Below are 50995 nucleotides of genomic sequence, written 5' to 3' on the forward strand. Positions count from 1 at the left end.
TTCAGTCGACCGGTACTAATAGGCCGAGGGCTTAACTACACCAAACTTGATGTTCGAACCGCGTCCACTGTGTGATTCACAGCAAACAACCACCCGAAGGCTTTTTTGTGGGTGTGGTTGTGTCGCTGATAGCTGTTTCGGTGGTTATAGCGGAGGGGAAACGCCCGGTCTCATTCCGAACCCGGAAGCTAAGCCCTCCAGCGCCGATGGTACTGCACTCGGGAGGGTGTGGGAGAGTAGGACGCCGCCGGACTTAACGTGATAGGAAAGGCCCACCCCGTAAGGGGTGGGCCTTTTCTGCGTTGTATTCAGCAAAGCCCACCCTGCCGGGGTGGGCTTTGCTGTATTTGCATTTGAGTTAGTTCACCTGCCGGCTCAGTTGCGCTTCTGGGACGCGGAACGGATGTCCTCGAACAGGGCCGCGGCGTCGGCCTCCGTTCGGCCGGGGAACATCGCGAGCGCGAGGCTGCCGTGATCTGCCCAGCCGCACACCGGCATATCCGCGCCGTCGGACTTGGTCGTTCCGCACTTCATCGTTCCGCCGAGCGGGCCGGCCGGAACATCGTGGAGCCCCGTCACCGCGCCCTGCTCGTCCGAGATGAGGCCGAACGCGGTCTTCAGGTCGCTCTCCGGCATCCAGATCAGCGTGGTGCCGCCGAAGAACAGCACATCCTTGCCGGATCCATCCGTCAGCACGGCACCGACCGCCTCGTCGAGTGCGACCTCGGCCGACAGCGCCGTCTGCAGATAGTCGCCCGTCGACCGGCCGTCCTCGCTGCTGTCGACTCTCAACCCGGCGACCTCCGCCGGGACTTTGAGAGTGGCGTCCTTCTGCGACGCGATGCGCCAGGCGGCCAGCCCGACGACCGATGCGCCCGCCAGGCCGACCGCGAGCAGTGAGCTCAGCACGATCGTCCTGGTCCGCGACCGGGGTGCGGGCCCGGGCGTCTGCTCCTCGGCCGGCTCGGTCAGGGCGAACGGCTCGGGGGTGATCTCTACCGGGTCCGCCTCGGTGTGCGGCGGATGGCCAGGGCGCTCGGACATCGTGCGAGCGTAACAACCGGTTGTCCACAGGCAGGGCGGTGCGATAGCAACCCACCCGAGCGGGCTCCGTAGACTTGTCGGGTGACCGAAGCGACCGACACCCGTACCCCCGACAGCCGGCCCACCGGTGGCCTCTCCGCCCAGTACCAGCCGGGCGAGGTAGAGCAGCGGCGGTACGAGAACTGGGTATCGGCGGGCTACTTCACGGCGGACCCGGCAAGCGACAAGCCGCCCTTCTCGATCGTCATCCCGCCGCCGAACGTGACCGGCTCCATGCACGTCGGCCACGCCCTCGAGCACACGATCATGGATACCCTCAGCCGCCTCAAGCGGATGCAGGGCTTCGAGGTGCTGTGGCTGCCCGGCATGGACCACGCCGGCATCGCCACGCAGAACGTCGTCGAGCGCCAGCTCGCCGCGCAGCAGCTCTCCCGGCACGACCTGGGCCGCGAGGCCTTCGTCGAGAAGGTCTGGGAGTGGAAGGCCGAGTCCGGGGGCGCGATCACCGGGCAGATGCGCCGGCTGGGCGACTCCGTCGACTGGACCCGCGAGCGCTTCACCATGGACGAGGGCCTGTCGCAGGCCGTGCAGACCATCTTCAAGCGGCTGTACGACGACGGTCTCATCTACCGGGCCGAGCGCATCATCAACTGGTGTCCGCGCTGCCTGACCGCGCTCAGCGACATCGAGGTGGAGCACTCCGACGACGACGGCGAGCTGGTCTCCATCCGCTACGGCGACGGTGACAACTCGATCGTGGTCGCCACCACCCGGGCCGAGACCATGCTCGGCGACACCGCCGTTGCCGTGCACCCCGACGACGAGCGCTACAAGCACCTGATCGGCACCGAGGTGGAGCTGCCGCTCACCGGGCGGCGCATTCCGATCGTGGCCGATGAGCACGTCGACCCCAGCTTCGGTACGGGCGCGGTCAAGGTGACGCCGGCGCACGATCCGAACGACTTCGAGATCGGGCGGCGGCACAACCTGCCGAGCATGACGATCATGGATGAGCGCGCCGTGGTCACCGTGCCGGGGCCGTTCGAGGGCCTCGACCGTTACGAGGCCCGGCCCGCCGTCGTGGCGGCGCTGCGCGAGGACGGGCGGATCGTCGCCGAGAAGCGGCCCTACCAGCACTCGGTCGGCCACTGCTCGCGGTGCAAGACGACGGTTGAGCCGCGGCTGTCGCTGCAGTGGTTCGTCAACACCGGGCCGCTCGCCAAGGCCGCCGGCGACGCCGTGCGGGACGGCCGGGTCGCGATCGAGCCGCCGGAGCTGGCCAAGCGCTACTTCGCGTGGGTCGACAACATGCACGACTGGTGCATCTCGCGCCAGCTGTGGTGGGGCCACCGCATCCCGGTCTGGTACGGACCGGCCGGCGAGGTGGTCTGCGTCGGACCCGACGAGGAGCCGCCGTCGGGCGAGGGCTGGAAGCAGGACGAGGATGTGCTCGACACCTGGTTCTCGTCCGGGCTGTGGCCGTTCTCCACGATGGGCTGGCCCGAGCAGACCGAGACCCTGGCCAAGTTCTACCCGACCAGCGTCCTGGTCACCGGCTACGACATCCTCTTCTTCTGGGTCGCCCGGATGATGATGTTCGGCCTGTACGCGATGGACGGCGTGCAGCCGTTCGACGTCGTCGCGCTGCACGGCCTGGTCCGCGACGCGCACGGCAAGAAGATGTCGAAGTCGTTCGGCAACGCGGTCGACCCGCTGGACTGGATCGACCGGTACGGCGCCGACGCCACCCGCTTCACCCTGGCCCGCGGCGCGAACCCCGGTTCGGACGTGCCGATCAGCGAGGAGTGGTGCCAGGGCTCCCGCAACTTCTGCAACAAGCTGTGGAACGCGACCCGCTTCGCGCTGATGAACGGCGCGACGGTCGAGGGCGACGTGCCGGACACCGCCGAGCTGTCGGCCGTCGACAAGTGGATCCTGTCCCGGCTGCAGCACGTCATCGCCGAGGTCGACGAGCAGTTCGCCACGTACGAGTTCGCGAAGGCGTGCGACACGCTTTACCACTTCGCGTGGGACGACGTCTGCGACTGGTACGTCGAGCTCAGCAAGCCGGTGCTGGCCACCGACGGTCCCGAGGCCGCGCGGTCGCGCCGGGTGCTCGGGCACGTCCTCGACCAGCTGCTGCGCCTGCTGCACCCGGTGATCCCGTTCGTCACCGAGGAGCTGTGGACGGTGCTGACCGGCGCCGACACGCTGGTCACCTCCGCCTGGCCGGTCTCCGAGCAGGCCCGGGTCGACGACGTGGCCGAGGAGGAGCTGGCCGCCCTGCAGAAGGTCGTCACCGAGGTGCGGCGCTTCCGCTCGGACCAGGGCCTGCGCCCCGGCCAGCGGGTCAGCGCGGCCCTGACCGGCCTCGGCAACGTCGGCATCGACGTGCACGAGCCGCTGATCCGCTCGCTGGCCCGGCTCGACGCGCCCGCCGCCGACTTCGCCGCCACGGCGACGCTCGCGGTCACCGGCGGCATCACCGTCGACCTCGACACCCGCGGCACGATCGACGTCGCGGCCGAGCGGGCCCGCCTGGAGAAGGACCGCGCCGTCGCCGAGAAGGAGGCGGCGCAGTGCCGCGCCAAGCTCGACAACGACGCGTTCATCGGCAAGGCGCCGGAGCAGGTGGTCGCGAAGATCAAGGATCGGCTGGCGACGGCCGAGGCCGACCTGGCGCGGATCGCGGCGGCCCTGAAGGCGTTGCCGGCGGCATGAGCAGCTACGAAGAGGTGATCGCCGCGCTCGACGGGCGCGGCTTCACCCGCATGGCATTCGACCTGCAGAAGATCCGGGACCTGATGGACGTGCTCGGCTCTCCGCAGCGGGCGTATCCGTCGATCCATCTCACCGGGACCAACGGCAAGACCTCGACCGCCCGGATGATCGACAGCCTGCTGCGCGCGCACGGCCTGCACACCGGGCGCTACACCAGCCCGCACCTGGAGACCGTCCGGGAGCGGATCAGCCTGGACGGGGAGCCGGTGACCGAGGAGCGGCTCGCCCGGGTCTACGACGAGATCGCGCCGCTCGCCGACCTCGTCGACAAGCAGGCCGCCGAGCCGCTCACCTACTTCGACATGACCACGGCGATGGCGTACGCGGCGTTCGCCGACGCGCCCGTCGACATCGCGGTGGTCGAGGTCGGTCTCGGCGGCGAGGAGGACGCGACGAACGTCCTCGAGGCCGGCGTCTGCGTCATCACCCCGATCGGGCTGGACCACACCGAGTGGCTCGGCGACACGATCGAGGACATCGCCTGGGCCAAGGCCGGCATCATCCACCCGGGCGCGACCGTGATCACCGCGGTCCAGACGGAAGAGGCCATGCGGCCGCTGCTGGAGCGCTCCTCCCAGGTGGGCGCGACCGTGGCCCGCGAGGGCAGCGAGTTCGGCGTCATCCGGCGTGACCAGGCGGTCGGCGGGCAGGTGCTCACCCTGCAGGGCCTCGGCGGCGTGTACGAGGAGGTGTTCCTGCCCCTCTTCGGCGCGCACCAGGCGCAGAACGCGGCACTGGCGCTCGCCGCAGTCGAGGCGTTCCTCGGCGCCGGGCCCGACAAGCAGCTCGACCCGGACCTGGTCCGCGAGGGCCTCGGCGGCGTCGACGCGCCGGGGCGGCTCGAGCGGGTCCGCAGCGCTCCGACGATCCTGCTCGACAGCGCGCACAACCCGCACGGGATGGCGGCCACCGTGCAGGCGCTCGAGGAGGAGTTCGCGTTCCGCCACCTGGTCGCCGTCGTCGCGGTGCTCGGCGACAAGGACGTGACCGGCCTGCTCGAGCTGCTCGAGCCGGTCGCGGCCCGGCTCGTGGTGACGCAGAACAGCTCACCGCGCTCGCTGCCGGTCGAAGAGCTGGCCCAGCTGGCGATGGACGTCTTCGGCGAGGACCGGGTGACCGTCACACAGACGATGCCGGACGCGATCGAGGAAGCGGTCGTCCTGGCCGAGGAGGACACGGACGGCGAGCACAGCGGCGTTGCCGTGCTGATCACCGGCTCGGTCGTGACCGTCGCCGACGCCAGGAAGCTGCTGAAGAAGTGAAAACGCCGCCACCCGAGCCGGTCTCCCCGGCCCCGGTCGCCGGGGATTCGGTGAACGGCGCCCCGCTTGACGGCGCCCCGATAGCCGGGGACTCGGTCAACGGTGCCCCGCTTGACGGGGACTCGGTCAACGGTGCCCCGCTTGACGGGGACTCGGTCAACGGTGCCCCGCTTGACGGGGACTCGGTCAACGGCGCCCCGCTTGACGGGGACTCGGTCGGCGGTGCTCCGGTCGACGGGGGTCCGTCGCGCCGGTCCGGGCTGCGCAATCCTGAGGCGGCGGTGCGGGGTCTGGGCGCGGGCACGCTCGCCCTCGAAGCGATCGTGCTACTGCTGGCGATCCAGCCGATTCGCGTCTCCGGCGGCGAGCTCAGCGGCTGGGGCGTCGGCGTGGTGGTGGCACTGGCGGTCATGGCGGCGGTGTTGGCCGGCAGCATGCGCCGGCCGTGGGCCTGGCACGCGGGATCGGCGCTGCAGGTCCTGCTGCTGGCGGCGGGCCTGCTGCACTGGTCGCTCGCGGCGCTGGGCCTGATCTTCGGCGCGGCCTGGCTCTACGCGACCTCGGTCCGCCGGAGGATCCTGGGCTGACCGCCCACCCCGCGAGGGCCGGGCGGCAGTCGGCTGCGCCGCGGAGCCGGAGTGACGGTTTCGCCGCGAGCCCTGAACTCGCTGGGGGTGTGGCGCGCCCCGCTTGGGGCGGGGCGCGCTGTCGGCGTCAGCGGATGGCTCGCCATTGGGTGATGGCGATGTTGTGGTCGTCGGGGTCGTGGAACGAGGCCGCCCAGAGTTCCAGCTTGCCGCCGCGGTTTACCGGGCGTGGGCCGTGTACGAAGGTCACGCCCTTGCGCATCAGTTCCTCGTATACCGCCTCGACGTCGCCTACCTCGAGGTTCAGGTAGATCAGGCGGCCGGCTACCGAGGACAGGTCGTGCACCTTGCGCAGGACCAGGCGGGTGTCGCCCGAGGCGAGCACCGCGCTGCTCGAGCCGGAGTCGATCTCGTAGAAGCCGAGCATTTCGCGGTAGAACGTCACCGAGCGTTCGAGGTTGGTGACCAGGACCGTGATGCCTACGCCGTGGATCGCGCCGGCTGGGCCAGGGCGGGCGCTCGGGTAGGCGGTGATCAGGTCGTCGGCGCGTTCGTCCGGTTCGAAGCCGCCCTCGAGGTCTGACCAGGGGCCGTTGGCGCGCCTTGTTCCGGACGCGGGTCTGGCGGCCGCCGCACCCGTGGCCGCCGCACCCGTGGCCGTCGCCGCGCCCTGAGCGGGGCGGTAGATGGGGCCGGGGGCGGAATCCGTTGCGGACGGCGGGGCCTGCCCGAAGGGGGGCGTCGGGGTCGGGGCGGAGACAGGGCCGGAGGCGGGCCTCGGGACCCAGGCCGTGGAGGACGACGGGCCCGGCCTTGGCAGCGGTGCCGTGGCGCGGGCGGTCGTAGTCCTGGGAGCGGGGGCCGGCGTCGCGGCTCGGGCGCCGGAAGACGCCGGGCCTGGAGGCGGCGCGGTGGCCCGCGCGGTGGAAGACGTCGGGCCTGGCGGCGGTGCCGTGGCCCGCGCGCTGGAAGACCTCGGGCTGGGAGCCGGAGCCGACGCCGTGGCCCGGGTGGACGGTGCCGGGTCCGGGGGTGGTGCCTCGGCTCGGGCGGTGGCCGGCGCCGGGCCTGGGGGCGGTGCCTCAGCCCGAGGGCCGGACGGCGTCGGGCCTGGGAGCGGTGCCTCAGCCCGGGCGCCGGCCAGCGTCGGGCCTGGGAGCGGTGCCTCAGCTCGGGCGCCGGCCAGCGTCGGGCCAGGGGGCGGTGCGTCGGGCCGGGTGGTGGGCGTCGGGGCTGGGGGCGGTGCCTCGGCTCGGGCACGGGACGGCGTCGGGCCAGAAGGCGGTGCGTCGGGGTCCTCGTGCTTCCTGCCTCGCAGGGCATTGCCGAAAGCCGCTATTCCGGCGGCGACGACCGCGGCCGCTGCCGCCGGCAGTCCGGTTGTGCCACCGGGCGTGGGGTTCGGGCGTTCGCTGTGGTGTGCCTCCTCCGACGCGGACGCGCCGGTGGCTGAGGCAGAGGCTTCGGTCGGCGGCGGATCCGCTGCGGGGGCGGCGGACGGTGCTGCGGCTGCGGCTGTAGGCGCGGCTGCGGCTGCGGCGGCGGTGTGGGCGATCTGGTCGTCGCCGGTGCTGTGGCGGGGCCGCGGGCGTGGTCTGGTCTCGGTCGCCGGGTCCTGCTCGGCGCCGGATGGTGACCGGTCGGGCCCGGCCTCGGTGTCGATCGCGGATCCCGGGCCGCCGGCAGCGGCAGAATCTTCGCCAGCGGCGTCAGAGCCTCCGCCGGTCTCGGCGGCAGGAGCTCTACTCGTGGCGGGTGCTGGTTCGGCCTCGGCGTCTGGGGCGGCGGTGGCCGTGGGGCCTTGGTGTTCGCGGACCTGCCATGGGGGTGGTTCGAGGTCGCCGAGCAGGTCGTCCTCGGCGGATCTTGTTGTGCCGGCGGGCGGTGCCTCGGTGTCGAGGATGCGGGCGGCGCGCTCGCCTGTGGGTGAGTCGTCCTGGTCCGGCTCGGGGCGGTCGTCGTCGGCGGAGCGGTGGGCGCCGGCCGGGGGTGCGATCAGGCCGCTCGCCATCGCCGCGCGGGACTCCGGCTGGGTCTCGGGAGCCGGTTCCGGGTCGCCGCTGAGGGCGAGGTCGATCTCGGGATCGCGGGCGGCGGTCTGCGGGCTCTCGTCGAGCGGGAGGTCGATGTCCGGCTCCGGTTCCGGCTCTGCGTCGGCGGGGCTGGAGGCGGGGCTGGAGGCGGCTGCCGCTGAGGGCTCCGGGTCCGGGGGCGGCGGCGAGGGCTGGGCGGTGCGCTGGGTCGGCGCGGGGGGTGGTGCCTGCTCTGCCTCTCGGGGGTGGGGCGCCTGGGGGGAACCGGTAGCCGCTTGCGGGGTGGTGGTCGCTGCTTCTGTCGACTCGGTGTGCGTATCCGGATCGAGGGTTGTCGTTGATTGTGGTTTCGGGCGCGGCGGCGCGGCCGTCGCGGTTCGGGCACGCTGGGGCAGGGGCTGGTGGTAGTCGTAGTCCGGCTCGACCAGCTGGCCCTCGACGATCGGGCCGCCGGGTGCGTCGCGGACGATCACGTGGGACGGGGACTCGTCCGGTTCCGCGGTGCGGGGCGGTGGCGGCGGGGGCGCGTCGTCCAGGTCCGGTGAGCGCTGGGCCGGCGGCGGTGGCGGCGGGGGCTCGTCGGGGCCGCGGCCCCACTGGCGGTCGCGGGTCGCCCAGGGCGGCGGCGCCGGCTCGCCGCCCAGCAGGTCGTCGTCGGGGAGGTCCTCCTCGTAGTACAGGGGAGGGGCGTTGAGGGTCGCCTCGTGGGATTCCGCCTCGTCCCAGTTGATGCGGACCCGGCGCATGTCGTCGACGTCGACCGTCACCGGCAGGGTGTCGCCGACGTGCGGCCACTTCGTGACCGGCACCCGGGGGTCGCGGACCGTCACCTCGGAGGTGGGCAGGCCGGGGGCCACGATGACGATCTGGAGTTCGGCGCGGCCGTAGATCGACGTGGCCGGCGGGTCCGAGACCGCCTTGACCTGCGCGGTGCCGGCCACCCAGGCGCGCGCGCCGCGGCGCACGACGTTGACCATGCCGACGCTGATCGCCAGGGCCAGCATCGCCACGCCCAGCGCGACGATCGCCCAGCTCGACATGCCGAGGCCGAACAGCATCACGAAGACCGCGATGGTGCCGACGACCGCGGCCACGAGTTTGCGCGCGGGCGCGATCGGACGGCCGTTCTGGTTTGCCACTGTGGACCTCCCGGGTTACCAGTCAGGTTACGTAGCGGTGCCCGCCCGTGAAAGGGCGGTTGCCGCTCGCCCCTCGGGCGGTACCGATAGGCTGACGTCCCGGTGTGACAACACCGGCGCGCCGCCATGACCAGGAGGATCTTCCGTTGTCCACCGCTACTTCCGCCGAGCGCACGCTCGTGCTCGTCAAGCCCGATGCGCTGCGCCGCGGCCTCCTCGGTGAGATCATCGGCCGGTTCGAGCGCAAGGGCCTCACGATCGATGCGCTGGTCGTGCGCACCATGGACGCGGAGCTCGCCGACCGGCACTACGCCGAGCACGTGGACAAGGCGTTCTACCCGCCGCTCAAGGAGTTCATGACCAACGGGCCGCTCGCCGCCCTGGTCCTCTCCGGCGACGAGGTCATCGCCGTCGTGCGCGCCCTGGTCGGCGCCACCGACGGGCGCAAGGCCGCCGCGGGGACGATCCGCGGCGACCTCTCGCTGTCGAACCGGGAGAACCTGGTGCACGCCTCCGATTCACCCGACAGTGCGAAGCGTGAGCTGGCCCTCTGGTTCCCGGAGCTCTAGTCGGTCGGCGGCTGGGTGCGGGTGGCGATCGAGAGACGGTTCCAGACGTTGATCGTGGCGATCGCCACCAGCAGGTTGCCCAGCTCCTCCTCGGTGAACTCCTTGGCCGCCGGCTCCCAGACCTCGTCCGGCACGCCGTGCTCGCCGAGGCGGGTCACCGAGTCGGTCAGGGCCAGGGCCGCCCGTTCCCGCTCGGTGAAGAACGGCGCGTCGTGCCAGGCCGCCACCGCGAAGAGCCGGCGGCTCGACTCGCCCTGCTCGAGCGCCTCGCGGCTGTGCATGTCGGTGCAGAACGAGCAGCCGTTCACGATCGAGGCGCGCAGCTTGATCAGCTTGTACAGGGTCGGGTCGACGTTGTCCTTGCAGTACTTCTCCATGCCGTACACCGCGCGGTACGCGCCGGGTGCCACGTTGCCGATCGCCAAGCGGGGCATTTCTCCTCCTAGTAGGTAGTTACCCCCTCAGGACGCTATAGCGCTCGAGAATGTGACAGGGGCTTCACGGCGCGGGCGGATTCGGGCCGGACGCGCTCGATGCGACGTTCGTCCCGAGTGTCGCGTTCGTGCATGGGCCGCCGCCGGTCGACGGCTACGCCTTGCGGGTGGATCCGCGCGACCGGGACGGCGTCTCGCTGTGGCACACGACCCTGCCCGCACCGAGGCGCTGACGGGCAGCCGGTATCGTTGGGTGCTCAGGCACTGATCCGGCCATCACCGGGGAGTCTCCGGAAGAACGGGCGTTCGCCTCAGTAGAACCGGACGGTCGCGGTCCGTCACAGCCGCCGAACGAGCGGGCGCCGCGAAGGCGGCGCCAAGCGAGGTGGTACCGCGGGCTCCGGCTCGTCCTCGCAGACCACGACACGTGAGCTGCGCGAGGAGAAGCGACCACCGATGGCCTACCCCAAGCACACAGACGCTGCGGGCGTGCCCGCGAGCCCCGACCTGCCCGCCGTCGAGCGCGCCGTGCTCGACCACTGGGCCGCCGACAAGACGTTCGAGGCCAGTGTCGAGGCGCGGCCCGCCGGGCACAACGGCGGCAACGAGTACGTCTTCTACGACGGCCCGCCGTTCGCCAACGGCCTGCCGCACTACGGCCACCTCTTCACCGGCTACGTCAAGGACCTGGTGCCGCGCTACCAGACGATGCGCGGAAAGCGCGTCGAGCGGCGGTTCGGCTGGGACACCCACGGGCTGCCCGCCGAGGTCGAGGCCGAGAAGCAGCTGGGCATCACCACCAAGGCGCAGATCCTCGAGCTGGGCGTCGACAAGTTCAACGAGGCCTGCCGCACCTCGGTGCTGACCTACACCAAGGACTGGGAGCGCTACGTCACGCGCCAGGCCCGCTGGGTCGACTTCGACAACGACTACAAGACCCTCGACAACGACTACATGGAGTCGGTGCTGTGGGCCTTCAAGACCCTGCACGACAAGGGCCTGGTCTACGAGGGCTTCCGGGTGCTCGCGTACTGCTTCCGGTGTGAGACGCCGCTGTCCAACACCGAGACCCGGATGGACGACGTCTACCGGGACCGGACCGACCCGGCGCTGACCGTGACTTTCCAGCTGGAGACCGGCGAGAAGATCGCGGTGTGGACGACCACGCCGTGGACGCTGCCGTCGAATCTCGCGCTCGCGGTCGGCCCGGACATCGAGTACGCGGTCCTGGAGAAGGACGGCGAGAAGCTGATCGTCGGGGCGGGGCGCGTCCCGGCGTACGCGAAGGAGCTCGAGGGTTTCGAGCAGGTCGGCACCGTGCTCGGCCGGGAGCTGGCCGGGCGCCGTTACACGCCGCTGTTCGACTTCCTGGTCGAGCAGGCCGGCCCGAACGCCTTCCAGGTGCTCGCCGCCGACTACGTGACCACCGAGGACGGCACCGGGGTCGTGCACCAGGCGCCCGCGTTCGGCGAGGACGACCAGACCGTCTGCAACGCGGCCGGCATCCCGACGATCGTGACCGTCGACGAGCACACCCGGTTCACCGCGCTGGTGCCCGACTACCAGGGTGTTCAGGTCTTCGACGCCAACAAGCCGATCATCGCGGAGCTCAAGGGCCGCGGCGTCGTGCTGCGCCACGACGGCTACGCCCACTCGTACCCGCACTGCTGGCGCTGTGACACGCCGCTGGTCTACAAGGCCGTCAGCTCCTGGTTCGTCGCGGTCACCAAGTTCCGGGACCGGATGGTCGAGCTCAACCAGGAGATCACCTGGACGCCGGCGCACATCAAGGACGGCTCGTTCGGCAAGTGGCTGGCCAACGCCCGGGACTGGTCGATCAGCCGTAACCGGTTCTGGGGCTCGCCGATCCCGGTGTGGAAGTCCGACGACCCGAACTACCCGCGGGTCGACGTGTACGGGTCCCTTGCCGACCTGGAGCGCGACTTCGGCGTCGCCGTGACCGACCTGCACCGGCCGTACGTGGACGAGCTGACCCGCCCCAACCCGGACGACCCGACCGGGAAGTCGACGATGCGCCGGGTGCCGGAGGTGCTCGACTGCTGGTTCGAGTCCGGCTCGATGCCGTTCGCGCAGGTGCACTACCCGTTCGAGAACAAGGACTGGTTCGAGCACCACTACCCGGGCGACTTCATCGTCGAGTACATCGGGCAGACCCGCGGCTGGTTCTACACCATGCACGTGCTGGCCACGGCGCTGTTCGACCGGCCGGCGTTCCGCAACTGCCTCAGCCACGGCATCCTGCAGGGCGCCGACGGGCGCAAGATGTCCAAGAGCCTGCGCAACTACCCCGACGTGTACGAGGTCTTCGACTCGTACGGCTCGGACGCCATGCGCTGGATGCTGATGTCGTCGCCGGTGCTGCGCGGCGGGGACATGCCGGTGACCGAGACGGCGATCCGCGACTCGGTGCGCCAGGTGCTGCTGCCGCTCTGGAACGTCTGGTACTTCTTCAGCCTGTACGCCAACGCCGCCGGGCACGAGGCGACGCTGCGCACCGACTCGGCGCACCTGCTCGACCGGTACATCCTGGCCAAGACCGACGAGCTCGTCGCGGACGCCACCCGGCAGCTCGACGAGTACGACATCTCGGGTGCGGCCGCGTCGGTGCGCTCGTACCTGGACGCGCTGACCAACTGGTATGTGCGCCGCTCCCGGGACCGCTTCTGGGCCGGCGACGCCGACGCGTTCGACACCCTGGCCACCGTGCTGGAGACCCTCTGCCGGGTGGTGGCGCCGCTCGCGCCGCTGACCGCGGAGGAGATCTGGCGCGGCCTGACGGGCGCTCGCTCGGTGCACCTGACCGACTGGCCCGCGGCCGGCGCGTTCCCCGCCGACCACGACCTGGTCGCGTCCATGGACGCGATCCGCGAGGTGGCCTCGGCGGCGCTCTCGCTGCGCAAGGCCAAGGCCCTTCGGGTACGGCTGCCGCTGGCGAAACTGACCGTGGCCAGCACCGCCGCGGATGCCCTGCGCCCGTTCGCCGATCTGCTGGCCGACGAGGTCAACGTGAAGGCCGTCGAGCTCAGTGCCGATCTCGCCGCGTACTCGCAGCAGGTGTTGACCGTGGTGCCGCGTGCACTCGGCCCGCGCCTGGGCAAGCAGGTCCAGGTGGTCATCAAGGCCGTCAAGGCCGGCGACTGGGAGCTGGTCGACGGCGCGCCGGTCGTCGCCGGCGTCGCCCTGCAGGAGGGCGAGTACGAGCTCAAGCTCGTCGCGGCCGACGCGGAGAACTCGGCGCCGTTGCCGGCCGGCCGCGGCGTGGTCGTGCTCGACACCGAGGTCACGCCCGAGCTGGCCGCCGAGGGCCTGGCCCGCGACGTGATCCGGGTCGTGCAGCAGGCCCGGCGCGACGCCGGGCTGGACGTGTCGGACCGCATCTCGCTGCTCGTCGCCGCCACGCCGGCGGTCTCGGCCGCGGTCGAGGCGCACCGCGACTTCGTCGCGGCGGAGACGCTGGCGACCTCGCTGGCGCTCGACCCGGGCGCGACCGGATTCAGCGGCGAGGCCGGTGACGGCGAGGCCGTCACGGTGTCGGTCACCCGGGCGGTGTGAATTCCGCCGCCGGTCGGCTCGGCTTTCGCCTGCTTCGGCGGTAAATGCCCAGCCGACCGGCGGTCGCCCCGACAGGGGTTTTCCGGTTGGTTTCCGATAACCTCGAACTGCCCCCTCATTAACTTGGAAGTCCCGCCGGAGGAACACGTTGCCGCTGCTCTACTCGATCGGCAAGATCACTGTCGGTAAAGCGATGACACTCGGCTGGCGGCCGCACGTCGAAGGTCTCGAGAACATCCCCGCGTCCGGCGGCGCCATCTTCGCCGGAAACCACCTGTCCGTCGCCGACGAGCTGTTCCTCGGCGCGGTCGTGCCCCGGCACATCGCGTTCTGGGCCAAGGCCGAGTACTTCCGCGGCGGCGGCGTCGGCGGCAACGTCACCAAGTTCGTGCTGGAGGGCCTCGGCGCGATCAAGGTCGAGCGTGGCGGCGGTCGCGCCGCGCTGGCGGCGTTCGACGGCGCGATCCCGGTGCTCAAGGCCGGCGACATGGTCGCCGTCTACCCCGAGGGCACCCGCTCACCGGACGGCCGGCTGTACCGCGGGCGCACGGGCGTCGCGCGGCTCGCCGTCGCGGCCGGCGTGCCGATCATCCCGGTCGGCATGATCGGTACGGAGAAGGTGCAGCCGATCGGCCAGCGCATCCCCCGGCCGGTCAAGGGCAAGGTCACGATCAAGTTCGGCGCGCCGATCCCGACGGTCGGCCTCAGCGACGACCGCACCGCGCTGCGCACGCTGACCGACGAGGTCATGGCCGAGATCCAGAAGCTCACCGGCCAGGAGTACGTGCCCCGCTACGCGCCGCCGCGCGGCACCACGCCGGAGGCGCCGGAGAAGCCGGAGGCGTAGCCTCCGGCGGGTCACCCCTATCGGCGGACGAGCACCGAGCTGCGCACCAGGCCGGTGAGCTCGGCGCTCTCCGCCAGGGAACGCCGGGTGAAGAGCACGGTGCCGAGGCTGCCGTGGTCGGCCCAGGCGCAGACGACGACCGCGCTGCCGCCCTTGCGCCCGACGCCGCAGCGCTCGTGCAGGCCGGTCTCGCCCAGGTCGAACGACTCGATGCTCTTGATGCGGTACCCCTCGGTCAGGTGCGCGATCTCGGCCTCGACGTCCTCCTGCGGGGTGAGTCGCAGCCCCGTCGTGCCGAAGACGGTCACCTTCTTGCCCCGGCCGTCGGCGTAGATGCCGGCGAAGACGTCGCCCTGCACCAGGCTGGTGCCGCGCAGCTCCTCGGTGAGCCGTTCGACGGCCCGCTTGCTCGCGCCGTCGTCGCGCAGGTCCAGGTCGGCTATCGACGCCGGCAGGTCCGCCGTGACCGGGTACTGGGACGCCGCCGGCCAGGCTAGGTAGCCGGGCACGCCGCAGCAGCAGACCAGGCTGACCAGGGTGAACAGGAACAGCCGGCGCGGCCACCGGCGCTTGCGGCGCGCGGGTGGCGGTGGCCGCCGGCCCGGCGGAGCCGCCGGCGGGCGGGCCTGCGCGGGGCGCTGCCACGGCGGCGGCGCCGAAGGCGGGGCCGGGCGGGAGTACGGCGGCGGCGCAGGCGGGCGGGGCTGAACCGGGAGGCGGTTGACCGGGGCGGCCGGCGCCTTCTTGGCGCGGTTGCGGCCCCAGCGGCGCTTGGCGGGCGCGGCCGGCGCGATCGCCGGTGCCATCCCTCCGGCCGCCGGCGCGATCGCCGGTGGCTGTCCCGTGGCCGGCGCGCTCGCCGGCGGCGTCGGGGGACCGGCGGGTGCGGGCGGGACCGGCGGGTCGGTGCGGGTCGGCGGCAGGGGCGGCCCGACGCGGGTGGGCGGCATCGCGCCCTCGATCCGGGTGGGCGGCATGGCCTCCGGGAACGGCAGCTCGGCCTGCCAGGGCGTGTCCTGGTCGGCCCACGGATCCACCGCGGGCGTCGTCGAGGGGTCGTCGCGGCCGGCCCAGGGGTCCGCCGCCGGCGGCGGCGGTCGCTCCTGTTCGCGGCGGCGCGACCACCAGGGCCGCCGGGGCACGTGCGGCGGCACGGCCGCGGAGCCGCTCCACCGGGCCGCGGTGATGCCCTCGGCCGGTGTCGGGTCGTCCGGGGCGTCCGCCACGCGGGTCGGCTCGGGCGCCGGGGACGGGGCGGCGGGGCTCTCGTCCGGCTGCTGGTCGGCCATCCGTCGATCTCCTCCCACCGCTCGTATCCCGGGCCGTCGCATCGGTCGCCGTCCGGGCGCCTTCCGCCAGGTTAGAGCCGCGCCGCCACCTCGCCGATGTTGATCGAATCACCCGATCGACGGGCGTGACGTCGCCGCCCGTACCGGAATCGATGAAGATCCTTCGCGAACGACGGACATGGGGGGCGATGTGGGGGACCGCCCGGAGTCGTATGGTGACCCGGTGGTGAGCTTAAGGTGAATACGACTCAGCGAAACGCGGTGACGATCACCGGCCGAGCGGGCGGGCAGCCGATGGTGTTCGCGCACGGCTACGGGTGCGACCAGAACATGTGGCGCTACGTCACGCCGGCGTTCCAGGACACCCACCGCATCGTGCTCTTCGACCATGTCGGCGCGGGCCGCTCCGACCTGACGGCCTACGACGACCAGCGTTATTCCACTCTCGACGGGTACGCGAGCGACGTCCTGCAGATCCTGCGCGAACACGACCTGCGCGAGGTCGTCTTCGTCGGCCACTCGGTCAGCGCGATGATCGGCGTGCTCGCGGCGATCCGCGAGCCGGAGCGCTTCGCCAAGCTGGTCCTCGTCGGGCCGTCGCCGTGCTACATCGACGACGGCGACTACGTCGGCGGGTTCGGCAAGAGCGACATCGAGGAGATGCTCGAGTCGCTCGACAGCAACTACCTCGGTTGGTCGAGCGCGATCGCGCCGGTCATCATGGGCAACGCCGACCGGCCCGAGCTCGGCGCCGAGCTGACCAACAGCTTCTGCGCCACCGACCCGGAGATCGCCAAGAAGTTCGCGCACGTGACGTTCATGTCGGACAACCGGGCGGACCTCGCCGGCCTGCGTACCCCGGCGCTGATCCTGCAGTGCACCGACGACGTCATCGCGCCGGGTGTCGTGGGTGCCTATGTTCACGAGCACCTCGCGGGGAGCACACTGGTGGTCATGAATGCGACCGGCCACTGCCCGAATCTCAGCGCTCCCGCCGAGACGGTCGCCGCCATCAGGGCCTACCTGTAACGCGATGACGGACAGTGGTGACGGCGGGCCGGACGTGACGCAGGACGTGGAGGTGCCCTGGGAGGAAGACCCGGGGGACCTGTACGACCACGCGCCGTGCGGCTACCTGACTAGCCTGCCCGACGGCACGATCGTCAAGGTCAACGAGACGTTCCTGGCCTGGACCGGCTACAACCGCCACGCGCTGATCGGCCGGCGCCGGTTCCGCGACCTGCTCAGCGCCGGCGACAAGATCTATTACGAGACCCACTACGCGCCGCTGCTGAGCATGCAGAACGACGTGCACGAGGTGGCCTTCGACCTGATCTGCGCCGATGGCCGCCGGCTGCCCATCCTGGCCAACTCCATCCTGGGCCGGGACCCGGCCGGCCTGCCGCGGGTGATCAAGACCACCATCCTCAACGCCACCGAGCGCCGCGGGTACGAGAAGGAGCTGCTCGCCGCGCGGCGCGCCGCCGAGGCCTCCGAGCGGCGGGTCCGGGTGCTGCAGGAGATCGTGGCCGACCTGGCGGCGGCGCCGACCGAGTCCGATGTCGCCGACACCGTCGTGCGGGTGCCGGTGCCGGCCTTCGGCGCGGGCACGGCGACGGTCTGGCTGTGTGACCGCGACCGGGACCAGCTGACCGCGATCGCCTGCACCGACCCCGCGGGCCTGGCCCACGACGACATCCCGCGCGGTTCGTCCCGGGCCGTCGCCGAGGTGGCCCGGCGCGGCGACCTGCACGTGATCGGCTCCGTCGAGGAGGCCGAGGAGCACTTCCCCGACCTGGCGACCGCGATGCTGCGGGACCGGCGCGGCACCGTGGTGCTGCTGCCGCTGACCGCCGCCTCCGCCGACGATCCGGCCGGCGTCGAGGTGCTCGGCGTGCTCAGCTTCGACTTCGCCGAGCAGCGCGAGCTCTCCGACAGCGAGCTGCGGGTGGTCCGGCTGCTCGGACACCAGGCCGGGCAGGCGCTCGACCGGGCCCGGCTCTACGACGACCTGCGCCGGCGCGAGATCCGGTCCACATTCCTGGCGGAGACGACCCGGGCGCTGGAGGAGGCGCCCCGGCTCATGCCCCGGGCCCGCCGGCTGATCGAGCGCATGGTGCCGGAGATGGCCGAGTGGGCGTCGGTGCGGCTGCAGGTCGGCCCCGCCGGGATGGTGGTCGACGCCGGCCGGCCCGAGCCCGACCCGGAGCGGCTGGCCGAGCGGATCACCGAGGTGCTCGCGAGCGGGCAGGCCCAGCTGAGTGACGAGAAGGGCCCGGACCCCGGCTGCGCCGTGCTGCCGCTGGTGGCGAACGGCAAGGTGTTCGGCACCCTCGCGCTGCGGATGGCGCCGGGCCGGCGCACGGCCGTCGCCGAGGCGGTCTTCCTGGCCGGGCTGGCCGACCGGGCCGGGCTGGCGCTGGAGAACTCCCGCCTCTACGAGCAGGAGCGGGCCATCGCCCGGACCCTGCAGCGCAGCCTGCTCGCCAACGACCTGCCCTCGGATCCCCGGTTCGCGATCGAGTCCCACTACCAGGCCGCCGCGCACGACCTCGAGGTCGGCGGCGACTGGTTCGACGCCTTCCAGATCACCTCGGACAAGCTGGCCGTGGTGGTCGGCGACGTGGTCGGGCGGGGCATCGACGCGGCGACCACCATGGGCCAGCTGCGCAGCGCCATCCGGGCACTCGCCTCCGCCAAGGCCGGGCCGGCGCGGCTGCTCGAGCGGCTGGACCGGTTCGTCGAGCGGGTCGAGTCCGCCCGGATGGCGACGGTGGCCTACGCGGAGGTCGACCTGTCGACCAACGAGATGACCTACGCCTGCGCGGGCCACATGCCGCCGCTGCTGGCCGAGCCCGGCTCCGCGCCGCGCTACCTGCTCGACGGCCGGTCCGGCGCGCTGGGATCGCGCGCCGGGCGCGGCGCCCGGGTGGAGCACCGGGTCCGTCTCGCCGCCGGCAGCCGGCTGCTGCTCTACACCGACGGCCTCATCGAGCGCCGCAACCGGGGCATCGACGCCGGCTTCGAGGTGCTCGCCCGGGCGTACGCGGGCCGCCGCGGCTCGCCGCTGCCCGGGCTGGCCGCGGGCCTGGCGGACTTCCTCGTCGGCCGGGAGCACTCCGACGACGTCTGCCTGCTCTGCCTCTCGATCGGCGTCGAGGAGCGGCTGGAACGCTCGATCGGCGCGGACCCGCTGCAGATCGCGCTGCTGCGCAAGGACCTGCGCGGCTGGCTGGTCGCGAACGGCGTCGACGACGAGAGCACCCAGGCGGTGCTGCTGGCCTGCTCGGAGGCGGTGGCCAACGCGATCGAGCACGGCTACCGCGACGACCCGTTCGGCGTGGTCGAGGTGGTCGCCGCGGTGTCGCCCGACGCCGTCGAGGTGCGCATCCGCGACCAGGGCCAGTGGCAGGAGACCAACGAGGACGGCGCCCGCGGCCGGGGGTTGCAGCTCATTCGCCAGGTGATGGATCATGCGTCGTTCGATCACGACGAGGGCACCACGGTGACGATGCGGCGTGCCCGCCTGGAGGCGCGATGACCACCGAACGGTGGGTGACCTTCGCCAAGCTGGGCGCGGTCGACCTGGTCCGGCTGGCCGGCGAGATCGATCTGGCCAACGCGCCGGAGATCGGCCGCGAGATCGTCCGGCAGACCGGCCACGCGGGCGCGGTGCTGATCGATCTGACCGCGGTATCGTTCCTGGACAGCGCGGGTGTGCGGCTGCTGGACGCGCTCGTCGGCGACCTGGACGACCAGGGCACCCCGATCCGGTTCGTGGTGGGTGCGAGCGGCCCGGCGCGGATGACGCTGCAACTGTGCGCGTTCCGGGAGGACCTCCTGGCCACCGACCTGGATCGGGCCGCGAACGAGTTGGCACCCTGAGCCGCGTACCCTGGGGCCCAATCAACTCGGCGCGCGACGAATGTCATCGCCGGAGCGTCAGCGGAGGCGATGGCATGAGCGTGAACTCGGTTTTTCCCCAGTTGGAGCAGCTGCTGCCCCGGGTGAGCAAGCCCATCCAGTACGTGGGCGGTGAGCTCGGCGTCGTCGTCAAGGACTGGGACGCCTGCACCGTGCGGTGGGCGCTGATGTATCCCGACGCCTACGAGGTCGGCCTGCCCAACCAGGGCGTACAGATCCTCTACGAGGTGCTCAACGAGCAGAGCGACGTGCTCGCCGAGCGCACCTACGCGGTCTGGCCGGACCTCGAGGCGCTGATGAAGGAGAACGGCGTACCGCAGTTCACGGTCGACGCGCACCGGCCGGTCGCTGCCTTCGACGTGCTGGGGCTCTCGTTCGCCACCGAGCTCGGCTACACGAACATGCTGTCGGCCCTCGACCTCGCGCGGATCCCGCTGATGAGCGCGGACCGCGACGAGAGTCACCCGATCGTGCTCGCCGGCGGCCACGCCAGCTTCAACCCGGAGCCGATCGCCGACTTCATCGACGCCGCCGTGCTCGGCGACGGCGAGGAGGCGGTCCTCGAGATCACCGGCATCATCCGGGAGTGGAAGGCCGAGGGCCGCCCCGGCGGCCGCGACGAGCTGCTCCTGCGGCTGGCGCGCACGGAGAGCATCTACGTTCCCCGCTTCTACGACGTCGACTACCTGCCCGACGGGCGCATCCAGCGGGTCGTGCCGAACCGCCCGGACGTGCCTTTCCGGGTGCACAAGCGCACGACGATGGACCTCGACGCCTGGCCGTACCCGAAGAAGCCGCTGGTGCCGCTCGCCGAGACGGTGCACGAGCGGTACGCCGTCGAGATCTTCCGGGGCTGCACCCGGGGCTGCCGGTTCTGCCAGGCCGGCATGATCACCCGCCCGGTCCGGGAGCGGTCGATCACCACCGTGGGGCAGATGGTCAAGGAGGGGCTGGAGTTCTCCGGCTTCTCCGAGGTCGGCCTGCTCTCGCTGTCCAGCGCGGACCACTCCGAGATCGGCGACATGTGCTCCGGCCTCGCCGAGCAGTACGCCGACACCAACGTCTCGCTGTCGCTGCCGTCGACCCGGGTGGACGCCTTCAACATCGACCTGGCGCAGGAGCTGTCCCGCAACGGGCGGCGTACCGGCCTGACGTTCGCGCCCGAGGGCGGCTCCGAGCGGATCCGCAAGGTCATCAACAAGATGGTGACCGAGGAGGACCTGATCCGGACGGTCGTCACGGCGTACTCGAACGGCTGGCGCAGCGTGAAGCTCTACTTCATGTGCGGCCTGCCCACCGAGACCGACGACGACGTGCTGCAGATCGGCCGGATGGCGCACGAGGTGATCAAGGCCGGCCGGATCGCCGCCGGCACCAAGGACGTCAAGTGCACGGTCTCCATCGGCGCTTTCGTGCCCAAGCCGCACACCCCGTTCCAGTGGGCGGCGATGGAGCGGCCCGAGGTGATCGACAACCGGCTGCGGATGCTCAAGCAGGAGATCAACAGCGACCGGTCGCTGGGCCGGGCGATCGGCTACCGCTACCACGACGGCGAGCCGTCGCTGATCGAGGGCCTGCTCTCGCGCGGTGACCGCCGGGTCGGCGCGGTGATCCGGCGCGCCTGGGACAAGGGCCAGCGCTTCGACGGCTGGAGCGAGCACTTCTCGTACGCCCGCTGGGTCGAGGCCGCGGCCGAGACGCTGCCCGACTTCGGCGTCGACCTGGACTGGTTCACCACCCGCGAGCGCGAGCAGCTCGAGGTGCTGCCCTGGGACCACCTGGACTCCGGCCTGGACAAGGACTGGCTCTGGCAGGACTGGCAGGACTCCAAGAGCGAGTACGAGCAGGACGACTGCCGCTGGACCCCGTGCTTCGACTGCGGCGTCTGCCCGTCGATGGACACCGAGATCCAGATCGGCCCCACCGGCAGGAAGCTGCTGCCGCTCACCCCGACGAACGGGCTGCGCTCCCCGGCGCACACGCACTGACCAGGAGAAACGTCATCGCCAAGAACCAGCCGGTCGGCGGCCAGGCCCCGGTCGTGCAGCGGATCCGCCTTCGCTACGCCAAGCGTGGGCCGCTGCGCTTCACCTCGCACCGGGACTTCGCCCGGGCGTTCGAGCGCGCGCTGCGCCGCGCCGCCGTGCCGATCGCCTACTCGCAGGGCTTCACCCCGCACCCCAAGATCTCGTACGCGAGCGCGGCCCCGACCGGCGTCGGCAGCGAGGCGGAGTACCTGGAGATCGGGCTGCAGGCCGAGGTCGACCCGGCGGAGCTGCGGGTCGCGCTGGACGCCGCGCTCTCGCCCGGGCTGGACATCATCGACGCCGTCCGGGCGACCGAGGGCAGCCTCGCCGACCGGATCAACGCCTCCCGTTGGCTGATCGAGCTGCCCGAGATCGAGCCGGCGGTCGCCGCCAACGCCGTCGAGGCCTTCCTGGCGGCGCAGGAGGTGCAGGTCGAGCGCATGACCAAGCAGGGGCGGCGGTCGTTCGACGCGCGGTCCGCGGTGACCGTCTTCGCGGTGAGCAAGCAGTCTGACGCACCTTCCGAGGGCGCGGCGGCACCGTGTGCGATAATCGACCTTGTCGTGCGGCAGGTAACTCCCGCCGTCCGACCCGATGACGTCCTTTCCGGCCTGCGCGTGGTGGCTGGCCTGGAGCCGCCGGTCCCCCCACGGGTGACTCGGCTGGCGCAGGGCACTCTCACGCCGCAGGGGGAGATCGTCGATCCGTTGGAAGCGGATCGCGAGGGCGCCACCATCGGAGGGCGCTGACCGCTTCGGTCTGCGTCCGCGTTGGCAGACTTCGGCAGCCCGTCCGACTCGGTCGGGGCCGAAAAACTTGCGGCGACCCTGCGTGGCAGCGCTCACCCGCGCCCGGGGCCGCCAGAACTGGAGAGCGCCCCATGCTCGATAACGAGCCACAGGGCGGTGAACGGGACGGAGCCACAACTCCTTCCGTCGATGCCGCCGAGAGCACGACTCCCGCGCGCCGGACCCGAGCGCCGCGGCGCAAGGCGACCCCGGTCGCCGAGACGTCTGACGCATCCGGCGCGGAGCCGGGCGCGTCCGCCGAGCCGGGCGCGTCTGCCGAGTCGGCGGACGCCGTCGACGCCGCGCCGCCGCCGGCCCGCAGCCGCCGCAAGAAGGCCGCGGCGCCTGCCGCACCTGCCGCACCCGAGCAGGACCCCGCCGAGGGTGTTGAGGCTGCTGAAGGCGAGCCTGTCGCGCCGGTGAAGAAGGCCACCCGCAGCCGCCGCAAGAAGGTCGAGGTGCCCGAGCCGGTCGCCGAGGACGAGCCCGCCGTCGAGGACGAGCCGGTGGTCGAGGCTCCGGCCGAGACGCAGACGCCGGCCGCCCCGCTGATCGGCGTGCTGCCGCTGGACGGCGAGTTCGTCGAGGAGACGCCGGCGCCGCGCACGCGGAGCCGCCGCGCCGCGGCCCTGCCCCCGGCGGTGCTGTTCATGCCGCCCGAGCCCGAGACCGCGCCCGCACCGGTGCGCCGCACCCGCCGCGGTGCCACGGCGGCCCCGGTCGCCGCGGAGCCGGCGGTCGACGAGTCCGCCGTCGCCGAGCCCGTCGCCGAGCCGGTCGCCGACCAGGACTCCGAGCCCGCCGAGGGCGTCCGCCGCGTCACCCGGGGCCGGCGCCGCCGCGGCGCGGCCGCCGAGGAGCCGGCGGAGGCCGCCGAACTCCTCGAGCAGGCGGTGCTCGAGGAGGCCGAGGAGGCCGCCGACGAGACCGACGAAGGCGCCGAGGACGAGCTGGACGAGGACGGCAACAGCCGCCGCCGGCGCCGCCGCGGGCGCCGCGGCCGGGGCCGCGGCAAGGGCCCGTCCGACGAGGGCTACGACGCCGACGCCGAGGCCTCGACGGAGGAGTCCGCGGAGGCCGAAGGCGAGGACGAGGAGGACGCCGAGGACGGCGACGGGGTCACCCGCCGGCGGCGTCGCCGGCGCCGCAAGGGCTCCGGGGACACCGAGACCGGTGGCGTCGAGGACGGCGTGCACACCGTCGTCCGGGTCCGCGAGCCGCGCACCCGCGAGCGCTCCGACGAGGTGCAGGGCGTCTCCGGCTCGACCCGGCTCGAGGCCAAGCGGCAGCGCCGGCGCGACGGCCGTGAGCAGCGCCGTACCCGGCCGCCGATCCTGAGCGAGTCCGAGTTCCTGGCCCGCCGCGAGGCGGTGGACCGGGTGATGGTGGTCCGGCAGAAGCCCGACCGCACCCAGATCGCGGTGCTCGAGGACGGCGTCCTCGTGGAGCACTACGTGTCGCGGGCCACGTCCGGCACCATGGTCGGCAACGTCTACCTCGGCAAGGTGCAGAACGTGCTGCCCAGCATGGAGGCGGCGTTCGTCGACGTCGGCCGGGGCCGCAACGCGGTCCTGTACGCCGGCGAGGTCAACTGGGACGCCACCGGGCTGGAGGGCCGGGCCCGCTCGATCGAGCAGGCGCTGCGCTCCGGCGACTCGGTGCTGGTGCAGGTCACCAAGGACCCGATCGGGCACAAGGGCGCCCGGCTGAGCAGCCACATCGCGCTCTCCGGCCGGCACCTGGTCTACGTGCCGAACGGCAACGCCTCCGGCATCAGCCGCAAGCTGCCCGACAACGAGCGCAAGCGGCTGCGTGACGTGCTGAAGAAGCTGGTGCCGGACGGCGCCGGCGTCATCGTGCGGACCGCCGCCGAGGGCGCCAGCGAGGAGGAGCTGGCCCGCGACGTCAAGCGGCTGCAGGCGCAGTGGGACGACATCCAGGCCCGGGCGGCCGAGGGGCACGCTCCGGCGGCGCTCTCCGAGGAGCCCGACCTGGTCATCCGCGTGGTCCGGGACCTGTTCAACGAGGACTTCCGCGAGGTGGTCATCCAGGGCGAGCAGGCGTACGGCGAGGTGGAGAGCTACCTCGACTCGGTCTCGCCCGAGCTGCTCGACCGGCTGCACCGGCACACCGGCGCCGGGGACATCTTCGCCGAGAAGCGCATCGACGAGCAGATCCTCAAGGCGCTGGACCGCAAGGTGTTCCTGCCCTCGGGCGGTCACCTGGTCCTCGACCGCACCGAGGCGATGACGGTGATCGACGTCAACACCGGTAAGTACACCGGCGCGGGCGGCAACCTGGAGGAGACGGTCACCCGCAACAACCTCGAGGCGGCCGAAGAGACCGTCCGGCAGCTGCGGCTGCGCGACATCGGCGGCATCGTGGTGATCGACTTCATCGACATGGTGCTGGAGAGCAACCGCGAGCTGGTGCTGCGCCGGCTGACCGAGTGCCTGGGCCGGGACCGGACCAAGCACCAGGTCACCGAGATCACCTCGCTCGGCCTGGTGCAGATGACCCGCAAGCGGATCGGCGCCGGCCTGATCGAGGCGTTCACCGAGACCTGCGACCACTGCAAGGGCCGCGGCCTGATCATCCACACCGAGCCGGTGCCGGAGAAGCGGACCGGCGGCGCCGGCACCCAGGTGAAGGCGGTCGCCGCGGCGGCCCGCACCGAGGCGCCCGCGCAGCAGCCGAGCACCAAGTCGCGGCGGCGCCGCGGCGGCGGTGGCGGCGAGGCGCCCGCCGAGCCCGAGGTCGTCGCGACGCCGGTCGAGGCGTCGGCGCCGGTCGAGGCGCCGCCGTACGTCGAGGCGGCGGCCGAGGAGGTCGTGGAGCCCGTGCACGCGCTGCCGGCGGAGGACCCGGTGGCCGAGACGGCCGGCCTGCCGCCGCGCAGCTCGGGCGTCATCGCGACGGCCGGGTCGGGGATCGTGGCGCGCAGCGCGCCGGTGGTCAGCGCCGGTTCCGACGATGACGACTACGACATCAGCGGCTACGACCTCTCCCGTTACGAGACCGGCGACACCAACGGGGCGAACGGCGCGGACCACCCGGCCGAGCCGCTGCGGCTGACCGGCTCGGACGACCCGGACGCGGCCGAGGACGACGAGGACGGCGAAGACGGCGAGGACGGCGACGACGAGCCCGTCGGCGCGGGAGCGGGCGGCCGGCGTCGTTCGCGGCGCGGCGGCACGCGGCGGCGTACCCGCCCCTGACGGCACTTACCGGGCGGCTCCGGCGGGGTAATCCCTGCTGGGGCCGCCCGGTCCATGTCCGCCGGTCTATGTCGGCTACCCTCGTGATCCCCCCGAGTCATATCCCCGAGGAGTACCGAACCCCATGCGACGCCTGCTGTCCGCGACCGCCGCGAGCGGCGCCCTTCTCCTGCTCGGCGCCGGCTGCTCGAGCGGCAAGGTGGCGGAGAACACCACCGCGGCACCCGTACCCGCGATCCCCGCGCCCGGTGCGTCCACGCCCGCCTCCGGCGCGTCGGCCGGTGCCGCCCTGCCGGGCGAGGCGGACGCGGCGCTGTCCGGCAACTCCGAGGCGATCTGCCAGCAGGCGGCCAAGACCGGCGGCGACGCCGCCAAGAACTTCGCACAGGACCTGAAGCTGCTGATCGACGCCGAAACGTCGCAGGACAAGGACTCGGTGGTCAAGGCCAAGCAGAAGACGGCCCGTGACGTGGAGAACTACTCGTTCGCGCTCAAGGACATGTCGAAGCTGGCCGCCGACCCGAAGCTGAAGGCGGCCCTGGCCGACATGGGCTCGCAGGTCACGGCCCTGAAGGGCGACGTGCGTAAGATCGACTCGGAGCGGCTCGACAAGCTGCAGAAGACCCTCGACAAGGCCTGCGGCAACGGCTGAGCGCTCCCCGGTTTGGGTACGGGCCCGCTCATGAAGTAGTCTTTCTGACGGCGCATTTTCGTGCGCCTGTTCCGTGCGCGCCCTGGGATTCACCTTCGGGTGCCCGCCGGATCCAGTTACATCCGCCAGCAGCTCTTTCGCTGCGTAAGTCTCAGGGAGTCCGCGTCGATGTACGCGATCGTCAAGACCGGCGGCAAGCAGTACAAGGTTGCCGAGGGCGACGTGATCGAGGTCGAGAAGCTCGCGGGTGTGCCCGGCGACGCCCTGACGCTCGCCGCGGTGCTCCTCGTCGACGGTGACAACCTGGTGACCGATGCGGCCAAGCTTGCCAGCGTGACGGTGTCCGGCGAGATCGCCGAGCACACCAAGGGTCCGAAGATCCGGATCCACAAGTTCAAGAACAAGACCGGCTACCACAAGCGCCAGGGGCACCGTCAGCCGCTGACCCGCGTCAAGGTGACCGGCATCTCCAGCGGGAAGTAGGGGCAGCCATGGCTCACAAAAAGGGTGCTTCCAGCTCCCGCAACGGCCGCGACTCCGCCGCACAGCGCCTCGGCGTCAAGCGGTTCGGCGGCCAGCTGGTCAACGCGGGCGAGATCCTGATCCGCCAGCGTGGCACGAAGTTCCACCCGGGAGATCTCGTCGGCCGCGGTGGCGACGACACGCTGTTCGCGCTGGCCAAGGGCAATGTGCTCTTCGGCCACACGCGGGGTCGCAAGACCATCAGCATCGTGCCGGTCGCGGAGTAGATTCACGTCACACAGCGGGCTGCGGACCCCTCGGGTCCGCGGCCCGCTGTTTGCTTTTGAGGTTTGAGGTAGGAGCACAAGGTGGCAACGTTCGTCGATCGAGTCGTGCTGCACCTGCAGGCAGGTGACGGCGGCCACGGCTGTGTCTCCGTACGCAGGGAGAAGTTCAAGCCGCTCGGCGGCCCTGACGGCGGCAACGGCGGGCACGGCGGCGGCATCACGCTCGTGGTCGACCCGCAGCAGCACACGCTGCTGGACTTCCACTTCCGCCCGCACGTGAAGGCGCAGAACGGCACCGGCGGCGCCGGCGCGAACCGGGATGGCGCGAACGGCGGCGACCTGGTCCTGTCGGTGCCGGACGGCACTGTCGTGCAGACGCCCGACGGCGAGGTCCTGGCCGACCTGATCGGCGCCGGTACCACGTACGAGGTGGCCCGCGGCGGGCGTGGCGGGCGCGGCAACGCCTCGCTGGCCAACACCCGGCGCAAGGTGCCCGGCTTCGCCGAGCTGGGCGAGCCCGGCGACCAGCTGGACGTGGTGCTCGAGCTCAAGAGCGTCGCCGACGTCGGCCTGGTCGGCTTCCCGTCGGCCGGCAAGTCGTCGCTGATCTCGGTCATGTCGGCCGCCAAGCCGAAGATCGCCGACTACCCGTTCACCACGCTGGTGCCGAACCTGGGCGTCGTGCAGGCCGGCGACCACACCTTCACCGTCGCGGACGTCCCCGGCCTCATCCCGGGCGCCGCCACCGGCAAGGGCCTCGGCCTGGAGTTCCTGCGGCACATCGAGCGCACGTCGGTGCTGGTGCATGTCCTGGACGCGGCCGCGCCCGAGATCGAGCGGGACCCGCTGGCCGACCTGGACGCCATCGAGGCCGAGCTGGCGGCGTACGGCGGGCTCGAGGAGCGGCCGCGGCTGGTGGTGCTCAACAAGATCGACATCCCGGACGGCCGGGACCTGGCCGAGATCATCCGGCCCGAGCTGGAGGCGCGCGGCCTGCCGGTCTTCGAGGTCAGCGCGGTGACCCGCGAAGGGCTCAAGGCGCTCATGTACGCGCTGGGCGAGGCCGTCGCCGCGAACCGGCTCGCCACCCCCGAGCCCGAGGCGACCCGGGCCGTGGTGCGCCCCCGCGCCGTCGACGAGAAGGGCTTCACCGTCGAGCGCGACTCCGACGGCGTCTTCGTCGTGCGCGGCCAGCAGGTCGAGCGCTGGGTCCGGCAGACGAACTTCGACAACGACGAGGCGGTCGGCTACCTCGGCGACCGGCTGGACCGGCTCGGTGTCGAGGCCGCGCTGGCCAAGAAGGGCGCCGAGGCGGGCGACCCGGTGCGCATCGGCGAGCGCGAGTTCGACTGGCAGCCCAACACGGGCGACTACGTCTCCGGCCCCCGCGGCACCGACATCCGGCTCGAGGAGACCAACACCCGGGCCAGCGCGGCGTCCCGGCTGGCGGCCCGCCGGGCCCGCCGGATCCGCAACGACGACGAGCTGCTGCACATGGCCGAGGACGGCACGGTCAGCACGATCTCGATGGCGTCCCAGCCGGTCCTGGTCGAGGACGAGGACGCGGACGACGAGTAGGTCTCTCCGCCGGGCTACGGCCAGACCCCCGCAACCCGGCGGAAACGGACGGCACCTAGGGTTTCGGGCGTGCTGATCGAATCACGCCCCTCGTCCGACGCCGAACTGACCGCCCTGCTGATCGCCCAGCAGCAGGAGCTGAGCGCGGCGGACGGCGGGCTGGACGGCGTCGTCTACCCGATGCACGGCGACGCGGCGTACCTGGTCGTGGTCGTCGAAGGGCGGGCGGTGGCGTGCGGGGCCTGGCAGGCGCTCGAGCCCGGCGTCGCGGAGCTCAAGCGGATGTACGTGCGCCCGGCGCTCCGTGGGCGTGGCATCGCGCGGCAGCTCATCGTCGCGCTCGAGGAGGAGGCGCTGGCTGCGGACCGGCCGGTGGCGCGGCTCGAGACGGGCACCTACCTGCCGGCGGCGATCGGCCTGTACACCTCGGCCGGCTACGCGCCGATCCCGGCGTACGGCGAGTACGCCGGGAACCCGTTCAGCGTGTGCTTCGAGAAAACACTCGCGGCGGTCACAGTCCTATGACGCGTCGGACTGCCGTACCGACTTGCGGGACGGCATGATGGGCGGATGCCGAGCCTGACCCGCGCCGAGGCGATCGCCCGGGCCGCCACCATCACCGTCACCGGGTACGAGATCGATCTTGATCTGACCGGTGCCGGCGACACCTTCCGTTCCCGGACGGTCCTGCGCTTCGCGGCGCGGGCCGGCGCGACGACGTTCGCCGAGCTCGAGCCCGCCGAGTTGATCTCGGCGACCCTCAACGGCGCGCCGCTGGACCCGGCCGCGCTCGCCGACGAGCGGCTGGCGCTGGCCGGGCTCGCGGAGACCAACGAGCTGGTCGTCGACGCCCGGATGACCTACTCCAACACCGGCGAGGGCCTGCACCGCTTCACCGACCCCGCCGACGGCCGCGTCTACCTGTACGCGCACATGTTCCTGGACGGCGCCCGCCGGATCTTCCCGTGCTTCGACCAGCCGGACCTCAAGGCGCCCTTCACGCTGCGGGTGACGGCGCCGGACGGCTGGCTGGTGGCGGCCAACGGCGAGCCCGCCGGCCCGGTCGAGGACGGCCGCTGGCAGCTCGCGACCACCAAGCCGCTGTCGACCTACTTCGTCTCGCTGATCGCCGGGCCCTACCACGTGCGCACCGCGGAGCACGACGGCATCCCGCTCGCGCTCTACTGCCGGCAGGCGCTGGCCGGGTACCTCGACGAGCAGGCCGAGGAGATCTTCACGATCACCCGGCAGTGCCTGGACCGCTTCCACGAGCTCTTCGACGTCCGCTATCCGTTCGGCCACTACCAGCAGGCGTTCGTGCCCGAGTTCAACTTCGGCGCGATGGAGAACCCCGGCCTGGTCGTCTTCCGCGACGAGTTCATCCACCGCTCGGCGGTCACCGACGGCGAGCGCGAACAGCGCGCCATGGTCATCGCGCACGAGATGGCGCACCAGTGGTTCGGCGACCTGGTCACCATGGCCTGGTGGGACGACCTCTGGCTGAACGAGTCGTTCGCCGAGTACCTCGGCGCCCGGATCACCGCCGAGGCCACCCGCTTCACCGAGACGTGGACCACCTTCGCGATGCACCGCAAGGCCTGGGGCATGCGCGCCGACCAGCGCCCGTCCACCCACCCGGTGGCGCCGACCGAGGTCGGCGACACCGCGCTCGCCCTGCTCAACTTCGACGGCATCTCGTACGCCAAGGGCGCGGCGGTGCTGCGCCAGCTGGTCGCCTGGGTCGGCGACGAGGCGTTCCTGGCCGGGCTCAACGAGCACTTCGCGGCGCACGCGTACGGCAACGCCACCCTCGCCGACCTGCTCGCCGCCGTGCAGAAGGCGAGCGGCCGGGACCTGACCGCCTGGGCGGACGTGTGGCTGCGCCGGGCACAGATCAACACGCTGCGCGCCGAGGTGCGCCGCGACGCCGAGGACCGGTACGCCGAGGTCACGGTCGTGCAGACCGCCCCCGAGCAGTACCCGACCCTGCGTACGCACCGGATCGGCGTCGGCCTCTACGACCAGGCCCCGGACGGCACGGTGACCCGCCGCCGGCTGCTCGAGGTCGACCTCGACCCGGCCGTCGACGGCGGCCGCACCCCGCTGCCGGACCTGACCGGCGAGCCTGCGGCCGACCTGCTGCTGGTCAACGACGGCGACCTGACCTACGCCAAGGTCCGGCTCGACGACGCGTCCGTCGACGCCATGCCGCTGATCCTGCCGATGCTCGACGACTCGCTGACCCGCGCGCTGCTCTGGAGCGCGACGCTGGACGCGGTCGAGGACGGCGAGCGGCCGGTCGCTGAGCTGGTCACCCTGGTCCTGGCGGCGCTGCCGGTCGAGCGCGAGGTGGTCCTGGTCGAGGACGTGCTGCGGATGACCTCCGCGCTGGTCGACCGCTACCCGACGCCGGAGACCCGGCCCGCCGCGCTGGAGCTGCTCGCGCAGGCGAGCGAGCGGCTGCTGACCGCCGCGGAGCCCGGCAGCTCGCGCCGGCTGGCCGGCATGCGCGGCCTGATCGGGGCGAGCATCGACACCGCGCGGCTGCGCGGCTGGCTCGACGGCGAGGGCGTGCCCGAGGGCGTCAGCGTCGACGACGACCTGCGCTGGCTGATCCTCTACCGGCTGGTGGTGCTGGGCGCGGCGGGCCCGGACGACATCGAGGCGACCCTGGCGGCGGACCGCAGCGCGGCCGGCGAGCAGCAGGCGGCCCGGTGCCGGGCGGCGGTACCCGACGCCGACGCCAAGGCCCGAGCCTGGGATCTGATCATCAACGACACGGGCTCCTCGAACCGGATCCTGGAGGCCACCGCGCACGGGTTCTGGCAGCCCGAGCAGCTCGACCTCGTCACCCCGTACGTGCAGAGATACTTCGCCGAGATGCCCGGGATGCTGAGCCGGCGTACCGGAATGAGCGGGGAGCGGGTCGCCGCGCTGGCCTATCCGTCGCTGGTCGTGACCGCGGAGACCCGGCGGCACGCCGCGGACCTGCTGGCCTCGCCGGACCTGTCGGCCATCCTGCGTCGCGTGGTGACCGATGGCGACGATGACGTGCGCCGTGCGCTGCGTGCCCGAGGATAGATGATTTGCCCTGTATCCCCCGATCGAGAGGTTAGCCTCGGCGTACGGGGGTGAGGTCGGTGGAATGGTCCGAGGAGCTGTCCAGCGGCCTGCTGCAGGCTGCGCCGGACGCGATCCTGGTGATGGACGAAGGCGTCATCGTCCTCGTCAACGACCGCGCGGAGGAGGTCTTCGGCTGGCGCCGGGGAGAGCTGCTCGGTCAGCACGCGGCCATGCTGCTCGTCGACCTCGACCAGGTGCCGCCGCTGACCGGGCTGCGGCGCGCCGCCGACGCGCGCGGCACCGGCACCAGGTTCATGGGCACGGTCCCCCTGCGGGCGCGACGGCGCGACGGCACCGGCTTCCCCACCGAGGCCTCGCTCTCGCGGGTGGAGGGGCCGCAGGGCCGGCTCACGGTCGCCGTGGTTCGCGACATGACCGAGCGGCACCGGCTGCAGGCCGAGGCGGAGCACCAGCGCAGCGAGGTGCAGGAGCACCGCAACCAGCGGCTCGAGGCGCTCGGCCAGCTGGCCGGCGGCATCGCGCACGACTTCAACAACATGCTCGGCGTGATCGTGAACTACGCGAACTTCGTGATCGAGGAGGCCGAGTCGCCGGAGCCCGACCTCAAGACCATCGCCGCCGACGCCCGGCAGGTCATCCGGGCCGGTGAGCGGGGCACGGACCTGACCCACCAGCTGCTCAAGTTCGCCCGCCGGGACGTGGCCCGGCCGCAGGTGCTCGACCTCAACGCCGTCATCACCGACGCCGAGGAGACGCTGCGTGACCTGATCGGCGACCGGATCGCCCTCATCATCCGGACGGCGGCGTCGCTGCCGCCGGTGACCTGCGATCCCGGCCAGCTGGAGCAGCTGCTGAGCAGCCTGGCGTCCAACGCCCGGGACGCGATGCCCGAGGGCGGCCAGCTGGTGATCGACACCGCCGGCGCGCGCCTGGAGGCCGGTGAGCATCCCGACCTCGCGCCGGGCGACTACGTCCGGATGCGCGTCTCCGACTCCGGCTGCGGCATGGCCCCGGACGTCGTCGCGCGCGCGTTCGAGCCGTTCTTCACCACCAAGGCCAGCGGCGAGGGGACCGGGCTGGGCCTGGCCACCGCGTACGGGATCGTCACGCAGGCCGGCGGTGCCGTCAGCCTGACCTCGGAGCCGGTCCTGGGCACCACGGTGACCGTGCTGCTGCCCGCCGGGGCCGGCGAGCAGGAGGTCGCGCCCGCCCCCGAGCCGGTGCTGACCGCCGGGCACGGTGAGACGCTGCTCGTGGTCGAGGACGAGGCGGCGCTGCGCGACGTGGCCGGTCGGATCCTGTCCGGCGCGGGCTACCAGGTCCTGTCGGCCGAGGGCGGCGCCGAGGCCCTCGAGCTGGCGGCTCTGCACGACGGGGCGATCGACCTGCTGGTCAGCGACGTGGTGATGCCCGGGATGCTGGGCAAGGAGCTGGCCGAGCGCCTGGCACACGTGCGCCCGGACACCCGCGTCCTCTACATGTCCGGGTACGCCCAGCCGGTGCTGGCCTCGCAGGGCACGCTGGACCCGGGCGTCGCGCTGCTGGAGAAGCCGTTCACGGCCGCGGACCTGCTCGGCGCGGTCCGGCGGCGGCTCGACGGCTGATCTAGGGCACGTCTGGAGGATCATGGCGTCGCCGAGCCGAGGTCCAGGTTTCGCCTCGCAAGTGGGGTGGAAGGTCGGATACCGGTGTTGTATCCGGCCTTCCGCCCCGCGCCGCGAGGCGGAAGCTGGACCCGGCGTAGGCCGTCATGATCCTCCAGACGTGCCCTAGGATTCGCCGGTGCGGAAAAGGCGCCGGATCGGCATCATGGGCGGCACCTTCGACCCGATCCACCACGGTCACCTGGTGGCGGCGAGCGAGGTGCAGAGCCGTTTCGGCCTGGACGAGGTCGTCTTCGTGCCGACCGGCCAGCCCTGGCAGAAGGGCAAGGTCAGCCCGGCCGAGGACCGCTACCTGATGACGGTGATCGCGACCGCGTCGAATCCGCACTTCCAGGTCAGCCGGGCCGACGTCGACCGGGACGGCCCCACCTACACCGTCGACACCCTGCGTGACCTGCACGCGATCTTCGGCAGCACGGCCGACCTCTTCTTCATCACCGGCGCGGACGCGCTCGCGAAGATCCTTTCCTGGAAGGACGCGCTCGAGATGCTCTCGCTGGCGCACTTCGTCGGGGTCACCCGGCCCGGCTTCGAGCTGTCCGACGATCATCTGCCGGCCGACTCCGTGACGCTGGTCGAGGTGCCCGCGATGGCGATCTCGTCGAGCGCCTGCCGAGCCCGGGTCGCCGAGGGCCTGCCGGTCTGGTACCTGGTACCCGATGGTGTGGTGCAGTACATCGCAAAGCGTGGGCTATATCGCACCGAAGGACCGGTTTAGGCCCATTCATCTGGGTAGAGATGTCATACCCGTGTGAGAGGCTAGTAACTCTGAAAACCGAACGAGGGGAGACCGGTGCCCGTCACCGAACGTGCCCGCGAGCTCGCGCTGACCGCCGCGCAGGCCGCGGCCGACAAGAAGGCGCAGGACATCGTCCTGATCGATGTCGCCGACCAGCTCTACATCACCGACGCGTTCGTCATCGCCTCGGCTGCCAATGAGCGCCAGGTCGTCGCGATCGTCGATGCCATCGAGGAGGCCCTGCTCGGCCTGCCCGAGAAGGCGAAGCCGGCCCGCCGTGAGGGCGAGCGGCAGGGTCGCTGGGTGCTGCTCGACTACATCGACATCGTGATCCACATCCAGCACGCCGAGGAGCGCGAGTTCTACGCCCTCGACAAGCTCTGGAAGGACTGCCCGACCATCGAGTTCCACGACCGCGACCTGGCCGATGCCGAGGCCTCCTCCGGCGCGGCATGACGACTCGGCTCATCGTCTGGCGGCACGGCAACACGGACTGGAACGCGGGCCACCGCGTTCAGGGCCAGACCGACGTGCCGCTCAACGACCTCGGCCGGCAGCAGGCCGTCGACGCCGCCGAGCTGCTGGCCCGGATGCGCCCCGACGCGCTGGTCGCCAGCGACCTGAGCCGGGCCGCCGACACCGCCGCCGCGCTGGCCGCGCTCACCGGCCTGTCGGTGACCTACGACCGGCGGCTGCGCGAGCGCTACTTCGGTCTCTGGGAAGGTCTCACGATGACCGAGATCACCCAGACCCGCCCGGAGGAGTACGCCCGCTGGACGGCCGGCGCCGACGACATCGGCGGCGAGGTCGAGACCCTCGACGACCTGGGCAAGCGGGTCGCCGAGGCGCTGCAGGCCGCCGCCGACCTGGTCGAGCCCGGCGGCACCGTCGTCGTGGCCACGCACGGCGCGGCCGTGCGCTCCGGGGTCGGGCACCTGCTCGGCTGGCCCCGCGAGCAGCTGCGCACGCTGCGCGCGCTGCAGAACTGCCACTGGGTCGAGCTCACCCACGACGCGCAGCGGGGCTGGCAGATCGCCACCTACAACGTCGGCCCGTTCGCCGACCGGCCGTCGCCGCCGCCGGTTTGATCGCCGATGCGAGGAACGATCCGGCCACCCGGTAGCGTCCAAGGCACCATGACTATTCGACGCCTCGCCATCCCCCTGCTGGTCGTCGTGGCACTCGCCGGCTGCGCCAACGGCGCCGCCTCCGACGACTCCGCCGCCGCACCCGGCGCCACCTCTTCCGCCGTCCCCACCGAAGAGTCCGCCAGCACCGCACCCACCGCCGGCAAAAAGACCCTCACCGGCACGATCACGGCCGGTGTCGAGCCCGGCTGCCTGCTCCTCGAGGACCACCTGTTGGTCATCAAGGACACCGCGCTCGAATCGGTCGCCAAGGTCGGCGCCACGGTCACCGCGACCGGCGAGGCCCAGCCGGGCATGATGACGACCTGCCAGCAGGGCACGCCGTTCATCGTCGCCACCATCCGCGCGAACTAGCCCACCATCGGCTACGGTGCCCGCATGCCCGTCGCGGTCGTCACCGATTCCACCGCGTACCTGCCGTCTGAGCTGAGCGGGACGTACGACCTCACCGTCGTCCCGCTCACCGTCGTCATCAACGGGGTTGAAGGCCTCGAGGGCGAGGAGATCTCACCGGCCGAGGTCGCACACGCCCTCGGCCAGCGGCGGGTCGCCGTCAGCACGTCCCGGCCCGCACCCGAACAGTTCGCGGCCGCGTACCGCCGGCTCCTGGACGCCGGCGCCGACGGCATCGTCTCCGTGCACCTGTCGTCCCAGATCTCCGGCACCTACGACGCGGCGGTCCTGGCGGCCGCCGAGATCGGACCGCAGGTCCAGGTCGTCGACAGCGAGACGACCGGGATGGGCCTGGGCTTCGTCGCCCTGGCCGCGGCGACGGCGGCCGGCCGCGCCGCCGACCTCGATACGGTACGGCGGGCAGCGGTCGACCACTCCGCCCAGATCAGCGTCCTGTTCTACGTGGACACGCTGGAGTTCCTCCGGCGCGGCGGGCGGATCGGCGCGGCCTCGGCGCTGCTCGGCACGGCCCTGTCGGTCAAGCCGATCCTGCACATGGTCGACGGGGTGATCGTCGTCCGGGACAAGGTCCGGACCGCGGGGCGGGCGCTTGCGCGGCTCGTCGACCTGGCGGTGGAGGCGTCCGGGGAGGGTGAGGTCGACATCGCGGTACATCACCTCGGCGCGGCGGACCGGGCGGCGGCGCTGGCCGATGTGGTCACGGTGCGGCTGGGTGATCGGCTGCGGGACTGCTACATCACGGAGATCGGGGCGGTGGTCGCGGCGCACGTCGGCCCCGGCGTCGCCGGGGTGGTCGTGCACCGGCGTTAAGGTCTGGTGGCCGTGACCTTTCGGGCGCGACGGCGCCGGGCGGGCCGCCTCGCGGACCCTGTCGGCCGGGGCACGCACCCAGCGCCCAGCCGCGGCATCTCGGCACGAGCAGGCCTTAATGTTCAGACAAACGCCGCGCTGACCCGTCTGGGCAACGCCATGCGGCCATGCCGACACCGTCGCCGTCGCCCGGACCGGGAGTCGTCGGCGGGCCGGGTCAGCGATTGCGGTCGGTCCGCCTGATCGTGGATGACGGGTGGTCGGCCACTCACGTCCGGCCCTCTGCGCGCCCCCGGCTACGGCGTGTCTTGGCGCCACGCGCCCGCCCGGTAGCTCATGTTCGGCGGGCTGTGACGACCCTGGCGTCGAGTTCGTCGTCTTCGGCGATGCCCGGCCGGAGCCCTGCCGCCCGCACCGCGGCGACGGCGGCGCCGGTCTGAGCCTCGGTGATCTCGGAGAGCATCAGGCCGCCGGGCGACAGCCACCGCGTGGCCTCCGCGACGACGGCGCGGAAGACGTCGAGCCCGTCGTCGCCGCCGTCGAGGGCCCCGTGCGGCTCGTGCTCCCGGGCCTCGGCCGGGAGCAGGGGGATGTGCCGGGTCGCGACGTACGGGACGTTGGCCAGCAGGATGTCGATCCGGCCGCGGAGGTCGGCCGGCAGGGCGTCGAAGAGATCGCCCTCGAAGACGTCGCCACCCAGGTTGTCGCGGCCGACCAGGTTGGCGCGGTCGCCCAGGTTGTCGCGTGCGCAGGCCACGGCGGCGGGGTCGTTGTCGGCGGCGAAGAGGGTGATGGCCGGGCGCTGATGGCGTAGGGCCAGGCCGAGGGCGCCGGAACCGCAGCAGAGGTCGACGACGACGCCGCCGGTCTCGGCCGCGGCGGTGCGGACCAGGAGTTCGCTGCGGACGCGGGGGACGAAGACGCCGGGGCGCAGGCGGACCCGGACGCCGCAGAAGTCCGCGTAGCCGACGACCTGTTCCAAGGGCTCGCCCCGGGTCCGGCGGCTGATCAGCTCGTCGAGGTGGCGGGGGTCGGCGGCGGCCTCGCCGAGCACGGCGGCCTCGTCCTCGGCGAAGACGCAGCCGGCGGCTCGGAGGCGGCGGATGGCGTCGGCCAGGTCGGTGACTGTCACGGGGCAATCTCATAGCACAGGGCGGGGGTGGGGTAGGGGTTTTCCACATCGTTGGGTTGTCCACAGCGGGGCGGGCGGGTGGCGGCCGGGAGGCCTAGGTTTCGGGCCGTGCTTGAGGCGAGGAAACCAGACGACGTGAGCGCCAGGCTGCGGACGGTCCTGGCGCCGAAGGAGCCATCGGCCGGGGTGGGTTCGGGTGCCGGGGGTGGGCCGGCGTCCGGGTATCCCACGGGGTCGCCCTGGGCTACGGCACCGGGCTCGTTGCAGGAGCCGGCTCCTGCGACATCGTGGCTGCCGGCTTCCCCTCCTTCGCACGTGCCAGTTACTTCGGCTCTGCAGGTGTCGGTCTCTCCTGATTCGCCTGGGCGGGCTTCTTCGGCTTCGCAGGTCCAGGCCTCTCCTGATTCGCCTGTGCAGGCTTTGCATGGGCTGGCCTCTGTTGATGCGCCTGCGCGGGTTTCTTCGGCTTCGGATGTGCCGGTCTCTTCGGCTTCGCGTGTGTCGGCCTCTCCTGATTCGCCTGTGCGGATCTCTTCGGCTTTGCATGGGCCGGCCTCTGTACATTCGTCTGCGCGGGTTTCTTCGGCTTCGGATGTGCCGGCTTCTTCGGCTTCGCGTGTGTCGGCCTCTCCTGATTCGCCTGTGCGGACTTCTTCGGCTTTGCATGGGCCAGCCTCTGTACATTCGCCTGCGCGGGTTTCTTCGGCTTCGGATGTGCCGGCTTCTTCGATTCCGCGCGTGTCGGCCTCTCCCGCTTCGTATGTGCCGGTGGCTTCGACTTCATCTGTCCCGGCCTCTTCAGATCCGCAAGTGCCGGTCTCGTCGGCCTCGGATGTGCAGGCCTCCCCGGCTCCGCATGTGCCGACGCTTCCTGATTCGCAGGCGCTGGACTCCTCGGCCTGGCAGGTGTCGGCGACAGGGTCTGCGGAGGATTCCCGCTGGCCTGTGCCGGGTGGGCCTCCGTTGACCTGGGACGATCTGTTGCCAGGCTGGCCGGACGACGTGACTCTTGAGCCCGCCTCCGGCGAGGAAGCGCCGCCACAACGACCCGTCGAGCCGGTGGCCGAGGATCTTGCATATCGGCCGGCCTGGGCGGCCGGGACCGGCGCTCGACGCCCGATCCGTCCGCCGGACCCCTTCGGGCCCGAATCCGCCCGGCTCGAATCCGCCTGGCCCGATCCGGTCGGAGCCGGCCGCTTCGAGGTCGGCATCCCGGGTGCAGAACCTGTGGTGGTCCAGTCCTCGGGCGCAGAGACCGTTGTGGTCGGGTCCCTGAGTGGCGAGCCCTTTGTGCCTCGGGCCTCGGGCGGCGAGTTCCATGTAGCTGGGGCCTCGGGAGCCGAGCATCCCTTTGTGGCTGGCTCTTCGGGTGGCGGGCCCTTTGCGGTTGGCTCTTCGGGTGGCGGGCCCTTTGCGGTTGGCTCTTCGGGTGGCGGGCCCTTTGCGGTTGGCTCTTCGGGCGGCGAGTCCTATGCGGCTGGCTCTCCGGGGGCCGAGCCCTTTGTGACTGGCTCTCCGGGTGCCGGACGCTTTCGGGCCGGGGAGGCCGTGCTCAGCGGTGCGGGTGCCTTTGATCCCGGCCGGAGGGGAGTGCGGGCCCTGGCCGCCGTCGCGGTCGTCGTCGTGCTTGTCGCGGCGCTGCTGGCCTGGCGGGCGCGGCCCCGGGTGGACCCGGTGGCTCCGCCCGGAATCGATCCCGTCGCCGCCGGTGCCCCGTTCGCGGGCGACGGAACGGCCGCGGCCGGTGCCGCGCCGAGCGCATCCGGCCCGGCTCAGGTGGTCGTTGCGGTCGGCGGCAAGGTTCGCAAGCCGGGGCTGGTGCAGCTCCCGGCCGGGGCGCGGGTCGCGGACGCCCTGCGGGCCGCGGGCGGCGCCGACCCGGGCGTGGACGTCGCGCCCCTGAACCTGGCCCGCAAGATCGCCGACGGTGAACTGATCATGGTTGGCGTCACGCCGCCGCCGGGCGCCGTTCCGGCCGGCCCGGCCGGCGCTGCGGGGCCGGGCAGCCCGGCCGGCGGCCCGATCAATCTGAACACCGCGACCCTTGCGGACCTGGACGGCCTACCGGGCGTGGGGCCGGTGCTGGCACAGCGGATCCTGGAGGCCCGCGACGCGCAGGGCGGCTTCCGGGCCGTGACGGACCTCCGCAAGGTCGAGGGCATCGGCACCGCCCGCTTCGAGCAGCTCAAAGACCTGGTGACGGTGTGAACGGCCGCGCGGGCGCCGACCGGGCCGATCGCCGCACGCCGGACCTGCGCCTGGCCGGCTTCGCGGTGGCACTATGGCTAGCCGCCCTCGCCGCCCTGTACCTGTCGGCCCGAGCCGGCCTGATCGTCGGCGGGGTCGCGCTGATCGCCGCGGCCGCGACAGCGTTGACCGGATGGTCGTCCGGCAGGCCGTCTGGGGCTTCTGGGTGGCGGGTGGTGGGTGCCTTTCGGTGGATCGCCGCGGCTGCGACAGCGTTGACCGGGCGGTCATCAGGCAGGCCGCCCAGGACTTCCGCGTGGCGGGCGGCGGGTGCCATGCGGTGGATGGTGGCCGCCGCCCTGCTCGGCGCGGGGTGCGGCGCCGTTGCCACGGCCGCGCGGGTGAGCGTGCGGGAGTCCGGGCCGCTCGCCGCGCTTGTCGCCGACGGCGCCACCGTACGAGTGGATCTTGTGGTGCGTGATGATCCGCGGGCCTTGCGGGGATCGCCCGGGCTGCCGGCCACCTACCTGGTCGCGGTTGATCTCACGGCCGTGTATCCCGGCGACGCGCCGCGGCTGCGGCTGTCGGCGCGGGCGTTGGTGCTCGGCTCCGATCCCGCGTGGCGGGTGCTGCTGCCCGGCCAGCGGGCCTCGGTGGCGGGCCGGTTGCTGGCACCGCGCGGCGGCGATCTGCGCGCCGCCGTGCTGTCCGCCCATGATCCGCCGCGGCTGCGCGGCCGCCCCGCATGGGCGCAGCGCGGCGCCGGCGCCCTGCGTGCCGGGCTGCAGCGGGCGTGCGCGCCGCTGCCCGACGACGTCGGTGGCCTGCTGCCGGGCCTGGTCGTCGGCGACACCAGCCGCCTCGACGCCGCCCTGGAGGAGGACTTCCGGCAGACCGGGATGACACACCTGAACGCGGTCAGCGGCGCCAACGTGGCAATCATCATCGGCGTGGTGCTGTTCGCGGTGCGGTGGGCCAGGGCCGGGCCGGTCGTCACCGCGCTGGTCTGCGCCGTCGCGCTGGTCGGGTTCGTGATTCTGGCGCGGCCGTCGCCGAGCGTGGTGCGGGCCGCCGCGATGGGGGCGATCGGACTGCTCGGGCTCGCGGCCGGGCGTCCCCGTGCGGCGCTGCCCGCGCTCGCCGCCGGGGTTGCCGTCCTGATCGTCGTCGACCCCGAGCTGGCCGGTGACGTGGGCTTCGCGCTCTCCGTGCTCGCCACCGGCGGCCTGTTGCTGCTCGCTCCGAAGTGGCGAGATGCCCTGCGGGCCCGCGGCTGGCCGCCCGGTGCCGCGGAAGCACTCGCGGTGCCGGCCGCGGCGCAGGTGGCGTGTGGCCCTGTCGTGGCCGGGATCTCCGGGTCGGTGAGCTTGGTGGCCGTACCCGCAAACCTGCTCGTCGTGCCGGCGATCGCGCCCGCCACGCTGCTCGGCGTCTCCGCCGCCGTGTTGTCGCCGGTGTGGCCGGCCGGCGCGGAGTTCGCCGCCTGGGTGGGGCAGTGGCCGGCGCGGTGGCTCGTCATCGTTGCCACCTACGGCGCCCGGGTGCCCGCCGGAGCGCTGCCGTGGCCCGGCGGGGTGCTCGGCGGGCTGCTGCTGGGCGTCGTCACGGTCGCGCTGCTCGTCGCCGCCCGGCGGCCGGTCGTCCGGAGCCTCGTCGCGGTTCTCTGTGCCGGCGCCGTGGTCGGCACGCTGCCCGTACGGCTGCTCGCCTCCGGGTGGCCGCCGCCGCGCTGGTTGATCGTCACCTGCGCCGTCGGGCAAGGCGACGCCGTGGTGCTGCCGGCGGGTACCGGGCGGGCGGTTGTGGTCGATGCCGGGCCGGAGCCGGCGCATGTCGACCATTGCCTGCGGCGGCTCGGCGTGCGGCAGGTCTGCTCTTTGTCGTCAGCCACTTCCACGTCGACCACGCCGGCGGGGTCGCCGGGGTCTTCCGGAACCGGTCCGTCGGCGCCGTCGTCACGCCCGACTGGCCCGATCCGCCCGGTGGCCGGGCACTCGTGGCGGCACAGGCCGCCGAGGCGCGCACGCCGATGCTGGCCGTCGGCCCCGGCTGGACGTACACGGTCGGCGGGCTGGAGGTGGCGGTGCTGGGGCCGTACGAGCCGTTGCGGGGCACCAGCTCCGACCCGAACAACAACTCGCTCGTGCTGCGGGCCCGGGTCGACGGGCGGACCCTGTTGCTGCCGGGCGACGCCGAGACCGAGGAACAGCAGGAACTGCTCAGCCACCTCGGGCCGGCGGCCGTGCGCGCCGACGTCCTGAAGGTGGCTCACCACGGGAGCGCATACCAGCTGCCGGAGTTCGTCGACGCCGTCGATCCTGCCGTGGCGCTCGTCAGCGTCGGGGCCGGCAACGACTACGGCCACCCGAATGCCGGGCTGCTCGCGAGGCTCGGGCGGGGCGGTGCGCGCGTGCTGCGTACCGATGAAGGGGGTGACCTGGCAGCGGTCAGCACCGGCCGGGGTCTCGCCGTCGTCGCCCGCGGCGACCCGCCCGACTCATGAGAGCGCTGGTTGGGGGTTTGCTGTGGTCACTCGTGGTGGCGCGCGTGGCTTCTGTGGGTTCTGGTTGAGGGGGTTGTTGTCGCTTGTGGTGACTCGGCTGGCTTCTGAGTGGTCGGTATCCGTTTGGTTGTTGATCAATCGTTTTAGGCTGCTGTCGGGTTGATGAGCTGCTTGAGCTCGCCCGTTGATCGGAGACGCCGTGACAGACGTGCAGGCCACGCCACCAGCAGGGGAACAGGACGCGGAGGGTTCGTCCGGCGTACCCGAGCAGTCGATGGGGATCGGTGCCGGCATGAAGCCGGTTGTGGTGACGGTTTGTCTGTGGGTGTTCTGCTGACCGGGTTGTTCTTGGCGGCGGGCGGGCGGTTGGACCGCTCGGCGACGGCGCAGGTGCTGGCAGTCGGGGCGGTGGTGATCGCGCTGGTCGCGGTCCTGGTCGCGGTTGGTGGACAACTGGCCGCGCTGCTGGTGGGGAAGGTGCCGACTGCGGCGTCGGTGCGCCGGGCCGGGCGTCGCGGTGTCCTGGCCGTGCTGTCGGCCGGGCTGCTGAGCCTGCTGGCGGTGTTGCTGGCGGGCGTGGCGGCGCTGGTCGTTCAGCGGCCCGGGGAGGCGGCGGTGGCCGCCGAGCCGTTGATGGTCGTTCAGCGCGGTGCCGTGGGGGCCGATTCGGCCATCACGGCGAAGATCACGTTTCCCGGCATGAAGGCCGGCGGCGTGCTTGAGGCGACGATCGACGTGGTCGCCGACGACGGCCGGTACGAATTGGCCCGCGCCGCGGTGCTCGTCGGTGTGGACGGGCCCGCGACGGTGGGTTTGACGGCGACGACCGACGCTTCCGACGAGGTCGTGGTCGAGGCGAATGCGCCGAACCGCAGGTGCACGGCGCGCCTGCCGTCCAGGGGAACGGGCGACGAGCCCGGCGTTCCGGTGACCTGTACCACCGTCTGACGGCCGGTCGCGCCGTCACATTTCGGAGGGCCGGCTCGTCCAACTCGTCGACGATCGATGAGTGATGAGGAGACAACGATGAAGGTCGCAGTGGCAGGCGGCACCGGGGTGACCGGCCGGTACGTCGTCGAGATGCTGACCGCAGCGGGGCACGAGCCGGTTGCGCTGGCCCGGTCGAAGGGTGTCGACCTGGTGTCGGGGGCGGGGCTGGACGCCGCGCTCGACGGGGTGGACGCCACGATCGATGTGAGCAACGTGACGACGCTGAAGCGGGACGTCGCCGTGGGCTTCTTCGACATCGCCGGGCGCAACCTGCTCGGTGCGGCCGCGCGTGCCGGGGTGCGGCACCACGTCGCGCTCTCGATCGTCGGGATCGACCGGGTGAAGACCGGGTACTACCAGGGCTAGCTGCGTCAGGAGGAGGTCGTCCGGGACGGCTCGGTGCCCTGGAGCGTGCTGCGGGCGACGCAGTTTCACGAGTTCGCGGGACAATTGCTCGACCGGATGCCGGGGCCGGTCGCGCTGGTGCCGCGGCTGACCGTCCAGCCCATCGCCGTGCGTGAGGTCGCCGAGGCACTGGTGGCGATCGTCGCCGGCGAGCCGCAGGGCGCCGCCCCCGACCTGGCCGGGCCCCGGGTTGAGTCGCTGGTCGACATGGCCCGGCGGCTGATCCGGGCGGGCGGCAGCCGGCGCCGGCCGGTCGTTCCGTTGTGGCTGCCCGGGCCGATGGCGGGCGGAGGTCTGCTGCCTACCGGCCCCGGAGCGAGGGGCACGCAGACGTTCGAGCAGTGGCTCGCCGACAGCGGTTCGCGCGGCGTTCACCCGGCGGCGGGGCATTGAGGTATCGGTGATCATCTACGTCGTCGTAGGGTGACGCATGTCGATGTCACGTGCACGTGCCCTGCTCGCCGCGGCGGTGGGTGCGGTCCTGATCGCGGCGCTGGCACCTGCCGCACCGGTCGCTGCCGCGCCCGTCCCGGTGCCGCTGGTCGAGGATCCGGCGAGCCATGTGGACCCGTTCGTCGGTACCACGCGCGGCGGCAACACCTGGCCCGGTGCGACGCGGCCGTTCGGCATGATCGCGTGGAGCCCGACGAACACCGCCGGCGACCAGACCACCGCGCCCGCGTCGAACGGCTATGACTACAACGTGACCAGGCTGCGCGGCTTCAGCCTGACGCACGTCAACGGGGCCGGGTGCAGCCCCGGCGCGGCCGGCGATGTGCCGATCATGCCGTACGTGGGTGACGTGACGACCTCGCCCACCGCCGACACCCGCGACCAGCGGTACTCCTCCACGTTCTCGCACGCCAACGAGTCGGCCGCCCCCGGGCGGTACACGGTCGGGCTCGACAACGGCGTGCGTACCGATCTCGCGGTGAGCACGCGGGCCGGCGTCGGGAACTTCTCGTTCCCCGCCGGCTCCGCCGCGAACCTGCTGTTCCGCACGTCGAACTCGCTCAACGGCAGCGAGGACGCCCGGATCGACATCGACGGCTCCGCCCGTACGGTGAATGGGTCGGTTTTGACCGGAGGGTTCTGCGGGCGGCGGGGCAACGGCGGCGGGGCGACCAACCCGAACCGGCGCTCCTACTACCGCCTGTACTTCAGCGCGGTCTTCGACCGCGACTTCGCCCGGACCGGGACCTGGCAGAACGCGACGGTCACGCCGGGCGGCACCACCGCGACCGGGGGAGAGGGATACCTCACCGGCGCGGACCGGGCCGGCAAGGGATCCGGCGGCTGGGTCGGCTTCGACACGGCCGCCGGCGGCGAGGTGCGGATGCGGATCGGCATCTCGTACGTGAGCACGGGCGGCGCCGCGGCCAACCGGGACGCCGAGGTGCCGGACACCGCGACCGTCGACTCGGTCGCGGCGGCCACCCGGGACGCCTGGAACGCCGAGCTCGGGCGCATCGGGGTCGGCGGCGGCACCGCGGCGCGGACGACCGCGTTCTACACCGCGGTCTACCACTCGCTCATGCAACCGCAGACCATGAACGACATCGACGGCCAGTACCTCGGCGCCGACCTGCAGATCCACCGCATCCGGGCCGGCCAGCGGGCCGTCTACGGCACCTTCTCGGGCTGGGACCAGTATCGGGCGCAGATCCAGTTGCTGGCCCTGCTGCGGCCCGACGTCGCCGGCGACATGGCACAGTCGATGCTGGACTTCGCCGCGCAGAACAACGGCGTCTGGGACCGCTGGCTGCACCTCGGCGCGCCGACCCACGTCATGACCGGCGACCCGGCCGCGCCGACGCTGGCCACCTACCACGCGATGGGCGCGACCGGCTTCGACGTCGATGCCGCGCTCGAGTCGCTGGTCAGGCAGGCCACGGTGCAGAACCCGGACGCGCTCTCCGACGCCGGATGCCCCGGGCAGTGCCTCGGCCAGCGCCCCACGCTGAACACCTACCTGGCGCTGAAGTACGCGGCGAACGACATCTGCCACTGCTGGGGCGGTGCCGCCGAGACGCTGGAGAACTCGCTGGCCGACTTCTCGCTGGCGATGTGGGCGCGGCGGGCCGGGCGCAACGACCTGTACCGGCAGCTGCTGCCGCGCGGGGACTACTGGAAGAACACGTTCAATCCCGCGGTCGGCTATCAGGCGGCGCGCCGGGCGGACGGCAGCTGGCAGGCCGGATTCACGCCGTCGACGGACGTGGGGTTCGCGCAGGGCTCCAGCGCCACGTACACCTGGATGGTGCCGCAGGACGTGTCGGGGCTGGCCACGCTGATGGGCGGGCGGCCCGCGGCGGCGGCGCGGCTCGACGGCTTCTTCCACGACGAGAACGGCAACTGGTCGGTGCTCGGCGGGAACGCGCTGCGCTACGACCCGACCAACGAGCCGGGCATCCACGCGCCGTGGCTGTACAACGGGCTCGGGCAGCCGTGGAAGACGCAGGCGACGGTGCGGCAGATCGTCGACACCGCGTACGGGATCGGGCCCGGCGGCCTGCCGGGCAACGACGATCTCGGCACGATGAGCTCCTGGTACGTCTTTGCGGCGATCGGCCTCTTCCCGCAGGTGCCGGGCCGTGCGGAGCTGCTGCTCGGCAGCCCGGTCTTCAGCCGGGTGGTGATCGATCGCGGCAACGGCGTGCGCCTGACGGTGAACGCGAACAGCACCGACACGTACGTGCAGGGCGTCGAGCTGAACGGGTCGGCGCTGCGGCGCTCGTGGCTGCCGGAGTCGTTCCTGCAGCGTGGCGGCACGGTGACCTTCACGCTGGGCGGCACCGCGAACACGACCTGGGCGACCGCGGCAGCGGATCTCCCGCGGGACCACTGAGCCGTTCGGGAGGCACGCGACACGCCCGGATTAGGCCGAGAGTGCGATTCGACCCCGGGCGATCGGTTCGTCTGTGCGCCGGATCACGTTCGCGGCGAAAGGCAGACATTCAGCCTGATCGAGAATCATTACGGCCGGATCCGCATGGCGGATCGCCGATATGTCTGCTTTCGCGTTCCGTGGTTGGAGAGCCGCGCAAACGAGTGAGCCGTGCGGAAGCGTCAGGCCCCCGTGCGAAGATTTCGGACGTGAACACCGCACCTCCCGCCTCGTTGTTGCTCGTCCAAGGCGACGAGGAACTGCTCGCTGCCCGGGCGATCACCGCGGCGGTCACCGCGGCGCGGGCCGACGAGCCCGGCGCCGACGTCCGGGAGTACGAGGCGGGTGCGCTCAGCGCCGGCGAGGTCGCCGAGATGCTCAGCCCGTCGCTGTTCGGCGGCCGGCGGGTGCTGGTGATCCGCAGCGGGCAGGACGCGCGTAAGGACCTCGTCACGGCGTTGCTGGCCTATGCGAAGAATCCCGACCCGGACGTCACGCTGATCGTGGCGCACGTGGGCGGGGCCAAGGGCAAGGCGTTCGCCGACGGGCTGCGCTCAGCCGGCGCGACCGTCGTGCCCGTGGCGAAACTCAAGGGCGACCGCGAGCGGATCGCGTTCGTGCGAGACGAGTTCCGCCGCCACGGCGGGCGCTGCGACGAGCAGGCGGCGGCCGCGCTGCTGGCGGCGGTGGGCAGCGACCTTCGCGAGATCGCGGCCGCCTGCTCCCAGCTGCTCGCCGACACCGACGGCAAGATCAGCGCGGCCGTGGTGGCGCGCTACTACAAGGGCCGCGCCGAGGTCAGCGGCTTCGCGGTCGCCGACGCGGCCATGGTCGGCGACGTGCCGGGCGCGCTCGAGGCCCTGCGCTGGGCGCTGCACGTCGGCGTCGACCCGGTGCCGATCGCGGACGCCATCGCCGACGGCGTCCGCACGGTCGCGCGCGTGGCCTCGGCCGGCCGCGGCAACCCATACCAGATGGCCAGCTCGCTGGGCATGCCCGCGTGGAAGATCCAGAAGGCCCAGGAGCGCAGCCGCGGCTGGACCCCGGAGGGCCTGGTCGACGCGATGCGCGCGGCGGCCGACTGCAACGCGGCCGTCAAGGGCGGCGCCGAGGACCGCGGCTACGCGCTGGAGCAGGCGGTCTTCGCCGTCGCGGCCGCACGCCGTTCCGGCGGTGCACGATGAGCCGGTCCCGTCGCGCCGGGATGTCCCGCGACGAGGCCCGGCAGCAGCCGCTCTACGCGCGCATGCTGGGGCTGCAATATCTGGCGCCCAGCGGCTTCCTCTGCTTCGTGTTTCTCGAGGGCGCGGTGGCGCTGGGCATTCTGCTGGCGCTGGCCGAGCTGGTCAGCTGGTGGGGCGTGCTGGTCCTGCCGACCACGGTCGCGGTGATGGTCAAGCTCAACGACGTGGTGGCGGGGATGGTGATCCGGTCCGGAAGCCCGCGGCCCGCGGCGGTCAACCGCCGGGTCGCCCGCGCATCCGACCCGGGCGAGGAGACCGTTCCGCTGCCTAGCTCGGTGATCGTGCCTTTCCGGTCCGGCGGTGCGGCGGCGTTCCGGTCTGCCGACGTTCGGCCGGCCAGGGTGCCGGGAGGTCCCATCGGCGACCGGTGGGCGGCGCCGCCGGTCGGAGCGATCGACGCGAGCGCCATGAACGGGCCGCCGGTCGGGTGGCCGCGGGCGGAGCTGCTTGACGAGCGTCAGCAGCGGGCCCGCCAGTCGGCCGCGCGCCGCTACCAATAGCGGCTCGCCGCGGGATTCGCGGCGCTCGGCAGGTGCGCGGGTTGCGGCATTTCGGCTGTTGGCCGGGCGCGTGTCGCTGCCTATGGCGGTCACTGCGGGACTCGTGGTGGTCGGCAGGTGCACCGGCTGCGGCAATTCCGACTGCTGGCCGGGTGTCGCTACCGACAGTGACTGACCGCCGCGGTCGTCTGGCGCGCTGGCCGCGGGATTCGCGGCAGCTTGCAGATGCGTCGGCTGCGGGCCCGCCTCGGTCTACCCAGCCTGGCCGGTGGGCCAGCGCGCTGTTGGCGCGCTAGGACTGCCGCGCTTGCTGGGCTGCCGCGCTTGCTGGGCTGCCGCGCTTGCCGGCCTGGGCGGGGATCGGCGGTGGCGTTTCTGCCGTTCGCGGATACAACTCAGGCACCGCTGGACCCGGAGGTCCTACGGTGCCCGGAGGTGCGGTCTATGACCAGCCTGCGGTCAGGCAGACAGCGAGGCGACCCGCTTGGCGATGGCCGACTTGCGGTTCGCCGCCTGGTTCTTGTGGATGACGCCCTTGCTCACGGCCTTGTCGAGCTGGCGCGAGGCGTCACGCAGCAGCGCGGTAGCCGTCTCGCCGTTGCCGGCCGCGTGCGCCTCGTTCAGCTTGCGGATCACGGTCTTCAGCGACGACTTGACCGACTTGTTGCGCAGCCGGGCCTTTTCGTTCTGCCGGTTGCGCTTGATCTGGGACTTGATGTTCGCCACGCGACAGCCTTGTCCTGACTAGTTCGGATGATGTACTCGGACGGTGGCGACAGCAGCAAAAAGCAACGTCACCACACGCGACGAACCAATGTATCAGGCCCGCTTCACGCCGCCCAAATCGCTGGGCCTCTCGGCGGCCTCCGGGGCCGGAAAAGCCCAGCTAGGAGGCCCAGCCGCGGCGCTCGGCCAGCCAGCTGAGTGCCTGTTCGCCGCTGAAGCGCTGATGCTGCCGGCTGTGTGGAGAAGCACTGCTCGGCCCGCCCGCGGCCCGCGTCAGCCAGTATCCGCCGAGCGCGGCCAGGGCGCCGTCGACGCCCGCGGGCGGCGCGCGCCAACCGGACAGGACGGCGTCGACGTCGAGACCGCTCGCATACGCCGTGACCAGCAGCGTCACCGTGTCGAACCACGGCTCGCCCCGGCACGGCCAGGTCCAGTCGCAGAGCCACGCCCTGCCGTCGCGGTCGAGGAGCAGGTTGTCCACGCGCAGGTCGCCGTGCAGCATGCCCGGGCCCGTGACCAGGGCCGGCAGCCCTCGCTCCAGCGCGGCCAGCTCGCCCAGCCGGCCGGGCACCCAGGGCGGCGCGGGAGGCAGCGGCGCCCGCCCGGCCGCGATCTCGGACCACCACGACAATTCGTCGCGCACGATGTCGCCGAGTAGCGGCAGGCCGAGCCCGAGCAGCTCGGCGGACGGACTGCTCAGCGCGGCCGCCGACGCCTCCCACGCGGACAGCGCCGCGGCCAGGTCGGCGGGCGCCCAGGGCAGCGCGGGCAGGCGGCCCTCGATCGCCTCAAGGCACAGCACGAAATGCCCCTCGGCCGCCAGCGTCCACCGCGGCCGGGCGGCCGGAACCTCCGGCGGCAGGGCGGCCGTGATCGCCGCCTCGCGGGCGTACCAGTCGGAGAGCGGTTCGGTCAGCGGCGCGGCCTTGACGAACGCCCGGTCCCCGGCCACCGTCGTGAGCAGGGCCGCGAAGGCCCGGGTGAATCCGCCGCCCGCGCTGGCCGCGGCCGTGACGGGCCCGCCGAGCCGCACGCTGATCGCTTCCCGCAGGCCCGCGGGCAGATCACCCCAATCCGGGCGTACGGCCGTAGCGCCGTACGCGATCTCGGGTACGGAAACCGCGCGCATGCCCCCATCCTGCCTCCCCATTCCTGTCGTACCCGGCTGGCAGGCTGTGGCCATGAGAACGGACGACTTCTGGGCGGTCATCGACCGGGCGACCGCCGACCGGCCGGGTTCGCCTGGAGAGGTGGCCAAGCGCGCCATCGCCGACCTGGCCACCCGCGACCCCGACGAGATCGTGGCGTGGGGCCGCCACCTCGACAAGGTCATGGCCGCCTCCGGCAAGGAGGACCTGTGGGCGGCCGCCTACCTGATCAACGGCGGCTGCTCCGACGAAGGTTTCGACAACTTCCGAGGCTGGCTGATCGCCAACGGGCGGGAGGTGCTGGCCCGGGCGGTCCGCGAGCCCGATTCGCTGGCCGACCTGCCGTCGGTGCGCGCCGCCGCGTCGACCGGCGCCGTCTTCGAGGCCGAGGAGGTGCTGACCATCGCGGAGGAGGCGCACCAGCAGGCGACGGGCGCCGGGCTGCCCGCCAAGGAGACGGCGCCGACCAGGCCGGATGCGGCGATGCTGTGGGACTTCGACAACGAGGACGAGATGCAGCGGCGCCTGCCCCGCCTCTCCGAGCTGTTCCTGGAGCCGCCGGACTGACCTGGGCTCGCTCCACCCACCGACCGCCACGGCCGCGCCGAGGCGCACGGTGACTTGAGGCCCGTCCGTGGCGGCCCCGCCACGGAGGGCCGGGCTGCGTGGGCTGGTGGAGGGCCGGGCTGCGTGGGCTGGTGGAGGGCCGGGCTGCGTGGGCTGGTGGAGGGCCGGGCTGCGTGGGCTGGTGGAGGGCCGGGCTGCGTGGGCTGGTGGAGGGCCGGGCTGCGTGGGCTGGTGGAGGGCCGGGCTGCGTGGGCTGGTGGAGGGCCGGGCTGCGTGGGCTGGTGGAGGGCCGGGCTGCGTGGGCTGGTGGAGGGCCGGGCTGCGTGGGCTGGTGGAGGGCCGGGCTGCGTGGG

40 protein-coding genes, 1 rRNA gene and 1 pseudogene are annotated in these 50995 nt (G+C 72.4%); 35 read left to right on the forward strand and 7 right to left on the reverse strand.

Annotation, left to right across the window (positions count from 1 at the left end):
* Positions 1-136: 136 nt before the first annotated feature.
* A 5S ribosomal RNA gene (gene rrf / locus ACIBSW_RS40010) occupies positions 137-253 on the forward strand.
* Positions 254-375: 122 nt separating this feature from the next.
* On the opposite strand, the gene ACIBSW_RS40015 is transcribed toward rrf, so the two are convergent.
* Positions 376-1044, reverse strand: coding sequence for a hypothetical protein (locus tag ACIBSW_RS40015; RefSeq protein ID WP_354725439.1), 669 nt, complete (start codon positions 1042-1044; stop codon positions 376-378).
* Positions 1045-1125: 81 nt separating this feature from the next.
* Between ACIBSW_RS40015 and ACIBSW_RS40020 the strand changes: the two genes are divergently transcribed.
* The 3 genes from ACIBSW_RS40020 (at position 1126) to ACIBSW_RS40030 (ending at position 5674) form a co-directional block, all read left to right on the forward strand.
* Positions 1126-3765: a valine--tRNA ligase gene (locus ACIBSW_RS40020; protein WP_354725437.1), complete on the forward strand. Its 2640-nt coding sequence runs from the start codon at positions 1126-1128 to the stop codon at positions 3763-3765.
* Complete coding sequence (locus tag ACIBSW_RS40025) at positions 3762-5087, forward strand: folylpolyglutamate synthase/dihydrofolate synthase family protein (RefSeq protein ID WP_354725435.1); 1326 nt, start codon at positions 3762-3764, stop codon at positions 5085-5087. Before ACIBSW_RS40020 ends, ACIBSW_RS40025 begins: the two co-directional genes overlap by 4 nt.
* Positions 5088-5347: 260 nt before the next feature.
* Positions 5348-5674, forward strand: coding sequence for a DUF4233 domain-containing protein (locus ACIBSW_RS40030; RefSeq protein ID WP_354725443.1), 327 nt, complete (start codon positions 5348-5350; stop codon positions 5672-5674).
* Positions 5675-5801: 127 nt separating this feature from the next.
* On the opposite strand, the gene ACIBSW_RS40035 is transcribed toward ACIBSW_RS40030, so the two are convergent.
* The gene (locus tag ACIBSW_RS40035) at positions 5802-8846 is read right to left on the reverse strand and encodes a VOC family protein (RefSeq protein ID WP_354725433.1); all 3045 of its coding nucleotides are present in this window, start codon (positions 8844-8846) and stop codon (positions 5802-5804) included.
* Positions 8847-8992: 146 nt separating this feature from the next.
* On the opposite strand from ACIBSW_RS40035, the gene ndk reads away from it, so the two are divergent.
* Entirely contained in the window at positions 8993-9415 is a 423-nt protein-coding gene (ndk, locus tag ACIBSW_RS40040) for a nucleoside-diphosphate kinase (protein WP_354725431.1), read from the forward strand.
* Here the strand turns inward: ndk and ACIBSW_RS40045 are convergent.
* Positions 9412-9849: a carboxymuconolactone decarboxylase family protein gene (locus ACIBSW_RS40045; RefSeq protein ID WP_354725429.1), complete on the reverse strand. Its 438-nt coding sequence runs from the start codon at positions 9847-9849 to the stop codon at positions 9412-9414. The genes ndk and ACIBSW_RS40045 overlap by 4 nt on opposite strands.
* Before the next feature lie 456 nt (positions 9850-10305).
* On the opposite strand from ACIBSW_RS40045, the gene ileS reads away from it, so the two are divergent.
* Together ileS and ACIBSW_RS40055 are read left to right on the forward strand one after the other, a co-directional pair.
* Entirely contained in the window at positions 10306-13422 is a 3117-nt protein-coding gene (gene ileS, locus ACIBSW_RS40050) for an isoleucine--tRNA ligase (protein ID WP_354725427.1), read from the forward strand.
* A 148-nt stretch (positions 13423-13570) separates the two neighbouring features.
* Complete coding sequence (locus ACIBSW_RS40055) at positions 13571-14269, forward strand: lysophospholipid acyltransferase family protein (RefSeq protein WP_354725425.1); 699 nt, start codon at positions 13571-13573, stop codon at positions 14267-14269.
* A gap of 17 nt (positions 14270-14286) precedes the next feature.
* On the opposite strand, the gene ACIBSW_RS40060 is transcribed toward ACIBSW_RS40055, so the two are convergent.
* Positions 14287-15558 carry a hypothetical protein gene (locus ACIBSW_RS40060; protein WP_354725423.1) on the reverse strand — a complete coding sequence of 424 codons (1272 nt, stop codon included), beginning with the start codon at positions 15556-15558 and terminating at the stop codon, positions 14287-14289.
* A gap of 237 nt (positions 15559-15795) precedes the next feature.
* Here ACIBSW_RS40060 and ACIBSW_RS40065 point away from each other — a divergent pair, with 237 nt between their 5' ends.
* From ACIBSW_RS40065 to ACIBSW_RS40150, 18 genes are all read left to right on the forward strand, one after another.
* Positions 15796-16587, forward strand: coding sequence for an alpha/beta hydrolase (locus tag ACIBSW_RS40065; RefSeq protein ID WP_354725421.1), 792 nt, complete (start codon positions 15796-15798; stop codon positions 16585-16587).
* 4 nt (positions 16588-16591) lie between these two features.
* Positions 16592-19099 carry a SpoIIE family protein phosphatase gene (locus tag ACIBSW_RS40070; RefSeq protein ID WP_354725419.1) on the forward strand — a complete coding sequence of 836 codons (2508 nt, stop codon included), beginning with the start codon at positions 16592-16594 and terminating at the stop codon, positions 19097-19099.
* Complete coding sequence (locus ACIBSW_RS40075) at positions 19096-19443, forward strand: STAS domain-containing protein (protein WP_354725417.1); 348 nt, start codon at positions 19096-19098, stop codon at positions 19441-19443. The genes ACIBSW_RS40070 and ACIBSW_RS40075 overlap by 4 nt, the downstream gene beginning before the upstream one ends.
* 74 nt (positions 19444-19517) lie before the next feature.
* Positions 19518-21470, forward strand: a complete 1953-nt coding sequence (locus ACIBSW_RS40080) for a TIGR03960 family B12-binding radical SAM protein (RefSeq protein WP_354725415.1) — start codon at positions 19518-19520, stop codon at positions 21468-21470.
* A gap of 53 nt (positions 21471-21523) precedes the next feature.
* The gene (locus ACIBSW_RS40085; RefSeq protein WP_354725413.1) at positions 21524-22258 is read left to right on the forward strand and encodes a TIGR03936 family radical SAM-associated protein; all 735 of its coding nucleotides are present in this window, start codon (positions 21524-21526) and stop codon (positions 22256-22258) included.
* A 131-nt stretch (positions 22259-22389) separates the two neighbouring features.
* Positions 22390-25515, forward strand: a complete 3126-nt coding sequence (locus ACIBSW_RS40090; protein WP_354725411.1) for an Rne/Rng family ribonuclease — start codon at positions 22390-22392, stop codon at positions 25513-25515.
* Positions 25516-25639: 124 nt separating this feature from the next.
* Complete coding sequence (locus tag ACIBSW_RS40095) at positions 25640-26167, forward strand: hypothetical protein (RefSeq protein ID WP_354725409.1); 528 nt, start codon at positions 25640-25642, stop codon at positions 26165-26167.
* A gap of 168 nt (positions 26168-26335) precedes the next feature.
* Positions 26336-26650 (forward strand): 50S ribosomal protein L21, encoded by a 315-nt coding sequence (rplU, locus tag ACIBSW_RS40100; RefSeq protein ID WP_184996934.1) that lies wholly within the window; start codon positions 26336-26338, stop codon positions 26648-26650.
* 8 nt (positions 26651-26658) lie between these two features.
* Positions 26659-26916, forward strand: a complete 258-nt coding sequence (gene rpmA, locus ACIBSW_RS40105) for a 50S ribosomal protein L27 (protein WP_354725407.1) — start codon at positions 26659-26661, stop codon at positions 26914-26916.
* Between the two features lie 81 nt (positions 26917-26997).
* On the forward strand, positions 26998-28494 hold the full coding sequence (gene obgE / locus ACIBSW_RS40110) for a GTPase ObgE (RefSeq protein WP_354725405.1): 1497 nt from the start codon (positions 26998-27000) through the stop codon (positions 28492-28494).
* A 69-nt stretch (positions 28495-28563) separates the two neighbouring features.
* Complete coding sequence (locus ACIBSW_RS40115; protein ID WP_354725403.1) at positions 28564-29019, forward strand: GNAT family N-acetyltransferase; 456 nt, start codon at positions 28564-28566, stop codon at positions 29017-29019.
* A gap of 45 nt (positions 29020-29064) precedes the next feature.
* Positions 29065-31575 (forward strand): aminopeptidase N, encoded by a 2511-nt coding sequence (gene pepN / locus ACIBSW_RS40120; protein ID WP_354725401.1) that lies wholly within the window; start codon positions 29065-29067, stop codon positions 31573-31575.
* Positions 31576-31634: 59 nt separating this feature from the next.
* Entirely contained in the window at positions 31635-33182 is a 1548-nt protein-coding gene (locus tag ACIBSW_RS40125; protein ID WP_354725399.1) for an ATP-binding protein, read from the forward strand.
* Positions 33183-33360: 178 nt separating this feature from the next.
* Entirely contained in the window at positions 33361-33960 is a 600-nt protein-coding gene (gene nadD, locus ACIBSW_RS40130) for a nicotinate-nucleotide adenylyltransferase (protein WP_354725397.1), read from the forward strand.
* Between the two features lie 75 nt (positions 33961-34035).
* Entirely contained in the window at positions 34036-34437 is a 402-nt protein-coding gene (gene rsfS, locus ACIBSW_RS40135; RefSeq protein WP_354725395.1) for a ribosome silencing factor, read from the forward strand.
* Positions 34434-35069: a histidine phosphatase family protein gene (locus ACIBSW_RS40140; protein ID WP_354725393.1), complete on the forward strand. Its 636-nt coding sequence runs from the start codon at positions 34434-34436 to the stop codon at positions 35067-35069. The genes rsfS and ACIBSW_RS40140 overlap by 4 nt, the downstream gene beginning before the upstream one ends.
* Positions 35070-35117: 48 nt before the next feature.
* Positions 35118-35483, forward strand: a complete 366-nt coding sequence (locus ACIBSW_RS40145) for a hypothetical protein (protein WP_354725391.1) — start codon at positions 35118-35120, stop codon at positions 35481-35483.
* Between the two features lie 24 nt (positions 35484-35507).
* Positions 35508-36353, forward strand: coding sequence for a DegV family protein (locus tag ACIBSW_RS40150; RefSeq protein WP_354725389.1), 846 nt, complete (start codon positions 35508-35510; stop codon positions 36351-36353).
* 334 nt (positions 36354-36687) lie between these two features.
* On the opposite strand, the gene ACIBSW_RS40155 is transcribed toward ACIBSW_RS40150, so the two are convergent.
* The gene (locus ACIBSW_RS40155; protein WP_354725387.1) at positions 36688-37485 is read right to left on the reverse strand and encodes a putative protein N(5)-glutamine methyltransferase; all 798 of its coding nucleotides are present in this window, start codon (positions 37483-37485) and stop codon (positions 36688-36690) included.
* A 1290-nt stretch (positions 37486-38775) separates the two neighbouring features.
* Between ACIBSW_RS40155 and ACIBSW_RS40160 the strand changes: the two genes are divergently transcribed.
* The 9 genes and pseudogenes from ACIBSW_RS40160 to ACIBSW_RS40200 all read left to right on the forward strand — a co-directional run bounded on the left by ACIBSW_RS40160 (position 38776) and on the right by ACIBSW_RS40200 (position 48201).
* A complete protein-coding gene (locus ACIBSW_RS40160) occupies positions 38776-39693 on the forward strand; it encodes a helix-hairpin-helix domain-containing protein (RefSeq protein WP_404799611.1) in 918 nt (305 codons plus the stop codon).
* Positions 39690-42175 (forward strand): annotated as a pseudogene (locus ACIBSW_RS40165) (ComEC/Rec2 family competence protein). Before ACIBSW_RS40160 ends, ACIBSW_RS40165 begins: the two are co-directional and overlap by 4 nt.
* 199 nt (positions 42176-42374) lie before the next feature.
* On the forward strand, positions 42375-42512 hold the full coding sequence (locus ACIBSW_RS40170; protein ID WP_354725384.1) for a hypothetical protein: 138 nt from the start codon (positions 42375-42377) through the stop codon (positions 42510-42512).
* Positions 42513-42541: 29 nt separating this feature from the next.
* Positions 42542-43123, forward strand: coding sequence for a hypothetical protein (locus tag ACIBSW_RS40175; protein ID WP_354725382.1), 582 nt, complete (start codon positions 42542-42544; stop codon positions 43121-43123).
* Between the two features lie 78 nt (positions 43124-43201).
* Positions 43202-43531 (forward strand): hypothetical protein, encoded by a 330-nt coding sequence (locus ACIBSW_RS40180; RefSeq protein WP_354725380.1) that lies wholly within the window; start codon positions 43202-43204, stop codon positions 43529-43531.
* A 33-nt stretch (positions 43532-43564) separates the two neighbouring features.
* Positions 43565-43963 (forward strand): hypothetical protein, encoded by a 399-nt coding sequence (locus tag ACIBSW_RS40185; RefSeq protein ID WP_354725379.1) that lies wholly within the window; start codon positions 43565-43567, stop codon positions 43961-43963.
* A 43-nt stretch (positions 43964-44006) separates the two neighbouring features.
* Entirely contained in the window at positions 44007-46418 is a 2412-nt protein-coding gene (locus ACIBSW_RS40190) for a GH92 family glycosyl hydrolase (protein WP_354725377.1), read from the forward strand.
* 239 nt (positions 46419-46657) lie between these two features.
* Complete coding sequence (gene holA, locus ACIBSW_RS40195; protein WP_354725441.1) at positions 46658-47641, forward strand: DNA polymerase III subunit delta; 984 nt, start codon at positions 46658-46660, stop codon at positions 47639-47641.
* On the forward strand, positions 47638-48201 hold the full coding sequence (locus ACIBSW_RS40200; RefSeq protein ID WP_354725375.1) for a hypothetical protein: 564 nt from the start codon (positions 47638-47640) through the stop codon (positions 48199-48201). Before holA ends, ACIBSW_RS40200 begins: the two co-directional genes overlap by 4 nt.
* A 459-nt stretch (positions 48202-48660) precedes the next feature.
* Here the strand turns inward: ACIBSW_RS40200 and rpsT are convergent, their stop codons facing one another.
* On the reverse strand, positions 48661-48927 hold the full coding sequence (rpsT, locus tag ACIBSW_RS40205; protein ID WP_354725373.1) for a 30S ribosomal protein S20: 267 nt from the start codon (positions 48925-48927) through the stop codon (positions 48661-48663).
* Between the two features lie 160 nt (positions 48928-49087).
* The gene (locus tag ACIBSW_RS40210; RefSeq protein WP_354725371.1) at positions 49088-50056 is read right to left on the reverse strand and encodes a phosphotransferase; all 969 of its coding nucleotides are present in this window, start codon (positions 50054-50056) and stop codon (positions 49088-49090) included.
* Positions 50057-50108: 52 nt separating this feature from the next.
* On the opposite strand from ACIBSW_RS40210, the gene ACIBSW_RS40215 reads away from it, so the two are divergent.
* Positions 50109-50642, forward strand: coding sequence for a DUF4240 domain-containing protein (locus tag ACIBSW_RS40215; protein WP_354725369.1), 534 nt, complete (start codon positions 50109-50111; stop codon positions 50640-50642).
* Positions 50643-50995: the final 353 nt, after the last annotated feature.

The sequence above is a fragment of the Actinoplanes sp. NPDC049668 genome (assembly GCF_044465445.1).
GTDB lineage: Bacteria > Actinomycetota > Actinomycetes > Mycobacteriales > Micromonosporaceae > Actinoplanes.

Coding starts and splice junctions, on each gene's coding strand:
- ACIBSW_RS40015 (WP_354725439.1), bottom strand. CDS start 1,044: ATGTCCGAGCGCCCTGGCCATCCGCCGCACACCGAGGCGGACCCGGTA.
- ACIBSW_RS40025 (WP_354725435.1), top strand. CDS start 3,762: ATGAGCAGCTACGAAGAGGTGATCGCCGCGCTCGACGGGCGCGGCTTC.
- ACIBSW_RS40045 (WP_354725429.1), bottom strand. CDS start 9,849: ATGCCCCGCTTGGCGATCGGCAACGTGGCACCCGGCGCGTACCGCGCG.
- ileS (WP_354725427.1), top strand. CDS start 10,306: ATGGCCTACCCCAAGCACACAGACGCTGCGGGCGTGCCCGCGAGCCCC.
- ACIBSW_RS40060 (WP_354725423.1), bottom strand. CDS start 15,558: ATGGCCGACCAGCAGCCGGACGAGAGCCCCGCCGCCCCGTCCCCGGCG.
- ACIBSW_RS40070 (WP_354725419.1), top strand. CDS start 16,592: ATGACGGACAGTGGTGACGGCGGGCCGGACGTGACGCAGGACGTGGAG.
- ACIBSW_RS40075 (WP_354725417.1), top strand. CDS start 19,096: ATGACCACCGAACGGTGGGTGACCTTCGCCAAGCTGGGCGCGGTCGAC.
- ACIBSW_RS40080 (WP_354725415.1), top strand. CDS start 19,518: ATGAGCGTGAACTCGGTTTTTCCCCAGTTGGAGCAGCTGCTGCCCCGG.
- ACIBSW_RS40090 (WP_354725411.1), top strand. CDS start 22,390: ATGCTCGATAACGAGCCACAGGGCGGTGAACGGGACGGAGCCACAACT.
- ACIBSW_RS40095 (WP_354725409.1), top strand. CDS start 25,640: ATGCGACGCCTGCTGTCCGCGACCGCCGCGAGCGGCGCCCTTCTCCTG.
- rplU (WP_184996934.1), top strand. CDS start 26,336: ATGTACGCGATCGTCAAGACCGGCGGCAAGCAGTACAAGGTTGCCGAG.
- rpmA (WP_354725407.1), top strand. CDS start 26,659: ATGGCTCACAAAAAGGGTGCTTCCAGCTCCCGCAACGGCCGCGACTCC.
- pepN (WP_354725401.1), top strand. CDS start 29,065: ATGCCGAGCCTGACCCGCGCCGAGGCGATCGCCCGGGCCGCCACCATC.
- ACIBSW_RS40140 (WP_354725393.1), top strand. CDS start 34,434: ATGACGACTCGGCTCATCGTCTGGCGGCACGGCAACACGGACTGGAAC.
- ACIBSW_RS40145 (WP_354725391.1), top strand. CDS start 35,118: ATGACTATTCGACGCCTCGCCATCCCCCTGCTGGTCGTCGTGGCACTC.
- ACIBSW_RS40150 (WP_354725389.1), top strand. CDS start 35,508: ATGCCCGTCGCGGTCGTCACCGATTCCACCGCGTACCTGCCGTCTGAG.
- ACIBSW_RS40180 (WP_354725380.1), top strand. CDS start 43,202: ATGAAGGTCGCAGTGGCAGGCGGCACCGGGGTGACCGGCCGGTACGTC.
- ACIBSW_RS40190 (WP_354725377.1), top strand. CDS start 44,007: ATGTCACGTGCACGTGCCCTGCTCGCCGCGGCGGTGGGTGCGGTCCTG.
- ACIBSW_RS40200 (WP_354725375.1), top strand. CDS start 47,638: ATGAGCCGGTCCCGTCGCGCCGGGATGTCCCGCGACGAGGCCCGGCAG.
- ACIBSW_RS40210 (WP_354725371.1), bottom strand. CDS start 50,056: ATGCGCGCGGTTTCCGTACCCGAGATCGCGTACGGCGCTACGGCCGTA.
- ACIBSW_RS40215 (WP_354725369.1), top strand. CDS start 50,109: ATGAGAACGGACGACTTCTGGGCGGTCATCGACCGGGCGACCGCCGAC.